The sequence below is a fragment of the Streptomyces sp. 1331.2 genome (genome assembly GCF_900199205.1).
In the GTDB taxonomy this organism is placed as follows: Bacteria; Actinomycetota; Actinomycetes; order Streptomycetales; family Streptomycetaceae; genus Kitasatospora.
The window spans coordinates 7287562-7345232 of record NZ_OBMJ01000001.1 but is presented as its reverse complement, the minus strand read 5'-3'; the positions used below and the strand labels follow the sequence as shown (position 1 = coordinate 7345232).

The window sequence follows — 57671 nt, the reverse complement described above, 5'->3', positions numbered from 1 at the left end:
GGATGCCGTACGCCTGCTCCCCGTACGACCAGACCTCGTTCGGCCCGCCGGTCATGTCCGTGGCGAAGGTGGGGTGGTTGGGTTCGCGGTCCCCGTGCAGCCGCATGACCGGGCTGAAGGTGCCGTACTGGAACCATCGGATCAGCAGCTCACGGTAGGCCGGATCGTCCGGGTCGCCGCCGAAGAAGCCGCCGATGTCCGTGTTCCACCACGGGATGCCGCTCATCGCGACGTTCAGCCCGGCCCGGATCTGACGCCCGAGGGAGTCGAAGGTCGTGGGGATGTCGCCGGACCACAGCAGGGCCCCGTGCTTCTGGCTGCCCGCCCAGGCGGACCGCACCAGGGACAGCGGCCGGTCCTCGCCCTCCGCACGCAGGCCGTCGGCCACCGCGCGGGCGTGCTCCAGCGGGTAGAGGTTCGCGGCCTCGGCGGCGGGCCCGGCCGCGTAGACGGCGCGCTCGGCGAGGTCCGGGGGAACGTCGGGTTCGCAGGCGTCCAGCCAGAAGCAGGCCACGCCCAGAGAACGGTAGTTGTCGTTCAGTCGCTGCCACAGCGCGGCGCGCGCTCCGGGGTGGGTGGCGTCGTAGTAGGCCATCGGGCGGATCAGCGCTTCCCTGCCGTACCGGGACGGCCACGGGAAGGTGAGCAGACCGCCGCCGGTGTCCCGGACGAGGTGTCCGGCCGAGCGCAGCGCGTCGTACGCGTCGCTGTCGGGCTCGACGGTGGGCCACACCGAGACGGCGAGCTTCACGCCGAGGTCCGACAGTTCCTTGACCATGGCGGCGGGGTCGGGCCACTCGCTCTCCTCGAAGCGCCAGTCACCCATCCTCGGCCAGTGGAAGAAGTCGCAGACGATGACGGACAGCGAAAGTCCGCGTTCCTTGTACTCCCGGGCGACGGTGAGGAGTTCGTCCTGGGTGCGGTACCGCAGCTTCGACTGCCAGAAGCCCGAGGCCCATGCGGGCAGCAGGGGCGGGCGGCCGGTGGCCCGGGTGTAGGAGTCCAGGATCCGGGCCGGGGTGTCACCGGCGGTGATCCAGTAGTCGATGCGCCCGCCTCCGTCGGCGGTCCACCGGGTGGTGTCGGCGCCCAGTTCGACGCGGCCGGTGGCGGGGTTGTTCCAGAGCAGTCCGTAGCCGCGCGAGGAGTGCAGGAAGGGGACGGCGGCGACGGTGTTGCGCTGGACGAGGTCGATCACACAGCCCTTCTGGTCCAGGCGCCCGTGCAGGTGCTGCCCCAGGCCGTGCAGCCGCTCACCGTCGTAGGCCTCGAAGGACTGCTCCGTCCGGCCGCCGGCCGCGTGGACGCGGGAGCCGGTGTGGAGCGCGTGCGGGCTGCGCTCGGCGAGGAGTTCGCGGCCCGAGACGGCGTGGCGGAATCTCAGCCGGCCGTCCGCCGAGGCCTCGACGGCGATGCTGCCGTTGACCAGGCGGGCACTGCCGTCCTCCGACACGGACACTTCGGCGTGCGGGGTGGGCCGCGGATTCTCCAGCGCACCGGGGGCGGTGGGGTCGATGGTCCCGGACGAGGCCCGCACCCGGACGGCGTCCGGTCCCCAGGGCTCGATGCGGAGGATCTCTGCGGCGGTGTGCCGTTCCAGGGCGCCCGTACGGATGCTGTAGGACAAGGGTCGGTTCCTCTGCTCCTGGGGTCGGTCGGGTGGTGTCACTGCCGGTTTCCGGCTCCTCCGGCGCGAGCCGGGCCCGCCACCGCCGGCGAGGCGGTGGCGGGCCGGTGTGCGGTGGTGCTGCCCCGGTGGATCAGCCCCAGGGCTGGGCGATCAGCCAGCTGGTGTCGGCGGCCCAGCTGGCACTGCTGTCCCAGCTGTTGGAGCCGCCGTTGCTCGCGATGTAGGCCGTGTAGTTGTAGTGCCGGAGGTACTTCGTCGGGAAGTTGACGGACTGGAAGGAGGTGCCGGTCCCGCTGTTGCCCGCGGTGGGGCAGAACGTGGCGTCCTGGGCGAAGGAGCCGACGCCGTTGTCGAAGTCCAGGTAGAGCTCGTAGTTGTAGTGGTGCAGGAACTGCCCGGGGTTGTTGGCGGACTCGAAGGACAGGCAGGAGCTGTTGGCCAGGCCGGCGCGGACGATCCAGGTGGCGTCGGCCTTGTCGGTGGCGGAGCTGGAGGAGTTCGTGCCGGAGATGACGACCTTGTTGTCGGCGTCGTCGTGGCGCAGGTAGTGCGAGGTGCAGCAGGGCGCCGTGGTGGCCTGCAGGGAGATCCGGGAGCCGGGCGTCAGCGTGCCGGTGCCGGTCGAGCCGCTGTGGTAACCGGCGGCGGTGATGTTGGCCTGGACGGCGTTCTCGGTGGCGTCCGACGGGTAGCCCTGGGTCATGACCCCTTCGTAGAAGGTGCCTTGGGCCCCCTTGCTGTTGTCACCGCCGATGCCGAGGATGATCGCGCCTTCCTTGTGCATCGGGTTGTAGCCGGTGGCGTTGGGGCGCACACCGTTGTAGAAGGTGGACAGGCCGCCCGCCTGGGCGTCGCCCCCGCGCAGGGCCCACTGGTTCGGCCCGCCCTTGAGCATGGCGGTCAGGAACCGGTTGGTGACGGTGGGGTCGTTGGCGTTGTAGCGGGGGTTGACGCCGGAGAACAGGCCGTTCTCCTGGTCGGCCATCACCCACGGGCCGGAACCGCTGCCCGAGCCCCAGACCTTGTTGTTGCCGAAGTAGAGGGCCTCCATGTGGCCGTTGCCGGTGTCCAGGTTGTTGGTCTCGGCGTTGCCGTAGTCGAAGCAGCAGCCGCCGTTGAAGTGTGTGCCGTCGAAGATGGCGTACATGCCCTCGGGCTGGTCGCCGGTGGCGATGCCGTTGGTGTGGTTGTTGCGGTAGCCGGTCCCTGGGGCGACGTAGACGCCGTACGCCTTGTGCCCGCCGACGGTGACCGGCGCCTCGACGGCGTTGGCGAGGTTGTCCGGCCCGCCGGCCGCCCCGCCGGCCGGCGCCTGGGTGAGGTGGTTGCCCTTGCCGGACTGGTCGTAGAGGACGGTGATGACGCAACTGGTGCCGGCGCAGAAGGAGTCCTGCGCGGCGGCGTCGGCGTAGCCGCCGGTGCTCAGCAGGCCGATGTCCCTGGTCGCGTTGTCGGAGGCGCGCCTGACCTGGTACAGCGGGCCGTTGTACGCGCCGTACAGGGCCCGGGTGGTGCTGTGCGCGGCCACGCAGGGCGTGTTGCCGGCGGCGTAGAGGTCGCACGGCCCCTGGGTGGCCGCCTGCGACGTCCCGGCCGCGGCGGTGAGCAGGCCGGCGGCGAGCGCGGCGGTCGCACCGACTGCGAGGAGGGCCCGCCTGGCCCTGCGGATCGACGATTTGATCATGAAGAACTCCTTCACGGGGTGGGTGTGGAGCGAGCGGTCCGGTTCGGCTCCGTCCGTGGCCACCGGACCCGGCTCGGGGTGCCGCCCGTCAGGTCCAGGGGCGGCTCCCGAGTTTTGTTAGCGCTAACAATTCCGGCCGGGAAGAGGCGCGCGTGAGGACGGCACGGACACCTCCCGTGCCGCAACGGGCATCACTATGGCCAGCCGTCAGGACACCGTCAAGACATCGCGCATGGACGGACGGTCCCTCGGGGTAGCGGTCGAGGTCACGCGCCACGGCTTGCGGTGGCGCGTGACCTCGCGTCGGGGCCGGGCTCAGGCCGAGTAGGGCAGTTCGGCTTCCCGGGTGCCGGCCGGGCTGACGTGCAGCGCGCCGTCCGGGCCGCCGATCCGCAGCTGCCAGGGGTGCGGGCTGTCGGTGGTCACCCGGATCCGGTCGCCGGTGCGGCGCAGGTGGAAGCGGGCGCTCTCGCCGGGGCCGTCGTTGCGCGGGATCAGCACGGTGCGCTCGGCGCCGTCGGCGAAGGCGTGCACCCGCAGTTCGACGCCCTCGGCCCAGGCGGAGACCGGGCGCTGGTCGTCCGCCCCGAGCGGGACGACGGAGTCGGGGCGGGCGAGCAGCGGCAGGGTGTGGAAGCCGTGCTGTTCGCGCACCCAGCGCGGGCCGGTGACCTGATCGCCCGTGAGGACGTTGGTCCACACCCCCTCGGGCACGTAGTACTCGACCGTGCCGTCCTCGGTGAAGACGGGCGCGACGAGCAGGTCGTCGCCGAGCAGGTACTGCCGGTCGAGCGTGGCGGCGGCCGGGTCGTCGGGGAACTCCAGCACCATCGCGCGCATCACCGGCACACCGGTGGCGTGCGCCTGCTGGGCGGCCCGCTGGAGGTAGGGCGCGAGCCGGTGCTTGAGCAGGGTGAACTCGCGGGTGACCTCGACCGCCTCGTCACCGAACTCCCACGGCACCCGGTACGACTTGCTGCCGTGCAGCCGGCTGTGCGAGGAGAGCAGGCCGAACTGGGTCCAGCGCTTGAAGACGGCCGGGGTCGGGGTGCCCTCGAAGCCGCCGATGTCGTGGCTCCAGAAGCCGAAGCCGGACAGGCCGAGGGAGAGCCCCCCGCGCAGCGACTCCGCCATGGCGTTGAAGTGCGACTCGCAGTCGCCGCCCCAGTGCACCGGGTACTGCTGGCCGCCCGCGGTCGCGGAGCGGGCGAACAGCAGCGCCTCCCCCTCCCCGCGCTCCTCGCGGAGCAGTTCGAACACCGCCCGGTTGTACAGCTGCGTGTAGTAGTTGTGCATCCGCTCGGGGTCGGAACCGTCGTGCCAGACCACGTCGGTGGGGATGCGCTCGCCGAAGTCGGTCTTGAAGCAGTCGACACCGACGTCCAGCAGGGCGCGCAGCTTGTCGGTGTACCAGGCGGTGGCGGCGGGGTTGGTGAAGTCCACCAGGGCCATGCCCGGCTGCCACAGGTCCCACTGCCAGACGCTGCCGTCCGGGCGCCGCACCAGGTGGCCCTCGCGCATGCCCTCGGCGAACAGCTCGGACTTCTGGGCGATGTACGGATTGATCCACAGGCAGATGCGCAGCCCCTGCTCCTTGAGCCTGGCGAGCATGCCGGCCGGATCCGGGAAGGTGTCCGGGTCCCAGCGGAAGTCGCTCCACTGGTACCCGCGCATCCAGAAGCAGTCGAAGTGGAACACGCTCAGCGGGATGCCGCGTTCGGCCATGCCGCCGACGAAGCGGTTGACGGTGGCCTCGTCGTACTCGGTGGTGAAGGAGGTGGTCAGCCACAGGCCGAGCGCCCAGGCCGGGGGCAGCGCCGGGCGGCCGGTGAGCGCGGTGTAGCGTTCCAGGATCGCCTTGGGGCTCGGGCCGTGGACGACGAAGTACTCCAGCGACTGGTCCTCGACGCTGAACTGCACCTGGCCTACGGACTCGGAGCCGACCTCGTAGCCGACCTTGCCGGGGTGGTTGACGAAGACGCCGTAGCCCCGGTTGGTCAGGTGGAACGGGACGTTCTTGTAGGCCTGTTCACTGCTGGTGCCGCCGTCCGCCTGCCAGATGTCCACCACCTGGCCGTTGCGGACGAACGGGGTGAACCGCTCTCCCAGGCCGTAGACCAGCTCGCCGACGCCCAGCGAGAGCTGTCCGAGCATGTGGTGCCGGCCGTCGGCATCGGTGACGAAACCGGTGCCTCGCTCCCCCACCGAGGTGAGCACCCGGTCGCCGACGCGGAACTCCAGCTGCCAGGGCCGGGAGGTGTCCACCCGCAGCGTCAGTTCGCCGGCGCAGAGCTCCACGACGTCGCCGTCCCGGCGCACCTTCCCGCTGCCCTGCTCGGCGCCGGGCAGCGCGAACTCGGGTCCGCCCCGCACCGAACCGGCGTGGTGGGTGGTGCGCACCCCGATCACACCCTCGGCGGGGGACCAGCACTCCACGGTCAGCAGCGGGCTGTTGAGCGTGTCACCGCGGCCGCGCACGTGCTTCACGGGCGCGTAGAGGGTCATCCGGTCCTCGCCGGTGCGGACGTCGGCGACCTCGGCGGCGTAGCGCGCGGTGACGCCCGGGCGCATCAGCCAGTAGCCGTCGGTGAACTTCATCGGGCAGTTTCCTCCGTCCGCGCGCGGTGCGCGGTGATCAGGCCCCGGTACCAGTGGTAGCTGTCCTTGGGGGTTCGGGTCAGGGTTGCGTAGTCGACGTGGACCAGGCCGAAGCGCTGCGCGTAGCCGCGGGCCCACTCGAAGTTGTCCAGCAGGGACCAGAGGTAGTAGCCGCGCGCGTCGACGCCGGCTGCGATGGCGTCGGCGACGGCGCCGAGGTGGCGGGCCAGGTAGTCGATCCGTTCCGGGTCGTGGACCCGGCCGTCGGGGGTGACGCTGTCCGTCTCGGCGGAGCCGTTCTCGGTGATCCAGACCGGCGGCAGCTGTGGGTAGCGGGAGTGGAGTCCGGTCAGAAGCTCGGTGAACGCGGACGGGACGACGGGCCAGCCCATGGTGGTGAGCCGGGTGCCGTACGGGTCGGTCTCCTCGACGCCGATGTCCGTGGCGGTGCGCCGTTCGGGGTCGGCCTGGCGGTGCGGGGCGGCCGCGATGGTGACCGGCCGGTAGAAGTTGATGCCGACGAAGTCCAGCGGCTCGCCGATCAGTTGCAGGTCCCCCGGGCGTCGCCACGGGCCGTCCGCGAGCCCCGCCCAGGTCTCGGCCTCGTGCTCGGGGTAGCGCCCGGCGAACAGCGGCTCGGTCCAGACCTCGTTGTGCAGGACCTCGGCCCGGCGCAGGGCGGCAAGGTCCTCGGGCCGGTCCGAGGCGGCGTGCAGCCGGTCGAGGTTGAGCGCGATGCCGACCTCACGGGCGCCGGCGGCGCGCAGCTCCCGGACGGCCAGGCCGTGGGCGACCAGCAGGTGGTGGGCGGCCGCCAGGGCGCCGCGGCCCTCCCGGGCACCGGGCGCGTGCCGGCCCTCGGCGTAGCCGACGAAGGCGGAGCAGAACGGCTCGTTGAGGGTGATCCAGCGCTCGACCCGGTCCCCGTAGCGGTCGGCGGCGACGTTCGCGTACTCGGCGAAGGCCTCGGCGGTCTCCCGCACGCGCCAGCCGCCCCCCGTGGCGGAGCCGCTGTTCGACGGGGTCTCCAGGGCCTGGGGCAGGTCCCAGTGGTACAGGGTGGCGGTGGGCGCGATCCCGGCGGCCAGCAGTTCGTCGATCAGCCGGTCGTAGAAGTCCAGGCCCTTGGGGTTGACCGGGCCGGTGCCGCCGGGCAGCAGGCGTGACCAGGAGATCGAGAAGCGGTAGTCGTCGATGCCGAGTCCGCGCAGCAGGGCGACGTCCTCGGGGTAGCGGTGGTAGTGGTCGCAGGCGGTGTCGCCGGTGGCGCCGTCGAGGGTGCGGCCCGGGCTGTGGCTGAAGGTGTCCCAGATGGAGGGGCCGCGGCCGTCCTCGTCGTGGGCGCCCTCGATCTGGTAGGCGGCGGTGGCGGCGCCGAAGCGGAAGCCGGCAGGCAGGTCCGGGAAGGCCGGGGAGGTCACGGGTGTCCCGGCGCCGGAGGGCACGGTGCTCACTGCTCCGGTGCCAGCCCGCGCTCGCGCAGCCAGGCCAGCTGGACGGGCGGGTTGGAGCCGCAGCCGCCGGCGTGGTCGGCGAACGGCCACACCGTCATGGTGCGGTCCTCGCCCGCGTAGTGGTTGAAGGCGGCGTAGACCGTCCGGGGCGGGCAGACCGGGTCCATCAGGCCGACGCTGAACAGGGCCGGGGCGGTGGCCCGCTGGGCGAAGTGGACGCCGTCGAAGTAGGCGAGGGTGGCGAAGGTCGGCTGCACGCGCTCCCGACTGTGCCAGCGCAGGTAGCTGACGAGCTCCTGGTAGGGGCCGTCCAGGGAGGTCTGCGCGCCCTCGCGGTAGTGGCACAGGAACGGGACGTCCGGCAGCACGGCGGCCACCCGGTCCCCGCTGAGCCCGGCGACGGCGAGGGACAGGCCGCCGCCCTGGCTGCCGCCGGCCACGACGATCCGGTCGGCGTCGAGACCGGGCAGCTGCGCGACGGCGTCGACGGCGCGCACGCAGTCGGTCATCAGCCGCCGGTAGTAGTGGTTCTCCGGGGAGTCGATGCCCTTGGTCATGAAGCCCCCGACCCACTGGGTGCCGTCGCCCGTAGCCCGGTCCGGGGTGTCGTGGCCCTGGCCCCTGCTGTCGACCACGAGCTGGGCGTAGCCGGCGGCGGACCAGAACAGGTGCTCGGTGGGCAACCCGCGACCGCCGCTGTACCCCTGGTAGCCGACGACGACGGGCAGCGGCCCGTCCACCCCGCGCGGTCGCAGCAGCCAGGCGGCCACCGGCTCGCCGTTCCAGCCGGGGAAGCGCACGTCGTCGACCTCGACGGTGCGCAGGCCGTACTGCGCGGTGACGCGTTCGGCCTTGACCGCGCCGCCGGGCGAGCGGGCCTCGGCGAGGGTGCGCCGCCAGAACTCGTCGAAGTCCTGCGGGGCGATCGACTCGGGCCGGTAGCCGGCGAGTTCGTCTGCACCGAAGTCGGTGACGGGCATGGGGGATTCCTCCGGGTGTTGCGAGTTCGAGGTGAGGTGGCGGGGCGTGAGGAGCGACCTGCTGGCCGCCTCCGGGCGGTTGGTGACGGTGGGTCGGCGCCCGGGTGACGGGCGCGATCGGCTGGGCGATGAGCCGGTCCGGAACGGGTGGCGGCCCGTCTCCCCTCCGGACGGGCCGCCGGACAGGCTCTAGTCGGCCGCGCCGAAGCGGAACTCGGTGAGCCGGAAGTCGCCGTGCAGGGTCAGGCTCACGTCGTGCACGCCGTCGAGCGGGGCGGCGAGTTCGGCGGTGGTGCCCGTCCAGGCGTAGCGGTCACCGGTCACGGGCACGGCGATGTCGGCCAGCAGCCGCGCGCCGACCCGGACCTCCAGCCGGGCAGCGCCGTTCGCGTCGTCCGCGCGGGCGGTCTCGACCTCGACCCGGACGGCCCCCGACACGTCCGAGGCGCGGAACAGGAGCGTCGCGGGCTGCCCCGAATCGGTGGGCGTGACGGCGTCGCCGTCGGCGCGGGTGGCGTCGACGATGGTGATGTCCGTGTGGTCGTCGAAGTCGACGGCCCGGACGCTCCGTCCGACCACGGCGCGGGCAGCGGGCGCCGCCCCGGTCACGGTGAGCGGCGTGACGAGGACCTCGTCCTCGGCCGACCGCGCCACGACGACCTGGTAGGCGCCGGGGTCGACGGCGAAGGCGCCCGTGGCGACGTCCCAGTGGGCGAACCGCTCGGCCGGCAGTCGGAACGTCAGTTCGCGGGTCTCCCCCGGCTCCAGGCGGACCTTGCGGAAGTCGGCCAGGCGCAGCCGCGGCGCCGCGTAGCGGGCGTCCAGGGCGCGGACGTAGACCTGGACGACGTCGCCACCGGATCGCCGGCCGCGGTTCTGCACGGTGACGGTGAGGTCGACCGCGCCGTCCTGGCCGATCGACGGCTGCGACAGTCGCGGGTCGCGGTAGGCGATGTCGGTGTAGGACAGCCCGTGGCCGAAGGGGTAGAGGGCGGCGCCCTGGTGGTACTGGTAGGTCCAGCCGGCCTTGATGATGTCGTAGTCGAGCGGGGCGGGCAGCGGGTCGTCGCCCCGGTACCAGGTCTGCGGCAGCCGGCCGGTGGGCTCGGCCTCGCCGAGCAGCACGGCGGCCAGCGCGTGTCCTGTTTCCTGCCCGCCGTGGGAGGTCCACACCACGGCGGGCAGGTGCTCGTCGGCCCAGTCGACGGCGTAGGGGTAGCTGCTCATCAGCACCAGTGCCGTCTGCGGGCGGGCTTCGGCGACGGCGCGCAGCAGGGCCTCCTGGCCCTCGGGCAGGCGGATGTCGGCGCGGTCCTCGGTCTCGCGGCCGTTGATCATCGGGTGGTTGCCGAGGACGACGACGGCGGCGTCAGCCGCCGCGGCGGCTTCGCGCGCCTCGGCGCGGCCGTCGTGCAGCAGCTCGCGCTGCCAGCGCTCGGCGGCGTCCGGGGTCTCGGCGGTGACCGTCACGCGGCCGTCGGTCGGATCCACGGCGGCGTAGCGGCCGGTGAACACGTTGCGCAGCAGCACGGTGTCCTCGCCGGCCGGTTCGAGGCGGAAGGTCTCCTTGACGAACCAGGCCTTGATGACGTCCTGGTCGGCGGCCAGGCCCTCGTCGTCCTGGAGGGCCAGGTAGCGGCCGGTGTCGACGGCGCGCAGCGTGGAGGCGCCGCCGCCCCAGTCGGTCACGTCGAAGGAGGTCTTGCCGAGCCGGTCACCAGTGGTGCGCGAGCGCAGGGCGATCCGGTCGCAGCCCTCCACCCGGACGATCTCTCCGCCGTGCGGGGCGAGGGCCGCGGCGAGGCCGGTGGCCAGGCCGACCCGGTACGGCATGGTGCCGCTGTACCAGTCCTCGAAGAGCGCGTCGGCGAGCGGGCCGATGACGGCGATCCGCGGTGTGCGGGCGGGGTCGAGCGGCAGCAGGCCGTCGTTCTTGAGCAGGACGGCCGACTCGACCGCGGCCTTCCGGGCCAGCACGCGGTGCTCGGCGCAGTCGATCACCTCCGGGCCGATGGCGGCGTACGGGTCCAGCTCGGGGTCGAACTCGCCGAGGCGCAAGCGCACTTCGAGCTGACGGCGGACGGCGCGGTCCACGTCGGCCTCCTCGATCAGGCCGCGTTCCAGCGCCTCGCGCAGTCGGCCGACCACGGTCTCGGTGTCCTCGCCGTGGTCGGTGAAGCTGTCGATGCCGGCCTTGAGCGCGGCCGCGTGGGACTCGGCGTGGTCGTCGAAGTAGTGCTCCGGGTCGACCAGGTTGGAGGGGGCCTCGGCGTCGCTGACCACGAACAGCTCGTGCCCGGTCGGCCGGGCCCAGCGGCGCAGCTCCGCCTCGATCAGCGGACTCACGTGGCAGGGGCGGCCGTTGACCAGGTTGTAGGCGGCCATCGCGCCAGTCGCGGCGCCCGAGGCGATGACGGGCCGGAAGGCGGCGAGGTCGTACTCCTGGAGCACGCGCGGGCGCAGGGCGGAGGAGGTGGTGCAGCGGTCGTCCTCGTTGTTGTAGGCGAGGAAGTGCTTGAGCACAGGGGCGGCCCGCAGGTAGCCCGGGTGATCGCCGGTCAGGCCCCGGCAGAACGCCCCACCGATGCGCGCGGTGTGGACCGGGTCCTCGGAGTAGCCCTCCTCGTTGCGGCCCCAGCGCGGGTCGCGCAGCAGGTTGAGCACGGGGGCCCAGGCCTGGAGGGAGTTGGGCCCGCGCTCGGGGCTGCCGACGGCCGGCGGGCGGTGGAGGTGGAAGGCCCGCAGTTCGGTGGAGACCGCCTCGCCGACCTCGCGCACCAGGTCCTCGTCCCAGCTGGCGCCGAGGCCGACGGCCTGTGGGAAGACGGTCGCCACCCCCAGCCAGGAGACGCCGTGCAGGCCCTCGCTGCCGGTGCGGAAGGCGGCGACTCCCAGGCGGGGGACGGCCGGCGAGTACTGGTGCAGCATCGCAAGCCGTTCGTCGATCGTGAGCCGGTTCAGCAGGTCGTCGACGCGCTCCCGCAGGGGAAGCGTGGGATTGCGGAAACCGGGCAGACCGGTAGCGGAGTCGGGCACGGAACTCACGTGGAACACCCCTCGGCGGGTTCGGCTCGGAGATCGTTGATCGAAGCGCTTCGACGCTGACACGCGCCATCGACTGTGTCAACTCCCCAGAACACAAACGACTTTGGATTTGTTCACCCTCTTGCTCAACCTGTAACGCGTCGTTAGTGTCACCGAAACATCCAAGCGCTTCGACGCTTCGACGCTCTTTGACGCTTGGGCCGCGCTTCGACGGAGAGGGGCTACGCCACCATGAGATCCGGATTGAACCGCAGGAGCTTTCTGACCACCGCCGCCACGGTCGCGGGGGCCGCCGCGATGGCGCCCCTGCTGTCCGCCTGCGGCGGCGGATCGACCAAGAAGGGCGGGGCGAACAGCAGGGAGGGTCTGAAGGCCGCCCTGCCGACCTACCTGCCGAACCCCAACGCGGTCAAGCCGGACATGGCCCCCGTCCAAGGCGCAGGCGACGTCGCGACCGATCCGGCCTACCTCTCCTACCCGGCCTCCCCGCCCACCAGCGTCTCCGGCGTCCCGGGCAAGGGCGGCAGCTACACGGCGGTCACCCCGCTGTGGGGCACGGCCCCACCGGTCGGCAACTCCTTCTACCAGGCGATGAACAAGGCGCTCGGGGTCGAGCTGACCATGAAGCCGGCGGACGGGATCAACTACAACACCATCGTCCCCACGATGACCGCCGCCGAGAAGCTGCCGGACTGGATCAACCTGCCCTCCTGGTGGAACGCCAACTTCAACACCGGCGGGCTGACCGGCTCCCAGCTCGCGGACCTGACCCCCTACCTGTCCGGCGACAACATCAAGAAGTACCCCAACCTGGCCGCCCTGCCCACCGGCGCCTGGCAGATGGGGATCTGGGGCGACAAGCTCTACGGGATCCCCTGCTTCTCCAGCAGCTTCGGCATGCCCGGTGCCACCTTCTACCGCCGGGACATCCTCGAAGCCCGGGGGATCACGGCCGACCAGATCAAGTCCGCCGACGACCTGATGAACCTCGGCAAGGAACTGACCGACGCCAAACGGGGCGTGTGGGCCTTCGACGACGTGTGGACCTACCTCCAGTTCACCTGGAACGTCCCCATGAACTGGCGGATCGACAACGGCAAACTGGTCCACATGTTCGAGACCCAGGAGTTCCTGGAGGCCGTCGACTGGCACTACCGCCTGGCCAACTCGGGCTACATGCACCCGGACACGCTCGCCGGCGACGTCTCCAACGGAGCCACCCGCTTCTACAGCGGCAAGTGCCTCATCGGAGGCGGCGGACTGGGCGCCTGGAACCTGTCCGACCACCAGTCCGGCGTCGCCGCGGACCCGAACTACCGGCGCGGCGCGCTCAACTGCATCACCCCCGACGGCAAGGGCACACCGGTGACCTACACGGGCTCCAGCGCCAGCATGCTCAGCTACCTCAACGCCAAGCTGAAGCCCGCGCAGATCGAGGAACTGCTCGCCGTCGCGAACTACCTCGCCGCCCCCTACGGCACGGCCGAGTACACCCTGGTCACCTACGGGGTCGAGGGCGTCCACCACACCCGGGTGAACGGCACACCGACCTTCACCGACGAGGGCAAGAAGGACGTCCAGGCGACGACCTACCCGTTCCTGGCCGCCGCCCCCTCCGTGATCAGCAACCCCGGCGGCGAGCAGGTCACCAGGGACTACGCGGCCTGGTCCGGCGCCAACGTCAAGTACCTCACCAAGCCAGCCTTCTGGAACATGAACTTCAGCATGCCGTCGGCGATCGCCACCGCCTGGGCAGCGCAGAGCGTCAACGACACCCTCAAGGACTGCTACCACGGCAAGAAGAAGGTCTCCGAGTTGCAGGACGCCATCGCCGGCTGGCGCTCCGGCCCCGGGGAACGGCTCAAGCAGTGGATGACCGACAACGTCCTCGACAAGTACGGCTCCGGTCAGTGAGCACCGCGGCCCCCAAGCGCCCGGCCCGCCCCGCGCGGCTCAACTGGCGGATCAGGCTGCGGCGCGACAAGTCGCTCCTGCTGATGACGGTTCCCGCGGTCGCCCTGCTCCTGGTGTTCAACTACGTGCCGCTGTTCGGCATCGTCACCGCCTTCCAGGAGTACGACCCGCTGATCGGGGTCTGGCACAGCGAATGGGTCGGCTTCGACCAGTTCCAGCAGCTGTTCGGCGACCCGGCGTTCTGGGCCTCGATGCAGAACACGCTGTACCTGAGCTTCGTCCAGCTGATCCTCTTCTTCCCCGTCCCGATCGCCCTGGCCCTGCTGCTCAACTCGGTGGTCAGCGAGCGGATCCGCAACGTCTTCCAGTCCGTGGTCTACCTGCCGCACTTCTTCTCCTGGGTGCTGGCGGTCACGATCTTCCAGCAGATGCTCGGCGGCGCCGGCGTGCTCAACCAGTTCCTGCGCCAGCACGACATCGGCACCTGGGACATCATGACCAACCCGCACACCTTCGCCCTGCTGGTCACCTCACAGGCGATCTGGAAGGAGGCGGGCTGGGGGATCATCGTCTTCCTCGCCGCGCTGAGCGCCATCAACAGCGAGCTGTACGAGGCCGCGGCCGCCGACGGCGCCGGCCGGTTGCGGCGGATGTGGCACATCACGCTGCCGGGCCTGCGCGGAGTGATCGTGCTGATGCTGGTCCTGCGCCTCGGCAACGCGCTGTCCGTCGGCTTCGAGCAGTTCCTGGTCCAGCGCGACGCCGTCGGCCACGAGGCCGCCGACGTCCTGGACACCTTCTCCTTCTACTACGGCATCGCCACCGGCGGCTACAGCTACGGCGCGGCGGCCGGGCTCTTCAAGAGCGTGGTCTCCCTCCTGCTCATCTGGGGTGCCAACAAGCTGGCGCACGCCTTCGGCGAGGACGGGCTGTACAGGAAATGACGAACGCACTCACCATCGGTTCCCGCCACGAGAAGCGCCGCACGGCGGCGGCCACCCGGCGCCGGGCCCGCTCCGCCCGCCCGCCCTGGGAGGAGCCACCGACGGCCGTCGGCCAGGCGGCCAAGGGGCTCACGCTCGGCGGGACGCTCGCCGTCATCCTGGTCCCGCTCTGGATCATCGTCCTGACCAGCTTCTCCACCCCCGGCGCCATCAACCGGGCCGGCGGGCTGGTGATCTGGCCGGACGGCCTGACCACCGAGACGTACCGCCAGATGCTCAGCGACCCCACGATCGTCACCGCGCTGGGGGTGAGTCTGGGCATCACCGTGGCCGGCACCGCGCTGTCCATGGCCGTGTCCGTCCTGTGCGCCTACGGCCTCTCCCGGCCGCGCTCCCTCGGACACCGCTTCGTCCTGCTGCTGCTGATCGTCACGATGTTCGTCGGCGGCGGCCTGATCCCGAGCTTCCTGGTCGTCACCGGCCTCGGCGGCTACGGCCAGTGGTGGGCGCTGATCCTGCCGGGTGCCGTCTCCGTCTTCAACATCCTGGTGCTGCGCGCCTTCTACCAGGAGACCTCCTCCGAGCTGATCGACGCGGCCCGGATGGACGGCGCCGGGGACTGGCGCATCCTGTGGTCCGTCGTCCTGCCCACCTCGCGCGCCGTCACCGCCGTCACCGCGCTGTTCTACGCCGTCGGGTACTGGAACTCCTTCTTCAACGTCATGCTCTACATGCCGACGGACAGTCAGAAGTGGCCGCTGCAGTACGTGCTGCTCACCTACGTCAACCGGGCCAACGGCCTCCCCGGCTCCCTCAACTCGGGCTTCGGGAACAGCCACACCCAGACCGCACCGCTGTCCCTGCAGATGGCGGTCGTGGTCCTCACCCTGGTACCACTGGTGATCGTGTACCCGTTCGTACAGAAGCACCTGCGCACCGGCGTCCTCACCGGCGCGATCAAGGGCTGAGCCGTCCGCACCGGCCCGGAGCGCCCCGACCGGACCGGGAACACGCCCTCAACGGAACCGACACGAAGGAATCCCAACGATGGTGACACTCGCCGATGTGGCCAGGCACGCCGGCGTCTCGTCCAGCACGGTCAGCTACGCCCTCAGCGGCAAGCGCCCGATCTCCGACGAGACCAGGACCCGCATCGAGAGGGCCATCACCGACCTCGGCTACCACCCGCATGCGGGTGCCCGGGCCCTGGCCGGCAAGCGCTCGCACATCATCGCCCTGGTGGTACCGCTCCACCCCGAGGTGCACGTGCCCACCATGATGGAGATCGCCATCGCCGTCACCGTCGCCGCCCGCGAACACGGCTACGACGTCCTGCTGCTCACCAACGACGAAGGGCCCGAAGGCGTCCGCCGGGTCGCCGCCACCGGACTCGCCGACGGCGTCATCCTCATGGACGTCCGCCTCGACGACGACCGCATCCCGGTGCTGCGCGCCCAGGACATCCCGGCCGCCCTCATCGGCCTGCCCGACGACCCCACCGGACTCTCCTGCGTCGACCACGACTTCGCCACCGCCGGCGCCCTGTGCGCCGACCACCTCGCCGACCTCGGCCACCGCGACGTCGCCTTCATCGGCTACAGCAGCGGCGTCTACCGGCGCCACGCCGGCTACGCCGAGCGCACCCTGAAGGGCTTCCGCGCCCGCGCCGAGCGGCGCGGCCTGCGCTTCCTCCACCGGCCCTGCGAGGGCACGTACGAGAGCACCGCCGGCACCCTGGCCCGCGTCCTGGCCGACCGGCCCGACACCACCGGGTTCGTCGTCCAGAACGAGGCGGCGATCGGCCCGCTGCTGAGCCTGCTGCGCGCCAGCGGCCGGACCGTGCCGGAGGACGCCTCCGTCATCGCCATCTGCCCGAACCCGATGGCCGAGCAGCACTCACCCCGGCTCACCTCCGTGACCAGCCCGAAGAAGGACCTCGGGCAGGTCGCCGTCGAGCAGGTCATGGCGAGGATCGCCGCGACCGCCGCGGGCGACGTGCCGCAGGACCAGCTCCTGCTGATGCCCCCGGAACTGGTGGTCCGCGAGAGCACCGCCCCGGCCCCGCCCCGCAGTTGACACCACTCACGGAAGGACGGCTCCCCCGATGGAGCTGCAACGGCTCACCGACCGCCTCGGCGGCCTCGCCTTCGGCGGGGACTACAACCCCGAACAGTGGGACGCCGAGGTGTGGAAGCAGGACGACGAACTGATGCGCCGGGCGCGCGTCAACCTCGCCACCGTCGGCGTCTTCTCCTGGGCCCTGATGGAGCCCGAAGAGGGCCGCTACGAGTTCGACTGGCTCGACGCCCACCTCGACCGGCTCCACGCGGCCGGCGTCGCCGTCGACCTGGCCACCCCCACCGCCTCCCCACCGCCGTGGTTCACCCTGGCCCACCCGGACGCCCTGACCATCCGCCCCGACGGCACCCGCCTGACCCACGGCAGCCGGGACACCTACTGCCTCACCTCCCCCGCCTACCGCCGGGCCGCCCGCCGCATCGCCGCCGCCCTCGCCGAACGCTACGGCGACCACCCGGCGCTGGCCCTGTGGCACGTCCACAACGAGTACGTCACCCCCTGCCACTGCGACCACACCGCCGCCGCGTTCCGGGTCTGGCTGCGCGCCCGCCACGGCTCCCTGGACGCCCTCAACGAGGCCTGGGGGACGGCGTTCTGGAGCCAGCACTACACCTCGTGGGAGCAGGTCCTCCCGCCCCGCACCACCCAGTGGCACCACAACCCCGGCCACGTCCTGGACTACAGCCGCTTCTGGTCCGACGAGACCCTCGCCGCCTACCGCGAGCAGCGCGACGCGATCCGCGCCCACAGCGACCGGCCGGTGACGACCAACCTCATGGTGCCCGACTACCAGAACCTGGACCTGTGGGCGTTCGGCCGCGAGGTCGACCTGGTCTCCGTCAACCACTACCCCAGCGCACCCGGCATCGACGCCGCCGCCCACGCCGCCTTCGACGCCGACCGGGCCCGCTCCTTCGCCGGCGGCGCCCCCTGGCTGCTGATGGAATCGGGCACCAACACCGTCTACGCCGGCGACCGCATCCTCCCCAAGGAGCCGGGCGACATCCTTCGCCACTCACTCGTCCACATCGCCCGCGGCTCGGAGGGCGCGCTGTTCTTCCAGTGGCGCCAGTCCCGGGCCGGCGCCGAGACGTGGCACTCGGCGATGGTCCCGCACGCCGGGCCCGACAGCCGCACCTTCCGCGAGGTCACGGCGGCCGGCGAGGCCATCGCCCGGCTCGGCGAGCTCGCCGGCTCCACCGTCCGGGCCGACGTCGCCGTGCTGCACGACTCCGACGCCTGGTGGGCGTTGAACGTCGACGGCCTCCCGTCCGGCGAGCTCGCCTACCACCCCGCGCTGCGCCGCGCTCACCGGGCCCTGTGGGACGCCGGATTGACGGTCGACTTCGCCCACCCCGAGCACGACCTGAACCGCTACCGGGTCGTCCTCGCCCCCGCCCTGTTCCTGCTCACCGACGCGGGCGCCGAGAACCTGCGCCGCTACGTCGCGGGCGGCGGCACCCTGCTGATCCAGCACTTCGGCGGCATCGTCGACGAGCACCTGCACGCCCGGCTCGGCGGCTACCCGGCCGCACCGCTGCGCGAGGCGCTGGGCATCCGGGTCGAAGAGCACCGCCCGCTGGCGCAGGGCGAGGAGATCACGCTCTCCGACGGCTCGACGGGCTCCTCCTGGAGCGAGTCCCTGCGCGCCGAAGGCGCCGAGGTGCTCGCCGCCTACACGCACGGCATGCTCGACGGCAGCCCGGCACTCACCCGCCACGCCTTCGGATCCGGCCACGGCTGGTACCTGTCCACCCGCCTGGACGACGCGGGCTACACCGCCCTGGTCGGCCGGCTGCTCACGGAGGCCGGGGTCGGCCCGGACCTGCCCGGCCTGCCGGCCGGCGTCGAGGCCGTCACCCGGCACGCCCCGGACGGCCGCGCCTGGCACGTCCTGATCAACCACCTCGACGAACCCGTCCCGCTGCCGCGGCCCGGTCACGACCTGCTCACCGGCGGCCCCGTGAGCCGGCTGCCCGCCGGCGGCTGCGCCGTCCTGCGCGCGTTGTGAACGCTCACTGAGCTCCCGCCTCATCCCGGAAGGCCACCATGAGCGACCTGCACGAGACGATCCGCTGGGGCCACGACGCCCTGGATCTGGAGATCACCCTGGGCGAGCACGACACTCCGCGCCTGACCCGGATCGGTGCCCCCGGCGAGAAGACCACCGCCCCCCGCCCCGCCGTACCGCTGCCGCTGGTGGAGGTGACGACCGCCGCTCTCGGCCGCTACTGGTCGGGCCGGCACCTCGTCAACACCGTTCTCGGCGGGCGCCTGCGCCACCGCGCGCACCGGGCGACCCGGGACGGCGACTGGCACGTGCTCACCGTCGAACTCCACGACCCGGAGACCGGTTTGACCGCCGAGGCGGTCTACCGCTCCCCGGCCGGCCTGCCGGTGCTGCGCAGCGAGGTGCTGCTGCGAAACGAAGGGACGGCGACGCTGCACCTGGAGTCGGTCGCCTCGCTCGTGGCGGGCTGCCTCACCGGGGGCGACCCGGTGGATCTGGACGACGCCGACCTGCTGTGGGCGGAGAACGAGTGGTTCGCCGAATGCCGCTGGCAGCGCCAGCCGCTGCGGGTGTCCTCGCCCGAACGGAGCGGCCGCTTCCACACCACCTCCGGCCGCAGCACCCGCGTCGTGGCCGGTCAGGGCGTGTGGTCCAGCTGCGGCCACCTGCCGATGGGCGGCCTGACGGACCGCGCGTCCGGCCGTACCTGGCTGTGGCAGATCGAGCACAACGGCGGCGGCTGGCGCTGGGAGTGCGGGGTGCGCGACGACACCGCGTACGCGGCGCTGTACGGCCCGAACGACGCCGACCACGGCTGGCGCCACCCGCTGGAGCCGGGCGCCGAGTTCCGTACCGTGCCGGTGGCGCTCGCACTGGCCACGGACGGCGGCCCGGACGGGGCCTTCGCCGCCCTGACCCGCTACCGCCGGGCCACCCGACGCCCGCACCCCGACCACCGGCGGCTGCCGGTGATCTTCAACGACTACATGAACTGCCTGATGGGCGATCCGACCACCGAGAAGCTACTGCCCCTGGTCGACGCCGCCGCCGAGGCCGGCGCGGAGTACTTCGTCGTCGACGCCGGCTGGTACGACGACGGCGGCACCTGGTGGAGCTCCGTCGGGGTCTGGGAGCCGTCGGCCTCCCGGTTCCCCGGGCCGAAGGGGATCCACGAGGTCCTGGACCGGATCCGGGAGCGGGGCATGGTCCCCGGCCTGTGGCTGGAGCCGGAGGCGGTCGGCGTGGACAGCCCGGTCTCCGGATCCCTGCCGGAGGAGGCCTTCTTCCGCCGCGACGGGCGGCGCGTCGAGGAAGGCGGTGGCCGGTACCACCTGGATCTGCGACACCCCGCCGCCCGCGCCCACCTGGACCGCGTGGTGGACCGCCTGGTCGGCGAATGGGGCGTCGGCTACCTGAAGCTCGACCACAACACCGACCCGGGCTCCGGCACCAGCAGCCACCCGGGAGAGGCACCGGCGGCCGGCCTGCTCGGCCACAACCGGGCCCACCTCGCCTGGCTCGACGGCATCCTGGACCGGCACCCGGACCTGGTGATCGAGAACTGCGCCTCCGGCGGCATGCGGATGGACCACGCCCTGCTCTCCCGGCTCCAGCTGCAGTCCACCAGCGACCAGCAGGACCTGCTGCGCTACGCGCCGATCGCGGCGTCGGCCCCCACCGCCGTCACGCCCGAGCAGGGCGCCGTCTGGGCCTACCCGCTGCCCGGGGACTCCCCCGACGAGGTCGCCCTGACCATGGCCAACGCGCTCCTCGGCCGCATCCACCTCTCCGGTCGGCTCACCGAACTGTCCTCGCAGGCCAGGGACTTGGTGCACGAGGCGGTAGCCGTCCACAAGGCGATCCGCGCCGACCTGCCGCAGGCGCTGCCCGCCTGGCCGCTCGGCCTCCCGGGCTGGGAGGACCCGTGGATCGCCCTGGCCCTGCACACCCCGGCCACCACCTACCTCACCGCCTGGCGCCGCTCCGGCGAGGAGAACGTCAGGGAGCTCGGTCTGCCCCACCTGGCCGGCGCCGAGGTCCGCGTCGAGGTGCTCTACCCGGCATCCAGCCAGGCCCGCGCCCTCTGGCACCCGGACACCGCCGAACTCACCCTGACCCTGCCGGCGGCCCCGTCCGCCGTCCTGCTGCGCCTCACCAGGAATCCGACCGGGAGGGATTGACGATGCCCCAGGTGTCCGCGCGCGGCCCACCGCGCCGGCCCGCATCCGCACGGAACACGCTTCGCGTCCGGGCCCGACCCAGGCAGCCGCACCGGGCTCCTGCCGTCCAGAACGCGGGAGTTCGTTTCCCCCACTCGAACGCCACGCACCCCCACCCCACTGGAAGGACGCAGTGAAATGGTCAGCCCATTCGTGTCATGATCACGTCATAGCCGCCGCGGCGGCCCTGTCTCTCGCGGTCACCGGCGCGATCGCCGTCGCGGGGCCGCACGCCGCCGCCGCACCGCCCGCCGTCACCGCGAGCACCCTGTCGGTGTCGGTCGACGCCGCCCCGCAGCTCGCCACCGCTCCCGCCGAGGTGTCCTACAACGCCTCCGTCCCGCAGGGCGGCAGCGTCCAGTGGGCCTTCAAGGCCACCTGGTCCGGCAGTGACGCCAACCCCTCCGCCTTCCGGTTCAACGGCGCCCCCTGCGCGATCGGCTGAACCCGATGAGCCGGTGGTGCCCCGGGCCCCGGACCTCTCCAGGGCCAAGGGCCCGGGGCACCACCCCCGACCCGCACCCCCGAAAGGAACCGACCACGTGTCAGACCAGCCCCAGCCGACCGGCCCCCTCCCCAACCCGGTGATCCCCGGATTCCACCCGGACCCGAGCGTCTGCCGCGTGGGCGACGACTACTACCTCGTCTGCTCCAGCTTCGAGTACTTCCCCGGCATCCCCGTCTTCCACAGCCGCGACCTGGTGAACTGGACGCAGATCGGCAACGCCCTCGACCGGCCGAGCCAGCTGCGCCTGCCGCGCGAGTCCCCGTCCTCCGGCGGTATCTACGCCCCGACGCTGCGCCACCACGACGGCCGCTTCTGGCTGATCGTCACCAACGTCAGCGGCGACGGCAACCTGCTCTTCACCGCCACCGACCCGGCAGGCCCCTGGTCCGACCCGATCCGGCTGCCCGGCGTCCACGGCATCGACCCGGACCTCGCCTGGGACGAGGACGGCACCTGCTGGTGCACCGTCGCCGGCGTCTCCCAGGTCCGCCTCGACCCGGCCACCGGCGAGACCATCGGCGAGCCGCAGCGGATCTGGTCCGGCGCGCCCGGCGCCACCGCCCCCGAGGCCCCGCACCTGTACCGGATCGGCGCGTACTGGTACCTGATGATCGCCGAGGGCGGCACCGAGCGCGGCCACGCCGTCTCCATCGCCCGCGGCCCCTCGCCCTCGGGCCCGTTCGAGCCGTGCCCGGCCAACCCGGTGCTGACCCACCGCGGCATCGACAGTCCCATCCAGAACACCGGGCACGCCGACCTCGTCCAGGCCCCCGACGGCTCCTGGTGGATGGTGCTGCTCGCCGTCCGGCCGCGCGGCGGCACCCCCGCCTGGTACGTGCTCGGCCGGGAGACCTTCCTCGCCCCGGTCGCGTGGGTGGACGGCTGGCCGGTGGTCGGCCCGCTCACCACCGAACTGCCCACCCCCTCCTGGCCGTTGCACCCCGCGCCCGCAGTCCCCGCCCGGGACGACTTCGACCAGGCCGAGCTCCACCCCCAGTGGATCTCGGTGCGCGAGCGCCCCGAGCACCTGTGCACCACGAAGGAGCGCTCCGGCTGGCTCACCCTGCGCGCCGCGGGCGCCTCCCTGGACGAGAACGACGTGGTGTTCGTCGGCCGGCGCCAGCAGCACCTCGGCTGCCGGGCCCGCACCCTGATCGACCCCGCCGGGGGCCGCGGCGGCCTCGCCGTCCGCATGGACGAGGACCACCACTACGAGATCGAGGCGGCCGACGGCGAGGTGAAGGTCCTCGCCCGGATCGGCTCGCTGCGCACCGAGGTCGCCTCCCGTCCGGTGCCCTCCGGAGCCGTGGTGCTCGGTGTCGACGTCGTCCCCCGGCCGACGCGCGGCCCGCGCACCGGCCCCGACGACGTCATCCTCGGCGTCGAGGAGCCCGACGGCACCTTCGCCGTGCTCGCCGCCCTCGACGGGCGCTACCTCTCCACCGAGGTGGCCGGCGGCTTCACCGGCCGGGTCATCGGCATGTACGCCGCCGAAGGCACCGTCCACTTCGACCGGTTCGACTACGAGCCGCTCCTCCTTCCCTGACCACCCGTCAGGGGATTCCCCACCCGTTCACCCGAAAGGGACATGCCGTGAACGACGCACAGCAGACCGCCCGCCCACTCGCCCGCCGGCTCCACCGGACGGCCGGCCTCGTGGTGGCCCTGGTCACCACCAGCGCCCTCTGCGGCGGCACCGCCGTCGCCGCCCCCGCCGACCGGGCCCCGTCCGCGGCCGAGGCCGCCGGGCTCAGGGTCCCCGACAACCCGATGGCCGCAGTCGCCCAGATGCAGCCCAGCTGGAACCTCGGCAACACCCTCGACGCGATCCCCGACGAGACCTCCTGGGGCAATCCCCTCACCACCAAGGCGACGTTCGACGGCCTCAAGGCCCAGGGCTTCCGCAGCGTCCGGATCCCCGTCACCTGGTACCCGCACCAGTCCGCGACCGCCCCGTACACCATCGACCCGGTGTGGATGAAGCGGGTGAAGCAGGTGGTCGACCTCGCCCTGGAGGACGGCCTCTACGTCGAGATCAACGTCCACCACGACTCGTGGCAGTGGATCAAGTACATGTCCACCGACCACGACAACATCGTGGCCCGGTTCGACTCCACCTGGCAGCAGATCGCCACCGCGTTCAAGGACGAGCCGCGCGCGCTGCTCATGGAGAGCATCAACGAACCGCAGTTCGACGCCGCGACCGACGCCCAGAAGACCCAGTACCTGCGGGAACTCAACACCTCGTTCCACAGCATCGTGCGCAACTCCGGCGGCAGGAACAAGGACCGCCTGCTCGTCCTGCCCTCGGAGGAGACCAACAACGCCCAGCACTGGCTGGACGACCTGTCCACCACGATGAGCTCGCTGAACGACCGCAACCTGGTCGCCACCGTGCACTACTACAGCTGGTACCCCTTCAGCGTGAACATCGCGAACGACCCGACGTACGACGCCAAGGCCCAGTCGGACCTCACCGAGGGCTTCGCCCGCGTGCACGACACCTTCGTCGCCAAGGGCATCCCCGTCTACCTCGGCGAGTACGGCCTGCTCACCTCGCCCTACTCCGGCGTGGTCGAGCGCGGCGAGATGCTCAAGTACTTCGAGCACGTCAACTACGAGGCGCGGCGCAACGGCATGACCTCCGCCGTCTGGGACGCCTACAACGACTTCCTGAACCGTTCCACCATGCAGTGGATGGTCCCCGAGATGAAGGCCCTGATCCAGAGCTCCTGGCGGACCCGCTCGGGCACCGCCTCCACCGACAACCTCTTCGTGCCGAAGTCCGGCCCCATCGCCGCGCAGACCATCACCCTGAACCGCAACGGCCTCTGGTTCGCCGGGCTCTGGCAGGGCGACCGCCCGCTGATCCCCTTCATGGACTACACCCTCGACGGCGACAAGCTCACCCTGACCGCCGACGCCCTCACCCGCCTCGCCGGAGACCGCGCCGCCGGCGTCAACGCCACCCTCGAAGTCCGGTACTCCGACGGCGTCCCGTGGAAGCTCTTCGTGCGCTCGTACGACAAGCCGACCATGGCCAACGCCACCGGGACGCTCGACGGGCTCACCATCCCCACCCGGTTCAACGGCGCCCTGATGGCCAACGTCCAGTCCGCCTACGCCGACGGCACAGCGGCCGGCCCCGCGTCCTGGACCACCTACCAGTCGTTCGACAACCTCCGTGCCGACTACGGCGCCGACACCACCACTCTCAAGCCCGACTACGTCAAGTCCCTCAAGGACGGCCTCCCGGCGACGTTCACCTTCCGCTTCTGGACCGGCGACACCGTCACCTACACCGTCACCAGGACCGGTGACACTGTCACCGGCACCGCCTCCTGACCCCTGTTCCTCCCCGCCCCGGCTGCCGCCCCCGGCAGCCGGGGTTCCCACACGTCCCGAGGTGCACCCGTGTTCCCGCTGCCCCCGCGCGTCCTCGCGGCGTCCTCGCGGCGGCCTCTCGGCCGACGCCCGGGGCGGAACCGCTGCCGGCACTCCGGTCGAAGCGGATGCCCCCGTCCCGCACCGCCCTGGCGGTAGCCGCGCCGAGCCCGGCGGGCGCTGCCGCCGGGGCGGCCGTTGCACCACGGGGTGCCTGGGGTGGTGGCTACGGGTGGGTGTTCTTGGTGGTGGGCTGGGTCTTCTGGTTGTAGAGCTCCTTGCCGTCCGCGTTGTAGGCGTGGACGTAGGGGGTCGGGGGGTGGGCGTTGGCGTCGGGGCCGGTGGAGATGGCCGCGGTGTAGGCGAAGGCGCCGTCTGCCATGACGGCCGGGTACTGGGTCGGGTCGTCGCCGTAGCTGATGGTGACCTTGGCGACCTCGGGTGTGAAGTGTCCGGCGCCCAGCGAGAGGTACTGCCCGGCACCGGTCGGGGTGCTGAAGCTGTCGAAGAACGAGATCAGGTGGCCGGTGCCCCACAGGCGGTCGTTGATGAACGTCGCGGGGACGGAGGTGCTGTGGCCCTTGTGGCCCTTCGACTCGCACTGCACGTACTGACCGGCGGAGTCGACGGCGATGACCACGCCGTCGGTGTCCGAGGAGGCGACGGGAGTGCGGACCGCGATCACCGCGTGGTACCGCGGCGCGTCGGACCCCAGGCAGGAACCCAGGATCCCGGCGACGGCCCCCGCATCGATCGGGGCCGTCGCCGTGCTGGTCACCGTGAAAGCCGCCGGGGTGGCCGTCACACCGGTAGCGGTCGAGCCGCTGCCGGAGGCCGGCGCGGTGGCGGGCTTGCTCTGGGCCGTGGGCGTGGCCGTGCGGGTGGAGGTGGGGGTGGGGGTGGGGGTGGGGGTGGAGGTGCCGGTTGCGGCCGTGGCCATTCCTCCCGCGGTCGCGATGGCCGCGGCGGCGACGGGGGCGGCGATGAGCATGATCGGGCGGATACGCATGAATCCGTGTCCTTTCCTGCGGGCGTCCGGTTGACGCCGGCTCCCCTGTACGCCTCCCGACGCCCGTCAGGTCACACCTCGCACACGTGATCCAGGTCATAGGCCGTGGGTGCAACCCCGGGACGGCGCCCGTGCGTACAGGGCGGGAGGCTTCACCCAGGACGCACGGCTTCACCGCCGCGGCCGAGTGGTGCCTCCTCGCGGGCCGCCTGTGCCGCGAGCTGACGGACAGTCCCGGAGGAGAGGCCCTTGATGACGCCACAGGAGTTCGACGCGTTCTACGCGGCGTCCTTCTCCCGCCTGACCGGGCAGCTCTACGCGCTCACCGGCAACTGGTCCGAAGCACAGGACGTGGTCCAGGAAGCCTTCATCCGGGCGTGGGACCGAAGGCGCAGCTTCGACCCGAACAGCGCCCCGGAGGCATGGATCCGGACCACCGCCCGGCGGCTGGCCCTGTCCCGCTGGCGACGCCTGGCCCGGGGCCTGCAGTTGGCCGCCGGCTACCACCACCGCCAAGCACCACCCACCGTCGAGCCGCCCACCGAGGAGCACCTGATGGTGGTGGCCGCGCTCCGCGAGCTGCCCGACGCGCAGCGGAGCGCCCTGGTCCTGCACCACATGTGCGACCTCTCCGTCGAGCAGGTCGCGGCCGAGACCGGCGCCAGCGTCAGCGCTGTCAAGAGCCGCCTCGCCCGCGGCCGGGCCGCGCTCGCGGCCGAACTCGCCGACCGGGCCCCGACCAGCGAGGAAGGAAAGCTCCGTGTCTGACCACGACCACGACACCCTCGGCGACCGGCTGCGGCTGCTCGGCACGCATGTCCCCGCACCGATCCTGCCCGCTGCGGAGATCCGCCGACGCGCCGACCGGCGCCGCCACCGCCGGCGCGCCCTGGGCGCGACCGCGGCCTGCACGGCGGCAGCCCTGTGCCTGGCCCTCCCGTCCGCGCTGCACTCGCCGGGACCACAACCCTCACCGGAACCGCCGCAAGGAGCAGCCACCACAGCCGCTTCCTCCGCGTCGGCTTCACCCCGCCCCCCGGCGGCTTTCACGGTGACCAGCACGGCGACGGCCCCGATCGATGCGGGGGCCGTCGCCGGGATCCTGGGTTCCTGCCTGGGGTCCGACGCGCCGCGGTACCACGCGGTGATCGCGGTCCGCACTCCCGTCGCCTCCTCGGACACCGACGGCGTGGTCATCGCCGTCGACTCCGCCGGTCAGTACGTGCAGTGCGAGTCGAAGGGCCACAAGGGCCACAGCACCTCCGTCCCCGCGACGTTCATCAACGACCGCCTGTGGGGCACCGGCCACCTGATCTCGTTCTTCGACAGCTTCAGCACCCCGACCGGTGCCGGGCAGTACCTCTCGCTGGGCGCCGGACACTTCACACCCGAGGTCGCCAAGGTCACCATCAGCTACGGCGACGACCCGACCCAGTACCCGGCCGTCATGGCAGACGGCGCCTTCGCCTACACCGCGGCCATCTCCACCGGCCCCGACGCCAACGCCCACCCCCCGACCCCCTACGTCCACGCCTACAACGCGGACGGCAAGGAGCTCTACAACCAGAAGACCCAGCCCACCACCAAGAACACCCACCCGTAGCCACCACCCCAGGCACCCCGTGGTGCAACGGCCGCCCCGGCGGTAGCGCCCGCCGGGCTCGGGGCGGCTCGCGTCAGACGAGGGCGTAGGCCTCGGCCTGGCGGTCGATGAGGTGCGGGGTGATGCCGGCGAGGACCAGTCGCTGGTAGGGCGCGCTCTCGCGGTGGGCGGCCAGCGCGTTCTCGTCCTCGTACTCGGCGAAGACGACGAAGGCGCCTTGGTCCCGCAGGGAGCGGACCACCCGGAAGGAGAGCACGCCGGGCTCGGTGAGCGCGGCCTCGGTGACGGCGGGGAGCAGGTCGGCGACGTGCTGCTCGGCGCCGGTGTCGGCGAGCCAGTCGGTGATCACGACGAGGGACACGGCGGGTCCTTCCGGGTGGTGCGGAACGGTCCTGGTGAGGGGCGGTTCGGGCGGAGGGGTCAGGGGACGGTGACGACGATCTTGCCGCGGGTGTGGCCGGCGGCGTTGAGGCGCTGGGCGTCGGCCGCCTGCTCCAGCGGGAACGTCGCCGCGACCTCGACGGTGAGCCGGCCGCTCTCGACGAGGTCGGTCAGGGCGGTGAGGTCGGCGGCGTCGGGGCGCACGAAGACGTAGTGGCCGCCGAGGCCGAGGACGGCGCCGTCGGCGACGGAGGCGAGGCGGCCGCCTTCGGCGAGCAGCTCCGGCGAGATCCGGAGGGCTTCGCCGCCCACCAGGTCGAGTACGGCGTCGACGCCCTCCGGCGCCAGCGCGCGGACGCGGTCGGCCAGGCCATCGCCGTAGGCCACCGGCTCGGCGCCGAGGGTGCGCAGGTAGTCGTGGTTGCGCTCGCTCGCGGTGCCGATCACCCGGGCACCGAGGGCGACGGCGATCTGGACGGCGAGTGAGCCGACCCCGCCGGCGGCCGCGTGGACCAGGACGGTGTCGCCCGGCTTGACTTCCAGGGCTCGGGTCAGCGCCTGGTAGGCGGTGAGGCCCGCCAGGGGCAGGCCGGCGGCCTGGGCGAAGTCGAGGTTGGCGGGCTTGCGGGCGACGGTGCGCACGGGCGCGGCGACGTACTCGGCGAAGGTGCCGCGGCGCACCATGTCCTCGCGGACGTAGCCGATCACCTCGTCGCCCGGCATGAACTCGGTGACTCCGACGCCGACCCGCTCCACGACACCGGAGACGTCCCAGCCCGGGATCACGGGGAAGACCACGTCCATGGCGGCGTCGAGGTAACCGGCCTGGATCTTCCAGTCGACCGGGTTGACCGAGGCCGCCGCCACGCGGACCAGGACGGAGTCCGGGCCGAGCTTGGGCTCGGGCACGTCCCCGTACTCCAGGACGTCCGGTCCGCCGTAGCTGCGGTAGGTGATGGCCTTCATGGGTGGTGCTCCTCGCAAGAAGTATTGACTCACTCGATGGTTCATCCCATTAAGTAATACCGAAACGGTAGGACTGAACAGTTGAGGATGTCAAGTAATTCTCCGCAGCGCGCTTCCGGGCAGCGCGAACCGCCCGGCCACGCGTGGTGGCCGGGCGGCGACGATGGTCAAGGGCGCCTCACGGTCAGCGCCGGCGGGCGGTGACCAGGCGCTGCAGGACGATGAAGACGAACAGCAGGGCGCCGATGACGATCCGGGTCCACCAGGAGCTGAGGGTGCCCTGGAAGCTGATCACGGTCTGGATCAGGCCGAGCACCAGCACGCCGAGCAGGGTGCCCAGCACGTAGCCGGAGCCGCCGGTCAGCAGGGTGCCGCCGATGACGACCGCGGCGATCGCGTCGAGTTCCAGGCCCACCGCGTGCAGGCCGTAGCCGGACAGCATGTAGAAGGTGAGCAGGACGCCGCCGAGTGCGGAGCAGAAACCGCTGATCGCGTAGACGGTGGTCTTGGTGCGCTGCACCGGCAGGCCCATCAGCAGCGCGGACTGCTCGCTGCCGCCGAGCGCGTACACGTTGCGGCCGAGCCGGGTGTAGTGCAGGACCACGAATCCGGCGGCGACCACCAGCAGGGCGACCAGCGCGCTCGGCGAGACGAACAGGTCACCGAGCGGGATCCGGGTCTGCGCCATGGCGGTGTACTGCGGGTCGGTGATGGAGATCGACTCGACGCTGATCGTGTAGCACAGGCCGCGGGCCAGGAACATGCCGGCCAGGGTGACGATGAACGGCTGGATCTCGAACACGTGGATGATCCAGCCCATCAACCAGCCGCCCGCGGTGCCCATCAGCAGGACCAGCGGGATCACCAGCAACGGCGGCCAGCCGTGCTGTTCGACCAGCCAGGCGGAGACCATGGTGGACAGCGCCACCACCGCGCCGACCGACAGGTCGATGCCGCCGGTCAGCACGACGAAGGTCATGCCGACCGCGACGACCAGCAGGAACGCGTTGTCGATCAGCAGGTTGAGCACGACCTGGCCGGAGAAGAAGCCGTCGTACTGCGCCGAGCCGACGCCGAACATCGACACCAGCAGGACCGCGGTGACCAGCAGCGGGATCTGGCCGCGCAGGCGGGTCAGCAGGGCATTGGCGTTCATGCGCCGACCTCCCGGTTGGTGCGGGCCGCGGTGTGCGACCCGGTGTTGCGCCGGGTCCGCGTGCCACGGGCGGCCAGCTTGGCTCGGAACTTGGGCGACTGGACGAGGCAGACCGCGATCACGACGAACGCCTTGAACACCAGGGTGGTCTCCGGCGGGATGCCGATGGTGTAGACGGTGGTGGAGAGGGTCTGGATGATGAGCGCGCCCAGCACGGTGCCGCCGATCGAGAACCGGCCGCCGTTCAGCGAGGTCCCGCCGAGCACCACCGCGAGGATGGCGTCCAGCTCGATCCACAGCCCGGCGTTGTTGCCGTCGGCGGCCGAGACGTTGGAGGACACCATCAGGCCGGCCAGCGCCGCGCACAGCGCGCTGAACACGTAGACCAGGGCCACCAGGCGCATCGCCCGGATGCCGACCAGCCGGCTGGCCACCGGGTTGCCGCCGACGGACTCCAGCAGCAGCCCGAGCGCGGTGGAGCGGGTCAGCAGCACGGTGGCCAGCACCACGAGGGCGCTGAGCAGGATCGCGAACGGCATGGTCAGCCAGTAGCCGCCGCCGATCATCTTGTACGGGTCGCTGGTGACGGTGATGATCTGGCCGTCGGTGATCAGCTGGGCCACACCGCGTCCGGCGACCATCAGGATCAGGGTGGCGATGATCGGCTGGACGCCGACCCTGGCCACCAGCAGCCCGTTGACCGTGCCGAGCACCAGGGCGGTGCCCAGCGCGATGCCGAGGGCGGTCAGCACGGTGCCGAGGCCGCCCGGGTCGGACGACTCGCTGATGTGCAGGCAGGCCAGGGCGCCGGAGATCGCGACGGTGGAACCGACCGACAGGTCGATGCCGCCGGTGGCGATCACCAGGGTCATGCCCAGGGACACCAGGATCAACGGGGCGCCGAAGTGCAGGATGTCGATCAGGGAGCCGTAGAGGTGGCCGCCCTGGACGTGGACGGCGAAGAAGTCGGGGGTGAAGGCGAGGTTGGCGACCAGGAGCACGACCAGCACCGCGGCCGGCCAGAACAACCGGGACCGGGTCACCGCCTTCACCGGGCTCGCCGCCGCCGTTGCCGTACTCACTGGTGCGCTCCGCTCGCGATGGTGGCCATGACGCGCTCCGGGGTGAGCGCGCCGTCGTTGTCGAGCTGGGCGACCATCCGGTGGTCGCGCAGCACGCCGATCCGGTGGCTGAGCCGCAGCACCTCCTCCAGTTCGGCGGAGATGAACAGGACCGCCATGCCGTCCTCGGCGAGGTTCGCCACCAGCTTCTGGATCTCGGCCTTGGCCCCGATGTCGATGCCCCGGGTGGGTTCGTCGAGGATCAGCAGCTTGGGGTCCGTGATCAGCCAGCGGGCGAGCAGCACCTTCTGCTGGTTGCCGCCGCTGAGGTTGCGCACCAGCGCCTCGGGGTTGCCGGGGCGGATGTCCAGCGCGCGGATCCAGCGCAGCGCGTACTCGTCCTGCGCGGAGCGCGACAGCGGGCGGATCCAGCCGCGGGAGGCCTGGAGCGCGAGCACGATGTTCTCGCGGACGGTCAGCTCGCCGACCAGGCCCTCGGTCTTGCGGTTCTCGGAGCAGAACGCGATGCCGTGGGCGATCGCGTCACGTGGGCTGCGCAGCGCGGTGACGGCGCCCTCGATCCGCAGGGTGCCGCCGTCGCTCTGGTCGGCTCCGAACAGCAGCCTGGCGGCCTCGGTCCGTCCGGAGCCCAGCAGCCCGGCCAGGCCGATCACTTCGCCGGGCCGGATGTCCAGGTCGTACGGCTCGACGGCTCCGCGCCGGGTCAGCCCGTCGGCCTCCAGGAACGCTGCCCCGCTCTGAGCCGGCGCGGTGCGTTCGCGCCGCTTGCCGCCGCCGAGCTGGTCGAGTCCGGCGAGTTCGGCGCCGATCATCCGGGAGACGAGTTCGACCTGGTTCAGCTCGCTGGTCAGGTACTCGCCTTCCAGCCGGCCGTTGCGCAGCACGGTCATCCGGTCGCAGATCTCGTAGATCTGGTCGAGGAAGTGCGAGACGAACAGGATCGCCACGCCCTGGTCGCGCAACCGCCGCATGACGGCGAAGAGTTGGCGCACCTCGTCGCGGTCCAGGCTGGAGGTCGGCTCGTCCAGGATCAGCACCTTGGCGGAGACGTCCACCGCGCGGACGATCGCCACCAGCTGCTGGACGGCGATGGAGTAGCTGTTCAGCGGTGCGCTGACGTCGATGTCCAGGTCCAGCTCGCGGACCAGCTCGGCGGCCCGGCGGCGCATCTCGGCCCAGTTGATCAGGCCGAACCGGCGGGGTTCGCGCCCGATGAAGATGTTCTCCGCGACCGACAGGTTCGGGCAGAGGTTCACCTCCTGGTAGACCGTGCTGATGCCGGCCTCCTGTGCCTGCAGCGGCCCGGCGACCCGCACCGGCTCGCCGGCCAGCGCCACTTCGCCGCCGTCCGACTGGTAGACGCCGGTGAGCACCTTGATCAGCGTGGACTTCCCGGCGCCGTTCTCCCCCATCAGGGCGTGCACCTCGCCGGGGAAGAGCCGGAAGTCGACCCCGTCCAGCGCCACCACCCCGGGGAACTCCTTGCGGATCCCCCGGACTTCCAGGACCGGTTGCTGCCGCACCCCGGTTCTCCTCTCGTGTTTCCCGGGCACCTCGTGCCTCCCGGGCCTTTCGCGTCTCCCGGACGCGTCCCGCCCTCGGGCGGTCCGGTCCGGACCGTGCGGGGCCTGAGCACAGGAACGGCCCCGCACGGTCGGGGTGGGTCAGTACTGGCGGTTCGGCAGGGCCGCGGTGGCCTGCTCGGGGGTGAAGGTGCCCTCCTCCGTCTTGATCCGGCGCGGCACCTGCTCACCCGCCTTGACCTTCTTCGCCAGGTCCATCAGCTGGTCGCCGAGCAGCGGGTTGCACTCGACATCGAAGTTGATCTTTCCCTGGCTCATCGCGGTGAAGGCGTCCTTGACGCCGTCCACCGAGACGATCTTGATGTCGGTGCCCGGCTTCTTGCCGGCCTCCTCGATCGCCTGGATCGCGCCGAGCGCCATGTCGTCGTTGTGCGCGTACAACACGTCGATCTTCGGCTGGGACTTCAGGAAGGCCTGCATGACCTCCTTGCCCTTGGCGCGGGTGAAGTCGCCGGTCTGCGAGGCGACCACCTTGAACTTGGGCTCGCCCTTGACGGCGTCCGCGAAGCCGGACTTGCGGTCGTTGGCCGGCGCCGAACCGGTGGTGCCCTCCAGCTGGACGACGTTCACGTCACCGCTGGCGGCCGCGTACTCCTTGACCAGCCAGTCGCCGGCCTTCTTGCCCTCCTCGACGAAGTCCGAGCCGAGGAAGGAGGCGTAGAGCGACTCGTCCTTGGAGTCCACCGCCCGGTCGGTCAGGATGACCGGGATGTGCGCGTCCTTGGCCTCCTTCAGGACGGTGTCCCAACCCGACTCCACCACCGGCGAGAAGGCGATCACGTCGACCTTCTGCTGGATGAACGAGCGGATCGCCTTGATCTGGTTCTCCTGCTTCTGCTGCGCGTCGGAGAACTTCAGCTCGATGCCGGCCTTCTTCGCCGCCTCCTGGATCGACTTGGTGTTGGCAGTGCGCCAACCGCTCTCCGCGCCGACCTGCGAGAAGCCCACGACGAGCTTGTGGCCGGAACCCTGGCCGGCCGAGCCTCCGCCGCCGGAACCACAGGCGGCGAGGACGGCGACCATCGCACCGGCAACCAGAACCGACGCAACTCTCTTGGACATGTGGGGACTTCCTCTCGGGATCGTCGATCGCACGGACGGCGGCAACGGCCCGCGTTCACGGGGTGGGGCGAAACGACTGGGGGCGAGGTGCGGCCCAGGGGCGGCGCGACACCATCTCGTCCAGCGGGGCGCGGTGGTGACGCTGTTGCACTTGAGACGAGATTGTTAGCGCTAACAATCGGGTCGACAAGACCCGCCCCCGCCCGTTACCCAATCTTGACCTGCGGCGCGACGAGACCCTGGCCAATTTCCGGTCTGTTACGGCCTCTTGACGCCCCGATGGCCGGGCCGGCTTCGTGTCGACGATGGGAGCGCTCCCATTCACCGGGCTCCCCTGCTCCGGCTCCTGGGCGCCACCGCGTTCGGCCCGGCTGCGCGGCTGCCCGCCGCACCGTGACGGTACGGCGGGCAGGCCTGTTCCCGGAGCCGGCCGGGGGCGGGAACGGGCGGCGGCGGGACTTCGTCACGGCCGACCGGTCACAGCCGGGCGCGCGGGGAGTCACTCGCCCGGTGTCATCCCAGCTTCCACTGCTGGTTGCTGCCGCCGCTGCAGGTCCACAGCTGGACCGGCGTGCCGTCGCCGGTGGCCAGACCGGCCACGTCCAGGCAGAGCCCCGACTGCACCCCGGTGACGGTGCCGTTCGGGTTCAGCTGCCACTGCTGGTTGGCCTGGCCGTTGCAGGACCAGACGATCGCCTTGGTGCCGGGGCTGGTGCCGTGCGCCTCGGCGTCCAGGCACAGCGTGCTGCCGCCCACTGTCACGGTCAGCTGGTTCGAGGCCGTCCGGGTCCAGGTCTGGTTCGCACCGCCGTTGCACGGGTAGATCTGCTGCTGCGTGCCGAGCGTCGTGCCGTTCGCGTCGGTGAGGCACTTGCCCGCGGCCACCGCCTTCAGTGCGCCGGTCGTGCCGCCGCCGGACGTCCCCCCGTCCAGGCCCATGAAGTGGACGGCAGTGGCCGCCATGGCCGTACCCTGCACCGGCAGTTGGTGCCCGGCCCCGGCGATGCTGTACGCCTCGACCTGGGTGACGCCGGCGCTGTTGTCGTACCGGGTGCGGTTCCAGTTCGCGGCGGGGGTGTCGGTGGCCGAGGGGGTCTGGCTCACGCCGAGGACGTCGGTCCACTCCTTGATCTCTTCACCGAGGTTGTTGTGGCTGAGGGTGGTGTCGGCGGTCCCGTGCCACAGCTGCACCCGCGGACGCGGACCGGTGTAGCCGCGATCGGCACCACGCACCAGACTGCCCCACTGCTGCGGAGTCATGGAGACCTGCCCCTGGGCGCAGGGGCCGTTCCAGCCGCGGACGGTGCCGGTGTAGAAGCAGTGGTACGGCACGCCCATGAACGCCGCGCCCGCCTTGAACACGTCGGGGTAGTCGGCGAGCATCACGTTCGTCATCATCCCGCCCGACGACTCCCCGGTCACGTACACGGCGTCGGCGTTGCCGCCGTAGTGCTGCTCCGCGTAGGTGATCATCGACATCAGCCCGACCGGGTCACTGCCGCCGTTGCGGGTCAGCGCCTGGTCGGAGGAGACGTCCCAGCAGCTCCCGCTGGGGTTCGTCGAGGGGTAGATGACGAGGAACCCGTACCGGTCGGCCAGCGACCCGAAGTCGGTGCTGGAGTACATGTAGGGCCCGGTCCCCTGGCACCCGTGCAGGGCCAGCAGGATCGGCGGGTTGGGCCTGACGTTGTTCGGCACGTACAGGTGCATCAGCAGCCCGGTCGGGTTGGTGCCGAAGTTCGTGATCTGGGTCAGCGACGCGGCGGCGGCCTGCGGGGCCGCCTGCAGGCTCAGGCCGACCGCGAGGCCGACCGCGGCGAGCAGGCCCAGTAAGCGGGACGTCAACGAGCGGAAGCGGAACACGGGATCTCTCCGTTCGAGTGTGTCGTGGGTGGGAAGGAGGTCCTGGGTGCCACCACCTGCGGTGCCACCACCCGCGGTGCCACCGGGTACGGCCGCCACCGCGGAGGAACCTCCACCGGTACTCGGGTCAGGCGGAGTGGAACGTCGGGTGCAGGCGCCGGGTGTGGTCCAGGACGCGGACCGGCCCCTCCAGTCGGACGGTCGCGGTGAGCCGGATGTCGGTACTGGAGGCGGCGACGCGCAGCTCCAACTCCCCCGGCTCGACGATGCGTCGCCCGTCGCGTCCGGTGAAGGACGCGAGGTCCGCCGGGACGACGACCCGCAGCCGGGTCTGCGTGCCCGCGGCGAGGGTGACCCGCCGGTAGCCGATCAGCCGCTGCACCGGCTGGACCACGCTGGCGACCGGGTCGTGCAGGTAGAGCTGGACGGTCTCGCTGCCGGTCCGGTCGCCGGTGTTGCGCAGGGTGAAGGCGAGGCCGACCGCCCCGTCGGTCGCGGTGGTCGCCTGCTCCACCTCCAGGTCGGTCCAGGCGAAGGTCGTGTAGCCGATGCCGTGCCCGAACCCGAACGCCGGGGTGGGGTCGGTGCTGGACACCTCGCTCGGACCGGCCAGTCGGGCGGCGAGGTAGGTGGAGGGCTGGACGCCCGGGCGGGCCGGGATGCTGACGGGCAGCCGGCCCGAGGGGTCGGTCCGTCCGCTGAGCACGGCGGCGACCGCCTCGGTGCCGGCCTCGCCCGGGAAGAAGGTCTGCACCAGGGCCGCCGCCTCGGTCACCGCGCGCCCCAGCGCGTAGGGACGGCCGGCCAGCAGCACCGGCACGACCGGCGTGCCGGTGTCCAGCAGGGCGTCGAGCAACTGCTGCTGCACGCCGGGCAGTTGCAGGGACTCGGCGTCGCAGCCCTCACCGCTGGTGCCGCGCCCGAACAAGCCGGCCCGGTCGCCCAGGGCGACGATCGCGACATCGGCGCTCCGGGCCGCCTCGACGGCCTCGGCGAAGCCGGAGGTGTCGGCCCCGTCGATGCTCGCCCCGGCCACGGTCCGGAGCTCGCTACCGGGGAACTCCGCCGCCAACGCCTGTCGCAGCGTCGGCAGTTCGATGCCGATCGGGACGTCGGGGTGCTGGCCGCCGACGTGCACCGGGAAGGCGTAGCAGCCGAGCACCGAGGTCGGGGTGTCGGCGTTGGGGCCGATCAGCGCGATCCGGCGGGGGTGGCGCAGCGGCAGGGTGCCGTCGTTGCGCAGCAGCACCACGGCCTGCTCGGCGATCTCCCGGGCCAGGGCGCGGTTCTCCGGGCCGTCCAGGTCGACCGAGCCGCGCAGCCTGGCCGGGTCGTCGAGCGGGCGGCCGGAGAGCGCCGCCGGGACGGCGTCCCAGTCCTCGTCCAGCAGGCCGAGTTGGGCCTTCTGCACCAGCACCCGGCGCAGCGCCCGGTCGACCAGCGCCTCGGACACCGTCCCGTCCTCGACGGCGCGCAGCAGCGGCTCGCCGAAGGTCTTGACCGTCGGCAGCTCCACGTCCACGCCACTGGCCAGGGCGAGGGCCGCCGCCTCGGCCCAGTCCCCGGCGACGCCGTGCAGCAGCTTGAGGAAGGCGATGCCGAAGTAGTCGGCGACCACCGTCCCCTCGAAGCCCCAGGTGTCGCGCAGCAGCCCGGTGAGCAGCGCCTCGTCGGCGGCCGAGGGGACGCCGTCGGTGTCGGTGTAGGCGTGCATGACCGACCGGGGGCGGCCCTCGCGCACCGCCATCTCGAAGGGCGGGAGGATCACGTCGGCGCGTTCGCGGGTGCCCATGCCCACGGGGGCGAGGTTGCGTCCGGCGCGCGAGGCGGAGTAGCCGGCGAAGTGCTTGAGCGTGGCCACGATCCCGGCGGACTCCAGGCCCTGGACGTAGGCGGTGGCCACCGTGCCGACCAGGTAGGGGTCTTCGCCGATGGTCTCCTCGACCCGGCCCCAGCGGGCGTCGCGGACGACGTCGAGGACGGGGGCCAGGCCCTGGTGGATGCCGACCGCGCGCAGGTCGCGCCCGATGGCGGCAGCCATCCGCCGGATCAGGTCCGGATCGAAGGTGGCGCCCCAGGAGAGCGGCACCGGGTAGGCGGTGGCGCCCCAGGCGGCGAACCCGGCCAGGCACTCCTCGTGCGCGAGGGCGGGGATGCCGAACCGGTTGGCGGCGGCGATGCGCTGCTGACTGCGGGCGAGCGAGAGCGCGCCCAGCGCCGGGTCGACCGGTGCCGTGCCGAAGGGCCGGGTCAACTGGCCGAGTCCGGACGGGAGCAGGTCGTCGAGGTCGGGTGCCTCCTCCATGTCGTGTTGGTGCGGGGCGACGTCGCCGCCCTCGTCGGAGGCGCCGACCCAGACGCCGACGAGCTGGGCCAGTTTCTCCGGCAGCGTCATCTCGGCGATCAGGGCGTGCGCGCGTTCCTCGGGGCTGAGCGCGCGGTCGCGCCAGCGGTCGGTCGGTTCAGCGGACGGGGCGGCGAGGTTCATGGTGCCGGTCACTTCCCTCCGACGCCCATGAGGCCCTGGACCAAGGCACGTCGGGCGAACAGGTAGACGACGAAGACGGGGAGCATCGACAGCACGACGGCGCTCAGCAGCCCGGGCACGTCGACGCCGTGCTCGGTCTGGAAGTCGTACAGGCCGAGGGTGATGACCTTGGTGCTCTCCGACTGGGTGAGGATCAGCGGGAACAGGAAGCCGTTCCACGCCTGCAGGGCGGCGAAGACCACGACGGACGACAGGCCGCCCCTGGACAGCGGCAGCACCAGCTGCCAGAAGACCCGCCACGGCGAGGCGCCGTCCATGGCCATGGCCTCGTAGAGCTCGCCGGAGATGTCCCGCATGGCGCCGGTGAGGACCAGCGTGCACACCGGCAGGCAGAACGCGGCGGTGGGCAGGATGACGCCGATCAGGTGGTCGTAGAGGCCGGCCTTGCTGATGACGTAGAACATCGGCACGATCACGGCCTGCGCCGGGATCGCCAGCCCCAGCAGGAAGATCCGGAAGACCGTGCCGATGGTCCGGCCCCGGGCCCGCACGATGGCGTAGGCGAGCGGGGGCACCACGAGCAGCACGATGGCGACCACGCTCACGGTGACCACGAGCGTGTTGAGGAAGTCCCGGCCGAAGCCGTTGGAGAAGTCGTCGAGGTAGTTCTGCAGGGTCAGCTCGGAGGGGAAGGTGAGCGGGCCCTGCGAGGAGTAGTCGGAGCGGGTCCGGAACGTGGAGATCAGCAGGACGTACAGCGGGAAGCCCACCAGGGCCAGCCAGACCAGCGAGCCGAGCCCGGCGAGGTGGTTGGGGCGCCGGCGCATCACAGTCCCTCCGTGGTGCTGCGCATCCGGTCGTAGCCGGACAGGCGCACGACGGCGAGCGAGATCAGCGTGGCGGCCACCACGAGGACCAGGGCGATCGCCGAGCCTGCGCCGAAGTCGAAGCTCTTGAAGGCCTGTTGGTACATGTAGTAGGCGCTGTTGGTGGTGTCGGTGCCGGGACCGCCCTGGGTGAGGATGAGGACGGTGTCGAAGGTGGTGAGTCCGCCGACCACCATCAGGATCACCGAGGTGATGGCGGTGTTCCGCAGCTGCGGCAGGGTGATGTGGAAGAACTGACGCACCTTGCCCGCGCCGTCGATCGACGCGGCCTGGTAGAGCACCTGCGGGATCGCCCGGGCGCCGCCCTGGTAGAGCAGGGCGTGCATGGGCGTCCACTGCCACATGCCGACGAAGGTGAGCACCGCGATGGCGCTTCCCTGACTTCCCATCAGATTGCCGTCGCCGAACAGCCATTCCAGTTCCGATGACACGCCGAAGTTGGGATCCAGGATGGCGCGCCAGACCACCGAGACCGCGGTCGCGGACAGCAGCAGCGGGACGAAGAAGATCGCGGACAGCACGGCGCGGTTGCGCTGGTGACCGGCCGCCCACACGCCCAGCAGGAGGCTCACCGGGGTCTGCACGACCACGCCGGCCGCGGTCAGCAGCAGGGTCAGCCAGACGCTCTGCGTCATCACCGGGTCGTGCAGCAGCCTGGTCCAGTTGGCGAGGCCGTTGAACCGGGGGGCGTCGACGCCGTTCCAGCTGGTGAAGGAGAGCACCGCCACCAGCACCAGCGGCACGATCGCGAAGAGCAGGAAGAACACCGTCGCGGGTACGGCCCAGACGAGGCCCGGGCGGGTCACCCCGACGCCGGACCGGCTCGCCGCCCGGGGGCGGGGAACCGGTCCGGCACCCCGCCGACGGCGGCCGGACGCGGACACGAAGGAGGAAGCACTCATGGCGGTTCCCCTCAGGAGGCGGGCAGGGCCTGCATGGCCTTGGCGAAGCCGTCCACGTCGAGCTTGCCGTCGAAGAACTGCTGGACGGCGGTGTGGATCGGCGCGTTGGCGGCCGGCGGGTACGCCTGGTCCCAGGACAGCTGGAACGAGGGGCGGCCTTGACCAGGTCGTACTGGTACTTCGAGTAGTCGGGGTTGGCCGCGGTGCCGAGGAACTGCTCGGTGTTGGTGGTGGTCGGCAGGTTGCCGATCGCCAGCTGCGCCTTCACGAACTCGTCGGAGTACATGAGCTTCAGGAAGGCGGCCGCCGCCTCGGGGTGCTTGCTCTTCTTCAGCACCGAGTAGAAGTTGTTGGTGTTGCCGACCACGTTGGCCGGGTCGCCCTTGCCGCCGGGGATGCCGGGGAACCTGCCGTACCCGAGGGCGCCCTTGGCGAAGTCGGGGTTGGCGTCCTGCTGGGTGGCGTACTCCCAGGAGCCCATCAGCTCGAAGGCCGCCTTGCCCTTGGCGAGCAGGGCCGGGGAGCCGCCGTCGGTGAACTTGACCGAGTCGAAGTTCGAGCCGAACGCGCCGGCGTCGACCAGCTGCTTGAGCATGCCCAGGGCCTTCTTGGCGTCCTCGCTCTCCCAGGCGCCTTTGTCGCCGGACAGCGCCTTCTGGAACAGCTCGGGGCCCGCGACGCGGTCGAAGACGTACTCGTACCACATCAGGGTCGGCCACTGGTCACCACCGCCGAGGGCGAACGGGGTGACGCCCTTGGCCTTGAGCACCCGGACGGCGTCGAGCAGGTCGTCCCAGGTCTTCGGGACGCCCAGGCCCGCGTCGGCCAGCACCTTCTTGTTGTGGAACAGCAGCACGGGCTGGGTGCCGCGCATCGGGATGCCGTAGGACTTGCCGTCGATCACCGCGGTGTTGAACACCGAGGGCAGGAAGTTGCTCTTCAGCCCCGGGTCCGCGGCGATCATGTCGTCCAACGGGAGCAGCAGGCCGGACTTCACGTAGGGCTGGATGCTGCCGCCGCCCCAGTTGAAGAAGACGTCCGGCGCCTGCGGGGTGTTGATGACGGTGTTGAGCTTGGCCTGGTAGTCCGCGCCGGGGATGGTGTCCAGGACGGCCTTGACCTTCGAGGTCTTGTTGAAGGTCTCGACCAGTTGCTTCTCGACCTTGTTGCTGGCGTCCCCGTAGACCAGCACGTGGATCGTGCCGGAGTCCCCGCCGGCGGAGGACCCGCCACTGCCGCAGGCGGTCATCCCCACCATGGCCGCGGCCAGACCGAGCGCACCGACTAACGTGCGTCGCTTCATCAGCAGTCTCCTAAAGTTTCGATCCGCTTCTCGAAATCCACGCTGCGCCGGACGCTAGGTTGCGGAGACGTTTCGGGTCAATCCCTCGTACCGAGGGTTACTGAAGCGTGATGCGTCAACTGCCCTGCGCCGCCCGTGTCCTATGCTGCGTCCATGGAAAAGGGCGATGAACTGGGGCGGGTGACGCTGGCCGACATCGCGCGCGAGGCCGAGGTCTCCGTTTCGACGGTTTCGAAGGTCCTCAACGGCCGCACCGATGTCTCGGCGCCCACCCGTGTCCGCGTCGAGCGGATCCTGCGCGCCCACGACTACCGGCGCGCCGCGCGCAGCAGTGCCGAGGCGCCCCTGGTCGAGATCGTCTTCCACGAGCTCGACAGCCTCTGGGCGATGGAACTCCTGCGCGGCGTCGAGGCCGTGGCGAGCGAGCACGGGGCCGCCATGGTGGTCACCCGCAGCGGTTCACGCCACGCCCCGGGAGCGGAGTGGATCGAGGCGGTGCTGCGCCGGCGCCCCCTCGGAGTCGTCCTGGTCTTCTCCAGCCTGCCGCCCGAGCTGAAGCGCCAACTGTGGGCGCGGTCCATCCCGTTCGTGATCATCGACCCGGCCGGCAACCCGGATCCGGACGTGCCCTCGGTGGGCTCGGCGAACTGGGCCGGCGGTCTCGCCGCCACCCGGCACCTGATCGAACTCGGCCACCGGCGCATCGCCATCGTCACCGGCCCCGCGGACACCCTCTGCTCGCTGGCCCGACTGGACGGCTACCGCTCGGCGATGTCCATGGCCGGCCTACGGGTCGACCCCGCCCTGACCGCCTTCGGCGATTTCCACGCGGAGGGCGGATTCGCCCGCGCCAAGCGGTTGTTGGAGCTCCCGAAGCCGCCTACCGCGATCTTCGCCGGCAGCGACCTGCAGGCGCTCGGCGTCATGGAGGCCGCCCGGGTCTGCGGCCTGCGCGTGCCCGAGGACCTGTCCGTCGTCGGCTACGACGACCTGGACATCGCCCAGTGGAGCAGCCCCGCACTGACCACCGTCCGCCAACCCCTGCGCGAGATGGGCGAACAGGCGACCCGCCTGATCCTCGCCCTGCGCACCGGGGAGGCCCCGGCGACACCCACCCGGCTCGAACTCTCGACCACCCTGGTGGTGCGCTCCAGCACCGTGCCGCCCGGCCGGCGCTGAGCCGGGCACGGTCCGGCTGACGCCGAGCCGGTACGGCCCGGGCCTTCCCGGCGGCTTCGACTCCGAAACTTTCGAAACGCCGGTCTGCCGCCGGACCTGCCCGTGGACCCCCTATGCTCCCCGCCACCAGGGCCGACGCCGCCCAACGTCCCCATTCGCCGGGGCCAGACCGGGGCGAACCTGTCGAAGTTTTGACCGAAAGCGTTGACAGCCTCTCGGACGCGGGCCAACACTGTCGCCGTCGACAAGTCCGAACTGCGGCCTCGGATCGGGGTCGTGTTCGCCAAACCACCGTCGGGTCACCGGCGTTGGTGACCGGTCGACTCCGTGCACCGCCTTCGCGACGCCGTCGGGCACCTCCTGACGACGCGCATCGCCTTGCCTGAGGGTCCGCCTGGACATGTCGGTCAGGGCGCGCCTACGCGTGAATTGTTAGCGCTCACAGGCGTGTCGACACGTCAGGACGATCCCTCCCGTCGGGACGAAGCGCCGGCCCCCACCGGCGCGGAGGCCGTTCCCCACCCAAAGGAGCACGATCCGTCATGTCATGGCTCACTCAAAAGAAACGTCCCCGCAACGTCCTGACGGCAGCCGCCTGCCTCGCCGTCAGCTCGGTCACGGTCATCGCCGCGAGCCCCATGGCCCACGGCGCCGGGGCGAGCACGCTGGGCGCGGCGGCGGCCGGCAGCGGCCGCTACTTCGGCACCGCGGTGGCCGCGGGCAGGCTCGGAGACTCGACGTACTCCACCATCCTCGACCGGGAGTTCAACACCATCACCCCGGAGAACGAGATGAAGTGGGACACCACCGAACCCTCCCGGGGATCGTTCAACTTCGGCCCCGGCGACACGATCGTCAACCACGCCGCCGCACACGGCCAGAAGATGCGCGGCCACACCCTGGTCTGGCACTCCCAACTGCCCGGCTGGGTCGGTTCCATCAACGACGCCGGCACCCTGCGCAACGTGATGAACAACCACATCACCCAGGAAGCCACCCACTACAAGGGCAAGATCTACGCCTGGGACGTGGTCAACGAGGCCTTCGCCGACGACGGCAGCGGCCGCCACCGCAGCTCCGTCTTCCAGAACCTGCTGGGCGACGGCTTCATCGAGGAGGCGTTCCGCACCGCCCGCGCTGCCGACCCCGGCGCCAAGCTCTGCTACAACGACTACAACATCGAGAACTGGTCCGACGCCAAGACCCAGGGCGTCTACCGCATGGTCAAGGACTTCAAGTCCCGCGGCGTACCCATCGACTGCGTCGGCTTCCAGAGCCACTTCGGCAACGGCGGCGCCCCGGCGAGCTTCCGCACCACCCTGGCCAACTTCGCCGCGCTCGGCGTCGACGTCCAGCTCACCGAACTCGACATCGCCCAGGCTCCCGCCAACGCCTACGCCGACACCGTCCGGGCCTGCCTCGACACCGCCCGCTGCACCGGCATCACCGTGTGGGGCATCCGCGACAGCGACTCCTGGCGCACCGGCGAGAACCCGCTGCTGTTCGACAACAACGGCAACAAGAAAGCCGCCTACGGCGCGGTACTCACCGCCCTGAACGGGAGCAGCGGCGGCACCCCGAGCGGAGACATCGTCTCCGGCGCTGCCTACACGCTCTCCGGCGCAGCCGCCGGGCGCGTCCTCGACGAGCCCGCGGGACAGAACGGCAACGGCACCCCGCTCCAGGTCTGGGACTCCAGCGGCGCCGCCAACCAGCAGTGGCGGGCCGACCGCAACAACGACGGCACCTACACCCTCACCAACCTCGCCAGCGGCCGGGTCCTGGACGAGCCGGGCGGCCAGACGGGCAACGGCACGAGGCTGCAGGTCTGGGACGCCAACGGCGGTGCCAACCAGCACTGGAAGGCCGCCCGCAACAGCGACGGCACCTACACCCTGACCAACGCCGCCAGCGGCCGCGCCCTGGAGACCCCCGGCGGGCAGACCGCCAACGGCACGGCCGTCCAGGTCTGGGACTCCACCGGCGGCGCCAACCAGCACTGGAGCTTCAAGTGAGGCGCCCGCGGGTGTCCCGCCCGCGGCTGTCCGTGATGCTCACCGCCGTGGTCGCGGCCGTGGCGGCCCTGGCGGCGATGCTCGTCGCCGGCCCGGCGGCCCAGGCGGCCACCAGCGGTGCCCTGCGCGGTGTCGGCTCCGGCCGGTGTCTCGACGTGCAGAACGCCAGTCAGAGCGACGGCGCGTCCCTGCAGATCCACGACTGCTCGAACGGGACCAACCAGCTGTGGACGGCCACGTCCGCCAACCAGCTGACCGTCTACGGCAACAAGTGCCTCGACGTCCCCGGCCACGCCACCACGGCCGGCACCCGGGTGCAGATCTGGACCTGCAGCGGCGGCGCCAACCAGCAGTGGCGGGTGAACGCCGACGGCACGGTGGTCGGCGTGGAGTCCGGACTCTGCCTGGACGTCGCGGGCGCCGGCACCGCCAACGGCACGGCAGTGCAGATCTGGACGTGCAACGGCGGCAGCAACCAGAACTGGACCGGCCTGTCCCCGTCCCCGCCGGGCGGCACCTGCGCCCTGCCGTCGACCTACCGCTGGTCCTCGTCCGGCGCGCTCGCCCAGCCGGCCAACGGGTGGGCGTCGGTGAAGGACTTCACCGACGTGGTGTACAACGGCAAGCACCTGGTCTACGCCTCGAACGTGAACGGCTCCTCGTACGGCTCGATGATGTTCAGCCCGTTCACCAACTGGTCAGACATGGCCTCCGCCCCCCAGACCGGGATGAACCAGGCCGCGGTGGCACCCACGCTGTTCTACTTCGCGCCCAAGAACATCTGGGTGCTCGCCTACCAGTGGGGTGCGTGGCCGTTCATCTACCGCACCTCCAGCGACCCGACGAACCCCAACGGCTGGTCCGCGCCGCAGCCGCTGTTCACCGGCTCCATCCCCAACTCCGGTACCGGCCCGATCGACCAGACCCTGATCGGCGACGACCAGAACATGTACCTGTTCTTCGCCGGTGACAACGGCAGCATCTACCGGGCGAGCATGCCGATCGGGAACTTCCCGGGCAACTTCGGCTCCTCGTACACCACCGTCATGACCGACACCGTGAAGAACCTCTTCGAGGCACCGCAGGTCTACAAGGTCAAGGACCGGAACCAGTACCTCATGATCGTCGAGGCCCGCGGCGCCAACGAGCAGCGCTACTTCCGCTCCTTCACCGCCACCAGCCTGGGCGGCACCTGGACCCCGCAGGCCGCGAGCGAGAACAACCCCTTCGCCGGCAAGGCCAACAGCGGCGCCACCTGGACCGACGACATCAGCCACGGCGACCTCGTCCGCAACAACCCCGACCAGACCATGACCATCGACCCCTGCAACCTCCAACTCCTCTACCAGGGCAAGTCCCCCGCTGCCACCGGCCCCTACGACCAGCTCCCCTGGCGCCCGGGCCTGCTCACCCTCCAGCGCTGAGCCCTCCCAGCTCCGCCACGGGGAACCCCCAGCCGATCACGGCTGGGGTTCCCTCCCCGTGAACAGACCAGGGGACGATCGGGGGCCTCCTGACGAGCCCGTCAGGAGGACTTCCGCACCACCAGCTCGGTCGGCAGCACCAGCCGGGACGGCTCCGCGCCGCCATCGCCGGCGATCTGCCGCAGCAGGAGTCCGGCCATCGTGCGACCCATCTGCTCGATCGGCTGGCGGACGGTGGTCAGCGGCGGGTCGAGGTGGCGGGCCACCGGCGAGTCGTCGACGCCCACCAGCGCGACGTCACCGGGCACGTCCAGGCCCCTGGCCCGCAGGACGGCGAGGGCGCCCACCGCCATCAGGTCGGAGGCAGCGAACACCGCGTCCAGGTCGGGGCACCGCGCCAGCAGCTCGCGCATCGCCCGGCGGCCGCCGTCCTCCGTGAAGTCCCCCGTGGCGACGAGGTGTTCGTCCCCGGGCAGTCCGGCCGCGGCCAGCCCCGCACGGTACCCGGCGAGCCGGCCCTGGGCGGCGTCCATGTCGAGCGGGCCGGTGATGGTGGCGATGCGGCGCCGCCCGCGCCCGGCCAGGTGCTCCACGGCCGAGCGGCCGGCGCCCACGTTGTCGGAGTCGACGTACGCCACCGGCTCCTGCGGCGAGCGCCGCCCGTTGAGCACGGCCGGTAGGCCCAGCGCGCGCACCTGGTCCGGCAGCGGGTCGTCCCGGTGGACGGAGACCAGCAGCACCCCGTCCACCCGCTGGGCGGCGAGGTACTGCTCGAAGCGCTGCCGCTCCTGCTCGGTACGGATCAGCGTGAGCAGCAACTGCTTGTCCGCCGCGCCCAGTTCGGCGCTCACCCCACGGATGATGTCCAGGAAGTAAGGCTCCGCGAACAGCCGCGCCTCGGCCTCGGGCACGACCAGCGCGACCGCGTCGGTCCGGCTGCCGGCCAGGGCCCGGGCGGCCCGGTCGGGCACGTAGCCGAGCTCCGCGATGGCCCGGCCCACCGCCTCCCTCGCCCGGTCGCTCACCCGCGACGAGCCGTTGATCACCCGGGACACCGTGCCCCGACCGACCCCGGCCCGGGCTGCGACCTCCTCCAGGGTCGGTCTTCCGGTCTGCCGTCCGCCCACCGCCACGCCCCCTCCCGCCCTCGGTCTCCCGCTGGCTCGGCTGCGCATCCTAAGACTTGATCCGTCATTCACCAAGGGGTGAGCTGCGGACTGTGCCTCGGCGAACAGGTGCCGCTGCACCCCGTTCCACACCTCGTCGGCCATGTGCATGGCCAGGGCTTTGGAGGCGTGGTGCTTGAGGTGCCCCGAGTCTTCCAGGTGCTTGTACGCGCACCGCTTTACGGAACAGCTCTGAGATCGCCGGACCCCGGTGCCGCCACGTCGCATCCCTGATCGGGAGGGAGGTGGCGTCGATCTGCCAACAGCGGGGCGGCCGAGGGCAATTCGGCGTCATCCCTTGACACCGGATCAGCTGAGGCAGGAACCTTCCGCGTGTGACGTGGGAGCGCTCCCACGTGTGCCGTCGGCTCGTCGTCAGGAGCAACCCGTGTCCCTTCCCCCCGACCGCCCGCTCCCCCAGGCCCCGTCCCAGGACGCCGCGCTGCCCCGCTTCCCGGCCGGCTTCCTCTGGGGCTCGGCCACCTCCGCCTACCAGGTGGAGGGTGCCACCACCGAGGACGGCCGCACCGCCTCGATCTGGGACACCTTCTGCCGCACCCCCGGCAAGGTCTTCCAGGGCCACACCGGTGACGTCGCGGTCGATCACTACCACCGCTTCCGCGAGGACGTCCGGCTGATGGCCGAGCTCGGACTGACTGCCTACCGCTTCTCCGTCTCCTGGCCGCGCGTCCAGCCCGCCGGCCGCGGCCCGGCCTCCCAGCGGGGCCTGGACTTCTACCGCCGCCTCGCCGACGAACTGCTCGCCGCCGGGATCACACCCGTCGCCACGCTCTACCACTGGGACCTCCCGCAGGAACTGGAGTCGGCCGGTGGCTGGCCCGAGCGCGCGACCGCCGAGCGGTTCGCCGAGTACGCCGCGCTGACGGGCGAGGCCCTCGGCGACCGGATCGGTCAGTGGACCACCCTCAACGAGCCCTGGTGCAGCGCCTTCCTCGGCTACGGCTCCGGCGTCCACGCCCCCGGCCGGACCGACCCGGTGGACGCCCTGCGGGCCGCCCACCACCTCAACCTCGGTCACGGCCTGGCCGTCACGGCGCTGCGCGGTGTGCTGCCCGCCGGGGCCCAGCTGTCCGTGTCGCTCAACCTGCACGTCCTGCGCCCGCTCACCGCCTCCGACGCCGACCGGGACGCGGTGCGCCGCATCGACGCCGTCGGCAACCGGGTGTTCCTCGGCCCGATGCTGGAGGGCGCCTACCCGGAGGACCTGCTGGCCGACACGGCCCACCTCACCGACTGGGCCTTCGTCCGGGCGGGCGACGAGAAGGAGATCCACCAGCCGCCGGACTGGCTGGGCGTCAACTACTACACGCCCACTGTCGTCTCCGCGACCGCCGAGGGCAGCGCCCCCGCCCGCGAGGACGGCCACGGCGGCGGCACCGCCTCGCCCTGGCCGGGGGCGGACCTGGTCGGGTTCCACCCGGCCCCCGGCGAGCGGACCGCGATGGGCTGGACCGTCGACCCCTCCGGTCTGCACCAGCTGCTGGCCGGCCTCGCCCAGCGGTACCCGCAGCTGCCGCTGGTGGTCACCGAGAACGGTGCCGCCTACCCCGACGAGGTCGGCGCGGACGGCACGGTCGAGGACCCGGACCGCACCGCCTACCTCCACGGCCACCTGGCGGCCGTCCACCGCGCCCTGGCCGACGGCGCCGACGTGCGTGGCTACTTCGCCTGGTCGCTGCTGGACAACTTCGAGTGGGCGTACGGCTACGACAAGCGCTTCGGCCTGGTCCACGTCGACTACTCCACCCTGGTCCGCACCCCGAAGGCCAGCGCCCGCTGGTACACCCGGGTGGCCCGCAGCGGCGAGCTGCACCCGCCGTCCGCGCCACCGAGCGGTGACGCCGCCCGACCCACGGAGCGCGACCACCCGTGAACCGCCCCCGGCCACTGCGCCGCGTCCCCGTGCGGGGCCCGCACCGGGGCGCCGTACGGTGGCGCGGCGCAGTGGTCCGGTCGGCCGTCGGCTCGGAGCGCCTTGCGTCCACCGGGTGGGCAGCGCGTACGGTTGGCCCGCACCGACCGGCCGTGACCTGGCGCTTGCGGTCGGTTTGCATGTCCCGTCACCGTCGCCTGCAAGGAGCAGACCCCTGAGTACGTCGTTCGCGGAAGCACTGTCCATCGGGTTGCTGGCGCTGGTGCTGGTCTGCGCGGTGGTACGGCCCTGGGGGTGGCCGGAGGCGGTGGTCGCGGTTCCCGCGGCCGGGCTGGTGGTCGCCACCGGCGCGATCTCGCCGGCGCACGCGGTGGCCGAGGCGGAGCGGCTCGGGCCGGTGATCGGCTTCCTCGCCGCCGTCCTGGTGCTGGCGCAGCTGTGCGACGACGAGGGCCTGTTCCGCGCCTGCGGGGCGTGGATGGCGCGGACGTCCGCCGGAAGCCCGCGACGGTTGCTGGCGCAGGTGTTCGTGGTCGCCTCGGTGGTCACGGCGGTGCTCAGCCTGGACGCGACCGTGGTGCTGCTGACGCCGGTGGTGTTCGTGACGGCGGCCCGGCTGGGCGCCCGGCCCAGGCCGCACGTCTACGCCTGCACCCATCTGTCGAACACGGCCTCGCTGCTGCTGCCGGTCTCCAACCTCACCAACCTGCTGGCCTTCGCCGCCAGCGGGCTGAGCTTCACCCGGTTCGCCGCGCTGATGGCACTGCCGTGGCTGGCGGCCATCGCCGTCGAGTACGCGGTGCTGCGCCGGTTCTTCGCCGCCGACCTGGAGGCGGGCGCCCCGGCCGGGGGCGCGGTGACGGCACCGGAGATGCCGCTGTTCGCGCTCGTCACCGTGATCTGCACGCTCGCCGGGTTCGTCCTCACCTCGGTCATCGGTGTCGATCCGGCCTGGGCGGCGCTGGCCGGAGCCCTCGCGCTGGCCGGGCGGGCGCTGGTGCAGCGGCGCACCACCCCGTTGGCGATCGTGCGCTCGGCCGCGGTGCCGTTCCTGGCCTTCGTGCTGGCGCTCGGCATCGTGGTCCGGGCCGTCGTCGACAACGGGCTGGCGTCCGCGCTCGGACGCCTCGTCCCGCACGGCACCTCACTGGCCGCGCTGCTCGGCACGGCGGCGCTGGCGGCGGTGCTGGCGAACGTCATCAACAACCTGCCCGCCACCCTGGTGCTGTTGCCGTTGGCCGTCCCGTCCGGCGCCGGGGCGGTGCTGGCGGTCCTGCTCGGGGTGAACATCGGCCCCAACCTCACCTACGCCGGCTCGCTGGCCACCCTGTTGTGGCGGCGCATCGTCCGCGAGCACGACACCGACATCGGCCTGGGCGAGTTCACCCGGCTCGGGCTGCTCGTCGTGCCCGCCGCCCTGGTCGTGTCCGTGGTGGCACTGTGGGGGTCGCTGCAGCTCTTCTGAGCAGGACGTCCGAGCCAGGACTTCCGAGCAGGTCCGCCGGGTACGAGGATCACCCGGACCATGAGGAGGATGAGCCCGTGACCGTCGTCGTCTGGATCACCGAAGGCACCTGGCCCGCCTGTGTGGACGCCGCCCGCGCGCACGCGCCGCAGGACGCGGAGCTCGTCCTGCTCCACGTCAGCGGCCAGGAGGTGCCGGGTGTCGCGCACGGCGCCTTCGCCGGCCTGCTCGGCCGCGGGCACCGCGAGCGGGACCCGGGCACCCGGGTGGAGGCCCTGGCGGCGGTCTCCGCCCGGCAGCTCCTGGACGCCGCGGCCGGGCGCCTGGGCCGACCGTGTACCCGCACGGAGCGCACCGGGCGGGTCGAGCGCGAGGTCGTCGCGGCCGCCGAGGGCGCCGAACTGCTGATCCTCGCGCGCGACGGCGACCGCACCCGCCTCGGGCCGCACAGTCTCGGCCCCGCGACCCGTTTCGTGGTCGATCACGCGCCCTGTCCCGTGCTGCTGGTCTGGCCGGAACCGGCACCCGGCACCGCGACCATCCCTTCCCCGCCTGACCGGCCGTAGTGGCGCCCTCGGTCGGTGGCCGTCAGTAGCCGTAGATCATCTTGTAGGCGACCTCGGGCAGGAACTGTCCGGCGCTCGATCCGGCTCCGGTGCCGCAGTTGCCGTCGGACTCACCCGGCGCCTTGATCCACAGCAGCATCTCGGCGCCGCCGCCCCACTGCGTGGGCGTGCCGATCCTGCGCCCGGCCGGGTTGCACCAGGCGCCGTCGGATCCGTTGCCGTTGCGGCTGGTGTCGACGACGAACGGCTTGGTGAACCCCTTCATCGACTGCAGGGATGCGTTGACGGCGTTGCCGTACGCGGTGTTCTGCGCGGTGGCGACGAAGTTGGAGACGTTCAGCGAGAACCCGTGGGCTCCGCTCACCCCGGCGTCGACCAGGTGCCGGGCCATGGTGTCGGCGCTCAGCCAGGCGGGGTTGCCGGCGTCCAGGTAGAGCCGGGTGTTCGGAGCCTTGGCGGCGAACTGCGTGATGGCGTTGCGCAGCATCGCGTTGCGCTGGGCGATCTGGGCGGCGCTCATGCAGCTCTCGTCGCCGAGCGAGTCGGGTTCGAGCACGACCACCGCCGGCCTGTTGCCGATGCCACTGGCGAAGGCGGCGATCCAGGTGGCGTAGTCGGCGGGGCTGCCCGCGCCGCCGCCGGACTGGCCGGCGCAGATGTCCCGGTCGGGGATGTTGTAGGCCACCAGGATCGGCAGTTTGCCCTTGGCGGCGGCCGCGCCGACGTAGGCCCCGGTCGCCGTCCCGATGGCACCGCTCCAGTTGCCGAACCAGCGCGCCGTCGGCACGTTGGCGATCGACGCCTGGATCGCGGGGGCGCGGCCGTCGGCACGGTTGGCGTTGACCCACTGCTGCGCGCTGGAGTCCGGGTCCACGTAGAAGCCGTCGGTCAGGGTGGGGACGGGCGCGACGGCGAGGGCGGTCGAGGGCTGGGCCACGACCGCCAGGGCGGTCAGTGCGGGGGCCAGGAGCAGGGAGACTCGGCGGATCGGTCGGTTCACGGGAGGGGTTCCTTCGCTTCGGGGGGGGTGGGGCCGGAGGGAGGTCGTGGGGGTGACGGTCGGATGCGGTCGGCCGGCGGGGTGGACCGGGGTGGACCGGGGTGGACCGCATCGTTCGAATGTTTCGAGCGCGTTACCGAATGTTGTGGGCAACCTAGAGCCGGACTGATGGCCCGTCAAGGGTTCCTGCGGGGATCCGCCCCTGCCCGTCGGCGGGCCGGCATCCGTGCGGTACGGTCGCCCGCGGCTGCGCTACGACAGCCACCCACGACGGAGTTCGCCCAGCAGGGGCAGTGCAGGAGGAACCCGTGGACAGAGCGGCCACGCTCGCCGAGATCGCGCAGGAGGCAGGGGTCTCCGCACCGACTGTTTCGAAAGTCCTGAACGGGCGCGCCGATGTCGCCCAGGCCACCCGGGAGCGGGTGGAGGAACTGCTGCACCGGCACGGCTACCGGCGGCGCGGCAACCGGCAGGCGAGCCCGCTGCTGGAGCTGGTCTTCCACGAGCTGGAGAGCGCCTGGGCGGTGGAGGTGATCCGCGGCGTCGAGAACGCGGTCCGCGAGGAGGGGCTGAGCATCGTGCTCTCCGAGTCCGCCGAGCGGCACGGCCCCGGCCAGTCCTGGGTGGACGGGGTGCTCGCCCGCCGCCCCACCGGCGTGGTGCTGGTGCTCTCCGACCTGGACCGCTCGCTGCGCGAACAACTCGCGCGCCGGGACATCCCGTTCGTGGTGATGGACCCGGCCGGCGACCCGGGCCAGGACGTGCCCGCCGTCGGCACCACCAACTGGGACGGCGGCCTCGCCGCCACCCGGCACCTGCTCGACCTCGGCCACCGCCGGATCGGCCTGATCGGCGGCCCCGCCCGGATGATGTGCAGCCGGGCCCGGACCGACGGCTACCGGGCGGCGCTCGACATGGCGGGCATCCCGTACGACCCGGAGTTGGTCCGCGAAGGCGACTTCCACCACGAGTCCGGACACCGGCTCGGCCTGGATCTCCTGGCCCTGCCGGACCGGCCCACCGCCGTGTTCGCCGGCAACGACCTGCAGGCGCTCGGCCTGTACGAGGCCGCCCGGGAACGGGGACTGCGCATCCCGGAGGACCTTGCCGTGGTCGGCTTCGACGACCTGCCGCTGGCCCGCTGGGTGGGCCCGCAGCTGACCACGGTGCGCCAGCCGCTGACCGAGATGGCCGAGACGGCGACCCGCCTGGTGATCGACCTGGCCCGCGGGGTGCGGCCCGGCACGCTGCGGGTGGACCTGGCCACCAGCCTGGTCGTGCGCAGCAGCACTGCCCCGCCGCGAACGGTGGACGGGCCGTAGGGTCCGTTTCGCAGGTCTTTCGGCAGCACGCGGATCGACGCCCGCGCCCGGGCCCCGCAGGCGTGCGCGGGGCCAGGGCGCGGGCTTGGGCGTGGACCCGGGCGCGGGCGTGGGCGGGTGCCCCGCTCAGCTGCCCGGGTTCACCGTCGGGAACAGCTGGGCGAAGGTGTCGAAGGCGGTGGCGATGTCCGCCTCGGCCCAGAACCGGTGGTAGGTGAAGCTCGGCGCGGCGCCCCCGTCGAGGTAGCTCTGCACCTTGGACCACTGCGGGTCGCCGGTGTACCAGGGGCGGATGGACAGGAAGGTGTTGCTCGCCGAACTGATCTTGGTGCCGTCCGGGTACGTGCCGCTCCAGCCGGGCGGCACGTACAGCCCCGCGTGGGTGGTCGGCGAGTACGCCTGGGTGAAGCGGCTGTAGTCGGTGCGGGTCTCGGCGGCCGAGTAGCCCAGGCTGTCGGCGTACTTGGCGTGCAGGGTGTCCAGGATGTTCTGGGCGAACTTCCGGGCACCGGCGCTACCGGACTTGGCCGCGTAGTACGCGAGGGTCTTGGCGAGCGAGCCGGCCACGCCGACGTCGGTGGCTGTGCCGCTCGCGGTGACGTGGAGGCCCGCGTTGCCGCCGGGGCTGGTGGCGCTCCAGGTGTCGGGGGCGCCGGTCCAGGAGAGCTTGTCGGGCGTGGTCAGGGTGCCGGTGGCGGGGTCCGCCTTGGAGACGGACATCGCCCAGGGGATCCACTTGTCGAGGATGGCCTTCGCCCGGGTGTCGCCGGTGGCGTAGTAGTACTCGGCGAACCGCTCCATCGACCAGGTCTGGAAGCCGAACCACTGGTTGGACGCCGGGTCGTGGTACTCGGGCTGCCAGTCGTAGTACAGGCCGTAGAAGGTCGGGTCGCCGGCGGGCGGTGCCGCGTCGTCGCCGTAGTTCCCGCCCCAGCTGTTGGTGGCGCCGCCGGCGATGCCGCCCTCGGTGGACTGCAGCCACTGGAAGAACTGGAGCTGCTTGTCCAGGCTGCCCGCCCAGTCGGTGGCACCGCTCGGCGAGAGCGGTTTCAGCCCGGGGTCGTTGGCGAGGACCCAGGCGGCCATCGGGTTCTGGTAGCCCTGGTGGGCGGTGGAGCCGGAGATCCGCCAGGACCAGCTGCCGTCGGCGGCCCCGCCCCAGGCGAAGTACCAGGTCAGCAGGCCGAGTTGCTCGTTCGCCTTGGACGTCCCTCCCGGGCAGGTGGTGGAGCCGAGGCAGTTTCCCGCCTGCTTGAAGTACTTGTCGTAGAGCGAGTAGCGCAGGTAGTCGCCGAGCTTGGCGGCCTTGGCGAGGGTCGCGGTGATGGCCGCGCTCTTGCCCTGCGACTTCGCGAACTGCTCCGCCCAGTAGGCGGCCTGGACCAGCCGGGCGTCCGCGTCGGGTGCGTCGGTGTACTTGTACTGCTTGCTGTAGTTCCCGCCGCCGTCGTTGTACAGGCTGAGGAAGCCGGAGCTGCTGCTGCCGTACTTGAACACGTCGCAGTCGGGCTGCGGAACCGTCTCCCAGACCGACTCCTCCGGGCCGCGCTGGAAGGTGTTGATGAAGCTGGGCTTGCTGGTGCCGTCCCCGCACTGCCCGAAGCCGTACTTGTTGTCGGTGTCGAGCAGCCAGGCCGGGGCGTACACGTCCGGGGTGCCGTAGGTGCTGTTCAGCTCGCCGGAGAGCGGGTCGGTGCCGACCGGCACGCTGCTGTTCAACTTGACCGGGTACTGGTCGGGTTGGGCCTTCTCGGCGCCGTAGGTGCCGGGCTTGGCCGGGTTGTAGGTGCTCTGGCCGGGCTGCTGGGTGTGGCTGGGGATCAGGTACGTCTCCAGGTTCGTCCAGGCGTTGTTGAAGGGCGTCCAGTCGCCGGTGACCCGTCCGTAGTCGGCCTCCAGCCACAGCCAGTAGCTGTAGGTCTCGGAGGTGGTCTCGTGGCCGTAGTCGGGAGCCTCCACGATCAGCGTCTCGACCGAGTGGTACGGGATGCCCTGGGGGCTGAAGTACCCGTTCGCGGGGTTCTTGATCTTGCTGTAGAGGTCCAGGAAGTACTGGTCGTAGCCCGAGCTCTTCGCCGCCTCGGTCACCGTGACGGCGCCGGAGCCGAAGCCGGTCGCGGAGGCGGTGAAGGTGGCGGTGCCGCCGACCTGGGCGGCGTCGGTACCGGCCGCGACGGTGACGGTCTGCGGGACGTTCCAGTTGGCGGGGGTGAAGGTGAGGGAGGCGCCGGAGGTGACGCTGAGGTCCGGGTCGCTGCCCGACCGGGCCACCGTCACCTTGGTGTCGGCGCTCGGCGCCTGGGAGAGCGCGACGGTGAAGGTGCCGCTGCTCCCCTGCTGGACGGCGAGCGTGGCCGGGCTGACCAGGACGCTCGCACCGGCCACCTTGATCGCGACCGGAGCGGAGGTCGTGGTCGCCCCGGCGTCGTCGGTGGCGACGGCGGTGACCGAGTAGTCGCCCGCCGCCACGTTCGCCCAGTCGGCGCTGTAGGGCGCGGTGCCGGCGCTGCCGATCAGGGTGTTGCTGCCGGCCCCGGTCGAGGCGTAGAAGTCGACCTTCGCGACGGTGCCGTCCGCGTCGGCCGCCGTGGCGGCCAGCTTCACGGTGGAGCCCGGGGTGAAGGTCTGCCCGGCGGCCGGGGAGGTGAGCGAGACGGTCGGGGCCTGGTTGGCACCGCGGCAGGGGGTGCCGTTGAGGGTGAAGGTGGTGGGGGCGGTGTTGGGGCCGGTGTAGGAGAAGTTGGCGCTGGTGGTGTAGCCGGTGCCGGGGTTGATGGTGGGGGCGTAGGAGGGGTTGGTGACGGTGACGGTGTGTCCGGTCTGGGTCCAGGTGCCGTTCCAGCCGTTCTGGAGGGTCTGGTTGCCGGGGTAGGTGTAGCCGAGGGTCCAGCCGTTGATGGGGGTGGTGCCGGTGTCGGTGATGGTGAGGTTGGCGGTGAAGCCGCTGCCCCAGTCGTTGCCGACGGCGTACGTCACGTTGCAGGAAAGACCGGTGGCGGGGGCCGCCGAGGCGGTGGGCACGGTGAGGGCGCCGCCCGCCGCGCCGGTCAGGGCCAGCGCGGTGGCCGTCGCGGTGATGGTGAGCCGGTTGCCCCTGGCCCGCAGGGTGTTGCGTCGCATGCGCGTCCTCCAGATGGGTGGGGTTGCGCCGCGCGGGTGGGGAGGCGCGGCGGACGGAGGTGTGGCGACATCGTGGGGTGGCGTGCCCGGCTTGGGAAGCGCCCGTCGGGCTCGGCAGCGCCGCCCGACGGGTCCACCGGAGGGGAGCACGGCGGCGACCAGCACGGACCCCCGGTCCCGGGGTGGCGGGCCGCCCGGCTCGACGGCGTGTAAGTTACAGCGGCTTGTGGGAGCGCTCCCGCATCTATTGACGGCGTTTCTCACACCCTGGCTTGATGTGAAGGGGATCGCGGCGCCCCGACTGGGCGCGTTCCCACCCGATTTCCGCGATCCGTTCCGCGCGCCCGTTCCGCGAACCCGTTCCGCGATCTCCCGTTCCGCGAACCCGTCAGGACTCCCCACCCAGCCGAAAGGACCCGGACGTGTCCCATCCCGTCCTGCGTCGCCTGCGCACGGCAGCGGCCGCCACGCTGCTCGGCGCCACCGGCCTGCTGCCGAACATCGGAGCCGCCACCCCTGCCCATGCCGCTCCCGCCCCCGCGGCCGGCATCCACGTCACCAACCCGTTCGCCGGTGCGACCGGCTACCTCAACCCCGACTTCGCCACCGAGGTCAAGGCCCAGGCCACCGCCGACGGCGGCGCGCTGGGCGCACTCGAAACCCAGGTCGCCGCCAACCCCACCGCCGTCTGGATGGACCACATCGGCGCGATCGCCGGCGACGCCACCCACCTCGGCCTGCAGGCCCACCTGGACCACGCGCTCGCCCAGCAACAGCAGTCCGGCGCGCCGGTCGTCTTCCAGGTCGTCATCTACGACCTGCCGGGGCGGGACTGCGCCGCCATCGCCTCCAACGGCGAACTCCCCGCCACAGCCGCCGGGTTGACCACCTACCAGACGCAGTACGTCGACCCGATCGCGGCCGTCCTGGCCAACCCGAAGTACGCCGGCCTCCGGGTGGCGGCCATCATCGAGCCGGACTCGCTGCCCAACGCCGTCACCAACCAGTCCAAGCCGACCTGCGCCACCGCCACCCCGTACTACGAGACGGGCATCGAGTACGCCCTCAACAAGCTGCACGCGATCCCCAACGTGTACAACTACCTGGACATCGGCCACGCGGGCTGGCTCGGCTGGTCCACCAACATGGTGCCGGCGGGCAAGGAGTACGCCAAGGTCGCCCAGGCCACCACCGCCGGGTTCGCCAGCATCGACGGCTTCATCAGCGACACCGCCAACACCACGCCGCTCACCGAGCCGTTCCTCACCGACCCGGAGCTCACGGTCGGCGGACAGCCGCTCAAGTCGGCCAACTTCTACCAGTACAACCCCGCGTTCGACGAGTACCACTACGACACCGCGATGTACTCCACCCTGGTGTCCAACGGGTTCCCGAGCACCATCGGCATGCTGGTCGACACCTCGCGCAACGGCTGGGGCGGCCCGGCCCGGCCCACCGCGCTCAACTCCTCCCCCACCACGGTGGACGCGTACGTCGCGGCCAACCGGGTCGACCGCAAGCCCTTCCGCGGCGACTGGTGCAACGTCAACGGCGCGGGAATCGGCGCCCGTCCGCAGTCCCAGCCGTACGGCGCGGGCAGCCCGATCATCGCGTTCCTGTGGGTCAAGCCGCCGGGTGAGTCGGACGGCGACTACCCGGACGCCACCCACCCGCACGGCGACCCGCACTGCGACCCCAACGGCACCCAGACCGACGGGAACGGCAACACCTACCCCACCGACTCCATGCCCGACGGCAACGTCCCGGCCGGACAGTGGTTCCCCG

The 57671-nt window shown here is 71.8% G+C and carries 39 protein-coding genes and 1 pseudogene (2 of these 40 only partly in view); 19 read left to right on the top strand and 21 right to left on the bottom strand.

Going from position 1 to position 57671, the window contains the following annotated elements:
• From CRP52_RS31815 to CRP52_RS31785, 6 genes are all read right to left on the bottom strand, one after another.
• Positions 1–1627, bottom strand: partial view of a glycoside hydrolase family 31 protein gene (locus tag CRP52_RS31815; RefSeq protein WP_097239548.1) — the 5' portion only. The gene continues 368 nt to the left of window position 1, outside the view; only the first 1627 of its 1995 coding nucleotides appear in the window; it begins with the start codon at positions 1625–1627; its stop codon lies beyond the left edge, outside the window.
• Positions 1628–1760: 133 nt separating this feature from the next.
• Positions 1761–3314, bottom strand: a complete 1554-nt coding sequence (locus CRP52_RS31810) for an alpha-L-arabinofuranosidase B (protein ID WP_097240500.1) — start codon at positions 3312–3314, stop codon at positions 1761–1763.
• A 315-nt stretch (positions 3315–3629) separates the two neighbouring features.
• Positions 3630–5912: an alpha-xylosidase gene (gene yicI / locus CRP52_RS31805; protein WP_097239547.1), complete on the bottom strand. Its 2283-nt coding sequence runs from the start codon at positions 5910–5912 to the stop codon at positions 3630–3632.
• Entirely contained in the window at positions 5909–7366 is a 1458-nt protein-coding gene (locus CRP52_RS31800; RefSeq protein WP_373560539.1) for a GH1 family beta-glucosidase, read from the bottom strand. The genes yicI and CRP52_RS31800 overlap by 4 nt, the downstream gene beginning before the upstream one ends.
• On the bottom strand, positions 7363–8346 hold the full coding sequence (locus CRP52_RS31795) for an acetylxylan esterase (protein WP_097239546.1): 984 nt from the start codon (positions 8344–8346) through the stop codon (positions 7363–7365). The genes CRP52_RS31800 and CRP52_RS31795 overlap by 4 nt, the downstream gene beginning before the upstream one ends.
• A gap of 189 nt (positions 8347–8535) precedes the next feature.
• Complete coding sequence (locus CRP52_RS31785) at positions 8536–11382, bottom strand: glycoside hydrolase family 3 C-terminal domain-containing protein (protein ID WP_441349068.1); 2847 nt, start codon at positions 11380–11382, stop codon at positions 8536–8538.
• A gap of 252 nt (positions 11383–11634) precedes the next feature.
• Here CRP52_RS31785 and CRP52_RS31780 point away from each other — a divergent pair, with 252 nt between their 5' ends.
• The 9 genes from CRP52_RS31780 (at position 11635) to CRP52_RS31745 (ending at position 24411) form a co-directional block, all read left to right on the top strand.
• On the top strand, positions 11635–13305 hold the full coding sequence (locus CRP52_RS31780; RefSeq protein WP_097239544.1) for a Tat pathway signal sequence domain protein: 1671 nt from the start codon (positions 11635–11637) through the stop codon (positions 13303–13305).
• Positions 13260–14249: an ABC transporter permease gene (locus CRP52_RS31775; RefSeq protein ID WP_373560538.1), complete on the top strand. Its 990-nt coding sequence runs from the start codon at positions 13260–13262 to the stop codon at positions 14247–14249. The genes CRP52_RS31780 and CRP52_RS31775 overlap by 46 nt, the downstream gene beginning before the upstream one ends.
• Positions 14246–15217 (top strand): carbohydrate ABC transporter permease, encoded by a 972-nt coding sequence (locus CRP52_RS31770; protein ID WP_097239543.1) that lies wholly within the window; start codon positions 14246–14248, stop codon positions 15215–15217. Before CRP52_RS31775 ends, CRP52_RS31770 begins: the two co-directional genes overlap by 4 nt.
• A 79-nt stretch (positions 15218–15296) precedes the next feature.
• Positions 15297–16325, top strand: a complete 1029-nt coding sequence (locus tag CRP52_RS31765) for a LacI family DNA-binding transcriptional regulator (RefSeq protein WP_097239542.1) — start codon at positions 15297–15299, stop codon at positions 16323–16325.
• 28 nt (positions 16326–16353) lie between these two features.
• A complete protein-coding gene (locus tag CRP52_RS31760; RefSeq protein ID WP_097239541.1) occupies positions 16354–18339 on the top strand; it encodes a beta-galactosidase in 1986 nt (661 codons plus the stop codon).
• 38 nt (positions 18340–18377) lie between these two features.
• Positions 18378–20519 carry an alpha-galactosidase gene (locus CRP52_RS31755; protein ID WP_097239540.1) on the top strand — a complete coding sequence of 714 codons (2142 nt, stop codon included), beginning with the start codon at positions 18378–18380 and terminating at the stop codon, positions 20517–20519.
• A gap of 172 nt (positions 20520–20691) precedes the next feature.
• On the top strand, positions 20692–21003 hold the full coding sequence (locus tag CRP52_RS38610; RefSeq protein ID WP_179852991.1) for a cellulose binding domain-containing protein: 312 nt from the start codon (positions 20692–20694) through the stop codon (positions 21001–21003).
• 97 nt (positions 21004–21100) lie between these two features.
• Positions 21101–22612: a glycoside hydrolase family 43 protein gene (locus CRP52_RS31750; protein ID WP_097239539.1), complete on the top strand. Its 1512-nt coding sequence runs from the start codon at positions 21101–21103 to the stop codon at positions 22610–22612.
• A 47-nt stretch (positions 22613–22659) separates the two neighbouring features.
• Positions 22660–24411 (top strand): cellulase family glycosylhydrolase, encoded by a 1752-nt coding sequence (locus tag CRP52_RS31745; protein WP_097239538.1) that lies wholly within the window; start codon positions 22660–22662, stop codon positions 24409–24411.
• Between the two features lie 265 nt (positions 24412–24676).
• Here CRP52_RS31745 and CRP52_RS38605 read toward each other — a convergent pair whose 3' ends face one another.
• Positions 24677–25459: a hypothetical protein gene (locus CRP52_RS38605; RefSeq protein WP_097239537.1), complete on the bottom strand. Its 783-nt coding sequence runs from the start codon at positions 25457–25459 to the stop codon at positions 24677–24679.
• Between the two features lie 252 nt (positions 25460–25711).
• Between CRP52_RS38605 and CRP52_RS31735 the strand changes: the two genes are divergently transcribed.
• Positions 25712–26227, top strand: a complete 516-nt coding sequence (locus tag CRP52_RS31735; protein WP_097239536.1) for a SigE family RNA polymerase sigma factor — start codon at positions 25712–25714, stop codon at positions 26225–26227.
• Positions 26220–27062 (top strand): hypothetical protein, encoded by an 843-nt coding sequence (locus CRP52_RS31730; protein WP_097239535.1) that lies wholly within the window; start codon positions 26220–26222, stop codon positions 27060–27062. Before CRP52_RS31735 ends, CRP52_RS31730 begins: the two co-directional genes overlap by 8 nt.
• A 73-nt stretch (positions 27063–27135) precedes the next feature.
• Here CRP52_RS31730 and CRP52_RS31725 read toward each other — a convergent pair whose 3' ends face one another.
• The 11 genes and pseudogenes from CRP52_RS31725 to CRP52_RS31675 form a co-directional block, all read right to left on the bottom strand.
• On the bottom strand, positions 27136–27423 hold the full coding sequence (locus tag CRP52_RS31725; RefSeq protein WP_179852990.1) for an antibiotic biosynthesis monooxygenase family protein: 288 nt from the start codon (positions 27421–27423) through the stop codon (positions 27136–27138).
• Positions 27424–27482: 59 nt separating this feature from the next.
• On the bottom strand, positions 27483–28409 hold the full coding sequence (locus CRP52_RS31720) for an NADP-dependent oxidoreductase (RefSeq protein ID WP_097239533.1): 927 nt from the start codon (positions 28407–28409) through the stop codon (positions 27483–27485).
• A gap of 184 nt (positions 28410–28593) precedes the next feature.
• Positions 28594–29565, bottom strand: a complete 972-nt coding sequence (yjfF, locus tag CRP52_RS31715) for a galactofuranose ABC transporter, permease protein YjfF (protein WP_179852989.1) — start codon at positions 29563–29565, stop codon at positions 28594–28596.
• Positions 29562–30647 (bottom strand): ABC transporter permease, encoded by a 1086-nt coding sequence (locus CRP52_RS31710; RefSeq protein ID WP_097239532.1) that lies wholly within the window; start codon positions 30645–30647, stop codon positions 29562–29564. Before CRP52_RS31710 ends, yjfF begins: the two co-directional genes overlap by 4 nt.
• Positions 30644–32170, bottom strand: coding sequence for a sugar ABC transporter ATP-binding protein (locus CRP52_RS31705; protein WP_097239531.1), 1527 nt, complete (start codon positions 32168–32170; stop codon positions 30644–30646). The genes CRP52_RS31710 and CRP52_RS31705 overlap by 4 nt, the downstream gene beginning before the upstream one ends.
• Before the next feature lie 141 nt (positions 32171–32311).
• Positions 32312–33292, bottom strand: a complete 981-nt coding sequence (locus CRP52_RS31700; protein WP_097239530.1) for an ABC transporter substrate-binding protein — start codon at positions 33290–33292, stop codon at positions 32312–32314.
• 513 nt (positions 33293–33805) lie between these two features.
• Positions 33806–35155, bottom strand: a complete 1350-nt coding sequence (locus CRP52_RS31695) for an extracellular catalytic domain type 1 short-chain-length polyhydroxyalkanoate depolymerase (protein ID WP_097239529.1) — start codon at positions 35153–35155, stop codon at positions 33806–33808.
• A gap of 127 nt (positions 35156–35282) precedes the next feature.
• Positions 35283–37643, bottom strand: coding sequence for a beta-glucosidase (locus tag CRP52_RS31690; RefSeq protein WP_097240495.1), 2361 nt, complete (start codon positions 37641–37643; stop codon positions 35283–35285).
• Between the two features lie 8 nt (positions 37644–37651).
• Complete coding sequence (locus tag CRP52_RS31685; RefSeq protein WP_097239528.1) at positions 37652–38470, bottom strand: carbohydrate ABC transporter permease; 819 nt, start codon at positions 38468–38470, stop codon at positions 37652–37654.
• Complete coding sequence (locus CRP52_RS31680; RefSeq protein ID WP_257032956.1) at positions 38470–39432, bottom strand: carbohydrate ABC transporter permease; 963 nt, start codon at positions 39430–39432, stop codon at positions 38470–38472. Before CRP52_RS31680 ends, CRP52_RS31685 begins: the two co-directional genes overlap by 1 nt.
• An 11-nt stretch (positions 39433–39443) precedes the next feature.
• Positions 39444–40735, bottom strand: a pseudogene (locus CRP52_RS31675) (ABC transporter substrate-binding protein).
• A 153-nt stretch (positions 40736–40888) separates the two neighbouring features.
• Between CRP52_RS31675 and CRP52_RS31670 the strand changes: the two are divergent.
• From CRP52_RS31670 to CRP52_RS31660, 3 genes are all read left to right on the top strand, one after another.
• Entirely contained in the window at positions 40889–41914 is a 1026-nt protein-coding gene (locus CRP52_RS31670) for a LacI family DNA-binding transcriptional regulator (protein WP_097239526.1), read from the top strand.
• Positions 41915–42456: 542 nt separating this feature from the next.
• Positions 42457–43929, top strand: a complete 1473-nt coding sequence (locus tag CRP52_RS31665) for an endo-1,4-beta-xylanase (protein ID WP_097239525.1) — start codon at positions 42457–42459, stop codon at positions 43927–43929.
• A gap of 35 nt (positions 43930–43964) precedes the next feature.
• A complete protein-coding gene (locus tag CRP52_RS31660) occupies positions 43965–45353 on the top strand; it encodes a non-reducing end alpha-L-arabinofuranosidase family hydrolase (protein ID WP_373560579.1) in 1389 nt (462 codons plus the stop codon).
• A 101-nt stretch (positions 45354–45454) separates the two neighbouring features.
• Here the strand turns inward: CRP52_RS31660 and CRP52_RS31655 are convergent, their stop codons facing one another.
• Positions 45455–46486 carry a LacI family DNA-binding transcriptional regulator gene (locus tag CRP52_RS31655; protein ID WP_097239523.1) on the bottom strand — a complete coding sequence of 344 codons (1032 nt, stop codon included), beginning with the start codon at positions 46484–46486 and terminating at the stop codon, positions 45455–45457.
• Between the two features lie 475 nt (positions 46487–46961).
• Here CRP52_RS31655 and CRP52_RS31650 point away from each other — a divergent pair, with 475 nt between their 5' ends.
• The 3 genes from CRP52_RS31650 to CRP52_RS31640 all read left to right on the top strand — a co-directional run bounded on the left by CRP52_RS31650 (position 46962) and on the right by CRP52_RS31640 (position 50444).
• Entirely contained in the window at positions 46962–48413 is a 1452-nt protein-coding gene (locus tag CRP52_RS31650) for a GH1 family beta-glucosidase (protein ID WP_097240494.1), read from the top strand.
• A 214-nt stretch (positions 48414–48627) separates the two neighbouring features.
• Positions 48628–49878, top strand: a complete 1251-nt coding sequence (locus CRP52_RS31645) for an arsenic transporter (protein ID WP_097240493.1) — start codon at positions 48628–48630, stop codon at positions 49876–49878.
• A gap of 77 nt (positions 49879–49955) precedes the next feature.
• Complete coding sequence (locus CRP52_RS31640) at positions 49956–50444, top strand: universal stress protein (protein ID WP_097239522.1); 489 nt, start codon at positions 49956–49958, stop codon at positions 50442–50444.
• 22 nt (positions 50445–50466) lie between these two features.
• On the opposite strand, the gene CRP52_RS31635 is transcribed toward CRP52_RS31640, so the two are convergent.
• Positions 50467–51432, bottom strand: a complete 966-nt coding sequence (locus tag CRP52_RS31635; RefSeq protein WP_097240492.1) for a glycoside hydrolase family 6 protein — start codon at positions 51430–51432, stop codon at positions 50467–50469.
• A 320-nt stretch (positions 51433–51752) separates the two neighbouring features.
• On the opposite strand from CRP52_RS31635, the gene CRP52_RS31630 reads away from it, so the two are divergent.
• Entirely contained in the window at positions 51753–52766 is a 1014-nt protein-coding gene (locus CRP52_RS31630) for a LacI family DNA-binding transcriptional regulator (protein ID WP_257032955.1), read from the top strand.
• Positions 52767–52892: 126 nt separating this feature from the next.
• On the opposite strand, the gene CRP52_RS31625 is transcribed toward CRP52_RS31630, so the two are convergent.
• Positions 52893–55886 carry a glycoside hydrolase family 48 protein gene (locus CRP52_RS31625; protein ID WP_097239520.1) on the bottom strand — a complete coding sequence of 998 codons (2994 nt, stop codon included), beginning with the start codon at positions 55884–55886 and terminating at the stop codon, positions 52893–52895.
• Between the two features lie 422 nt (positions 55887–56308).
• Here CRP52_RS31625 and CRP52_RS40650 point away from each other — a divergent pair, with 422 nt between their 5' ends.
• Positions 56309–57671, top strand: partial view of a glycoside hydrolase family 6 protein gene (locus CRP52_RS40650; RefSeq protein WP_097239519.1) — the 5' portion only. It continues 647 nt past the right edge of the window; only the first 1363 of its 2010 coding nucleotides appear in the window; its start codon is at positions 56309–56311; its stop codon lies beyond the right edge, outside the window.

Excerpts from the sequence above, each read along its gene's own strand:
- CRP52_RS31810 (WP_097240500.1), bottom strand. The coding sequence starts at position 3,314 with ATGATCAAATCGTCGATCCGCAGGGCCAGGCGGGCCCTCCTCGCAGTC.
- yicI (WP_097239547.1), bottom strand. The coding sequence starts at position 5,912 with ATGAAGTTCACCGACGGCTACTGGCTGATGCGCCCGGGCGTCACCGCG.
- CRP52_RS31795 (WP_097239546.1), bottom strand. The coding sequence starts at position 8,346 with ATGCCCGTCACCGACTTCGGTGCAGACGAACTCGCCGGCTACCGGCCC.
- CRP52_RS31770 (WP_097239543.1), top strand. The coding sequence starts at position 14,246 with ATGACGAACGCACTCACCATCGGTTCCCGCCACGAGAAGCGCCGCACG.
- CRP52_RS31765 (WP_097239542.1), top strand. The coding sequence starts at position 15,297 with ATGGTGACACTCGCCGATGTGGCCAGGCACGCCGGCGTCTCGTCCAGC.
- CRP52_RS31760 (WP_097239541.1), top strand. The coding sequence starts at position 16,354 with ATGGAGCTGCAACGGCTCACCGACCGCCTCGGCGGCCTCGCCTTCGGC.
- CRP52_RS31755 (WP_097239540.1), top strand. The coding sequence starts at position 18,378 with ATGAGCGACCTGCACGAGACGATCCGCTGGGGCCACGACGCCCTGGAT.
- CRP52_RS38605 (WP_097239537.1), bottom strand. The coding sequence starts at position 25,459 with ATGCGTATCCGCCCGATCATGCTCATCGCCGCCCCCGTCGCCGCCGCG.
- CRP52_RS31735 (WP_097239536.1), top strand. The coding sequence starts at position 25,712 with ATGACGCCACAGGAGTTCGACGCGTTCTACGCGGCGTCCTTCTCCCGC.
- CRP52_RS31720 (WP_097239533.1), bottom strand. The coding sequence starts at position 28,409 with ATGAAGGCCATCACCTACCGCAGCTACGGCGGACCGGACGTCCTGGAG.
- yjfF (WP_179852989.1), bottom strand. The coding sequence starts at position 29,565 with ATGAACGCCAATGCCCTGCTGACCCGCCTGCGCGGCCAGATCCCGCTG.
- CRP52_RS31700 (WP_097239530.1), bottom strand. The coding sequence starts at position 33,292 with ATGTCCAAGAGAGTTGCGTCGGTTCTGGTTGCCGGTGCGATGGTCGCC.
- CRP52_RS31690 (WP_097240495.1), bottom strand. The coding sequence starts at position 37,643 with ATGAACCTCGCCGCCCCGTCCGCTGAACCGACCGACCGCTGGCGCGAC.
- CRP52_RS31685 (WP_097239528.1), bottom strand. The coding sequence starts at position 38,470 with ATGCGCCGGCGCCCCAACCACCTCGCCGGGCTCGGCTCGCTGGTCTGG.
- CRP52_RS31680 (WP_257032956.1), bottom strand. The coding sequence starts at position 39,432 with ATGAGTGCTTCCTCCTTCGTGTCCGCGTCCGGCCGCCGTCGGCGGGGT.
- CRP52_RS31670 (WP_097239526.1), top strand. The coding sequence starts at position 40,889 with ATGGAAAAGGGCGATGAACTGGGGCGGGTGACGCTGGCCGACATCGCG.
- CRP52_RS31665 (WP_097239525.1), top strand. The coding sequence starts at position 42,457 with ATGTCATGGCTCACTCAAAAGAAACGTCCCCGCAACGTCCTGACGGCA.
- CRP52_RS31660 (WP_373560579.1), top strand. The coding sequence starts at position 43,965 with ATGCTCACCGCCGTGGTCGCGGCCGTGGCGGCCCTGGCGGCGATGCTC.
- CRP52_RS31625 (WP_097239520.1), bottom strand. The coding sequence starts at position 55,886 with ATGCGACGCAACACCCTGCGGGCCAGGGGCAACCGGCTCACCATCACC.